The sequence below is a fragment of the Nocardioides sp. genome (genome assembly GCF_035503875.1).
Taxonomy (GTDB): Bacteria; Actinomycetota; Actinomycetes; order Propionibacteriales; family Nocardioidaceae; genus Nocardioides.
In genome coordinates this window covers 1-57671 of the sequence record NZ_DATJTA010000062.1, presented here as the reverse complement: position 1 = coordinate 57671, position 57671 = coordinate 1, and the positions used below count along the sequence as shown (strand labels likewise).

General features: G+C 73.8%; 46 protein-coding genes (1 of these 46 running past the window's edge). 33 read left to right on the top strand and 13 right to left on the bottom strand.

All coding sequences use genetic code 11. From position 1 onward, the window contains the following. From VMF51_RS14980 to VMF51_RS14965, 4 genes are all read left to right on the top strand, one after another. On the top strand, positions 1–724 hold the 3' portion of the coding sequence (locus tag VMF51_RS14980) for a phosphate ABC transporter ATP-binding protein (protein ID WP_325475252.1). The gene continues 128 nt to the left of window position 1, outside the view; the window shows 724 of its 852 coding nt (coding positions 129–852); its start codon lies off the left edge, out of view; the stop codon is at positions 722–724. After that, positions 721–1476, top strand: a complete 756-nt coding sequence (locus tag VMF51_RS14975) for a lytic transglycosylase domain-containing protein (protein WP_325475251.1) — start codon at positions 721–723, stop codon at positions 1474–1476. Before VMF51_RS14980 ends, VMF51_RS14975 begins: the two co-directional genes overlap by 4 nt. Positions 1477–2256: 780 nt before the next feature. Continuing rightward, complete coding sequence (locus VMF51_RS14970) at positions 2257–3381, top strand: HNH endonuclease (protein WP_325475250.1); 1125 nt, start codon at positions 2257–2259, stop codon at positions 3379–3381. Between the two features lie 429 nt (positions 3382–3810). Next, complete coding sequence (locus VMF51_RS14965) at positions 3811–4536, top strand: siderophore-interacting protein (protein WP_325475249.1); 726 nt, start codon at positions 3811–3813, stop codon at positions 4534–4536. A 2-nt stretch (positions 4537–4538) separates the two neighbouring features. Here VMF51_RS14965 and VMF51_RS14960 read toward each other — a convergent pair whose 3' ends face one another. From VMF51_RS14960 to VMF51_RS14945, 4 genes are all read right to left on the bottom strand, one after another. After that, positions 4539–5204 (bottom strand): response regulator transcription factor, encoded by a 666-nt coding sequence (locus VMF51_RS14960; RefSeq protein WP_325475248.1) that lies wholly within the window; start codon positions 5202–5204, stop codon positions 4539–4541. After that, the gene (locus tag VMF51_RS14955) at positions 5201–6649 is read right to left on the bottom strand and encodes a HAMP domain-containing sensor histidine kinase (protein WP_325475247.1); all 1449 of its coding nucleotides are present in this window, start codon (positions 6647–6649) and stop codon (positions 5201–5203) included. Before VMF51_RS14955 ends, VMF51_RS14960 begins: the two co-directional genes overlap by 4 nt. A 152-nt stretch (positions 6650–6801) precedes the next feature. Beyond that, entirely contained in the window at positions 6802–8214 is a 1413-nt protein-coding gene (locus VMF51_RS14950; protein ID WP_325475246.1) for an exopolysaccharide biosynthesis polyprenyl glycosylphosphotransferase, read from the bottom strand. Between the two features lie 93 nt (positions 8215–8307). Further along, positions 8308–8988, bottom strand: coding sequence for a response regulator transcription factor (locus VMF51_RS14945; RefSeq protein ID WP_325475245.1), 681 nt, complete (start codon positions 8986–8988; stop codon positions 8308–8310). 218 nt (positions 8989–9206) lie between these two features. Here VMF51_RS14945 and VMF51_RS14940 point away from each other — a divergent pair, with 218 nt between their 5' ends. Beyond that, on the top strand, positions 9207–9923 hold the full coding sequence (locus tag VMF51_RS14940; protein ID WP_325475244.1) for a response regulator transcription factor: 717 nt from the start codon (positions 9207–9209) through the stop codon (positions 9921–9923). 25 nt (positions 9924–9948) lie between these two features. Here VMF51_RS14940 and VMF51_RS14935 read toward each other — a convergent pair whose 3' ends face one another. After that, entirely contained in the window at positions 9949–10566 is a 618-nt protein-coding gene (locus tag VMF51_RS14935; protein WP_325475243.1) for an acyltransferase, read from the bottom strand. A 142-nt stretch (positions 10567–10708) separates the two neighbouring features. On the opposite strand from VMF51_RS14935, the gene VMF51_RS14930 reads away from it, so the two are divergent. From VMF51_RS14930 to VMF51_RS14870, 13 genes are all read left to right on the top strand, one after another. Next, positions 10709–15481 (top strand): DUF4082 domain-containing protein, encoded by a 4773-nt coding sequence (locus VMF51_RS14930; RefSeq protein WP_325475242.1) that lies wholly within the window; start codon positions 10709–10711, stop codon positions 15479–15481. Positions 15482–15598: 117 nt separating this feature from the next. Then, the gene (locus VMF51_RS14925) at positions 15599–16699 is read left to right on the top strand and encodes a Gfo/Idh/MocA family oxidoreductase (protein WP_325475241.1); all 1101 of its coding nucleotides are present in this window, start codon (positions 15599–15601) and stop codon (positions 16697–16699) included. Further along, on the top strand, positions 16696–17694 hold the full coding sequence (locus tag VMF51_RS14920; protein WP_325475240.1) for an NAD-dependent epimerase/dehydratase family protein: 999 nt from the start codon (positions 16696–16698) through the stop codon (positions 17692–17694). Before VMF51_RS14925 ends, VMF51_RS14920 begins: the two co-directional genes overlap by 4 nt. Continuing rightward, positions 17691–18863 (top strand): DegT/DnrJ/EryC1/StrS family aminotransferase, encoded by a 1173-nt coding sequence (locus tag VMF51_RS14915; protein ID WP_325475239.1) that lies wholly within the window; start codon positions 17691–17693, stop codon positions 18861–18863. Before VMF51_RS14920 ends, VMF51_RS14915 begins: the two co-directional genes overlap by 4 nt. After that, positions 18860–19513: an acetyltransferase gene (locus VMF51_RS14910; protein ID WP_325475238.1), complete on the top strand. Its 654-nt coding sequence runs from the start codon at positions 18860–18862 to the stop codon at positions 19511–19513. The genes VMF51_RS14915 and VMF51_RS14910 overlap by 4 nt, the downstream gene beginning before the upstream one ends. Next, positions 19510–20559, top strand: a complete 1050-nt coding sequence (locus tag VMF51_RS14905) for a glycosyltransferase (RefSeq protein WP_325475237.1) — start codon at positions 19510–19512, stop codon at positions 20557–20559. Before VMF51_RS14910 ends, VMF51_RS14905 begins: the two co-directional genes overlap by 4 nt. Further along, positions 20556–22073: an oligosaccharide flippase family protein gene (locus VMF51_RS14900; protein WP_325475236.1), complete on the top strand. Its 1518-nt coding sequence runs from the start codon at positions 20556–20558 to the stop codon at positions 22071–22073. The genes VMF51_RS14905 and VMF51_RS14900 overlap by 4 nt, the downstream gene beginning before the upstream one ends. Continuing rightward, positions 22070–23272 (top strand): glycosyltransferase family A protein, encoded by a 1203-nt coding sequence (locus tag VMF51_RS14895; RefSeq protein WP_325475235.1) that lies wholly within the window; start codon positions 22070–22072, stop codon positions 23270–23272. The genes VMF51_RS14900 and VMF51_RS14895 overlap by 4 nt, the downstream gene beginning before the upstream one ends. 52 nt (positions 23273–23324) lie before the next feature. Continuing rightward, positions 23325–24443, top strand: a complete 1119-nt coding sequence (locus tag VMF51_RS14890) for a DegT/DnrJ/EryC1/StrS family aminotransferase (protein ID WP_325475234.1) — start codon at positions 23325–23327, stop codon at positions 24441–24443. Continuing rightward, positions 24440–25768 (top strand): glycosyltransferase family 1 protein, encoded by a 1329-nt coding sequence (locus tag VMF51_RS14885; RefSeq protein WP_325475233.1) that lies wholly within the window; start codon positions 24440–24442, stop codon positions 25766–25768. Before VMF51_RS14890 ends, VMF51_RS14885 begins: the two co-directional genes overlap by 4 nt. Further along, positions 25747–26496: a hypothetical protein gene (locus VMF51_RS14880; protein ID WP_325475232.1), complete on the top strand. Its 750-nt coding sequence runs from the start codon at positions 25747–25749 to the stop codon at positions 26494–26496. The genes VMF51_RS14885 and VMF51_RS14880 overlap by 22 nt, the downstream gene beginning before the upstream one ends. 2 nt (positions 26497–26498) lie before the next feature. Then, on the top strand, positions 26499–27929 hold the full coding sequence (locus tag VMF51_RS14875) for an O-antigen ligase family protein (RefSeq protein ID WP_325475231.1): 1431 nt from the start codon (positions 26499–26501) through the stop codon (positions 27927–27929). Then, the gene (locus tag VMF51_RS14870) at positions 27926–28846 is read left to right on the top strand and encodes a glycosyltransferase family 2 protein (RefSeq protein WP_325475230.1); all 921 of its coding nucleotides are present in this window, start codon (positions 27926–27928) and stop codon (positions 28844–28846) included. Before VMF51_RS14875 ends, VMF51_RS14870 begins: the two co-directional genes overlap by 4 nt. 59 nt (positions 28847–28905) lie before the next feature. Here the strand turns inward: VMF51_RS14870 and VMF51_RS14865 are convergent, their stop codons facing one another. After that, on the bottom strand, positions 28906–29583 hold the full coding sequence (locus VMF51_RS14865; protein WP_325475229.1) for a polysaccharide deacetylase family protein: 678 nt from the start codon (positions 29581–29583) through the stop codon (positions 28906–28908). Then, a complete protein-coding gene (locus VMF51_RS14860) occupies positions 29580–30509 on the bottom strand; it encodes a glycosyltransferase (RefSeq protein WP_325475228.1) in 930 nt (309 codons plus the stop codon). Before VMF51_RS14860 ends, VMF51_RS14865 begins: the two co-directional genes overlap by 4 nt. Before the next feature lie 118 nt (positions 30510–30627). On the opposite strand from VMF51_RS14860, the gene VMF51_RS14855 reads away from it, so the two are divergent. The 8 genes from VMF51_RS14855 to VMF51_RS14820 all read left to right on the top strand — a co-directional run bounded on the left by VMF51_RS14855 (position 30628) and on the right by VMF51_RS14820 (position 40720). Further along, positions 30628–31494: a hypothetical protein gene (locus tag VMF51_RS14855; protein ID WP_325475227.1), complete on the top strand. Its 867-nt coding sequence runs from the start codon at positions 30628–30630 to the stop codon at positions 31492–31494. Between the two features lie 52 nt (positions 31495–31546). Next, complete coding sequence (locus VMF51_RS14850; RefSeq protein WP_325475226.1) at positions 31547–33130, top strand: acyl-CoA ligase (AMP-forming), exosortase A system-associated; 1584 nt, start codon at positions 31547–31549, stop codon at positions 33128–33130. After that, entirely contained in the window at positions 33127–34404 is a 1278-nt protein-coding gene (locus VMF51_RS14845) for a pyridoxal-dependent decarboxylase, exosortase A system-associated (protein WP_325475225.1), read from the top strand. Before VMF51_RS14850 ends, VMF51_RS14845 begins: the two co-directional genes overlap by 4 nt. Before the next feature lie 49 nt (positions 34405–34453). Next, entirely contained in the window at positions 34454–34729 is a 276-nt protein-coding gene (locus VMF51_RS14840) for an acyl carrier protein (protein ID WP_325475224.1), read from the top strand. Then, the gene (locus VMF51_RS14835; protein WP_325475223.1) at positions 34726–36531 is read left to right on the top strand and encodes a hypothetical protein; all 1806 of its coding nucleotides are present in this window, start codon (positions 34726–34728) and stop codon (positions 36529–36531) included. Before VMF51_RS14840 ends, VMF51_RS14835 begins: the two co-directional genes overlap by 4 nt. 159 nt (positions 36532–36690) lie before the next feature. Beyond that, complete coding sequence (locus VMF51_RS14830) at positions 36691–37683, top strand: hypothetical protein (RefSeq protein WP_325475222.1); 993 nt, start codon at positions 36691–36693, stop codon at positions 37681–37683. Next, the gene (locus tag VMF51_RS14825; RefSeq protein ID WP_325475221.1) at positions 37680–39302 is read left to right on the top strand and encodes a DUF4082 domain-containing protein; all 1623 of its coding nucleotides are present in this window, start codon (positions 37680–37682) and stop codon (positions 39300–39302) included. The genes VMF51_RS14830 and VMF51_RS14825 overlap by 4 nt, the downstream gene beginning before the upstream one ends. Before the next feature lie 65 nt (positions 39303–39367). Continuing rightward, positions 39368–40720, top strand: a complete 1353-nt coding sequence (locus VMF51_RS14820; protein ID WP_325475220.1) for a glycosyltransferase family 4 protein — start codon at positions 39368–39370, stop codon at positions 40718–40720. A gap of 95 nt (positions 40721–40815) precedes the next feature. Here the strand turns inward: VMF51_RS14820 and VMF51_RS14815 are convergent, their stop codons facing one another. The 4 genes from VMF51_RS14815 to VMF51_RS14800 all read right to left on the bottom strand — a co-directional run bounded on the left by VMF51_RS14815 (position 40816) and on the right by VMF51_RS14800 (position 45551). Continuing rightward, positions 40816–41832 carry a hypothetical protein gene (locus VMF51_RS14815; RefSeq protein WP_325475219.1) on the bottom strand — a complete coding sequence of 339 codons (1017 nt, stop codon included), beginning with the start codon at positions 41830–41832 and terminating at the stop codon, positions 40816–40818. Then, the gene (locus VMF51_RS14810) at positions 41829–43151 is read right to left on the bottom strand and encodes an MFS transporter (protein WP_325475218.1); all 1323 of its coding nucleotides are present in this window, start codon (positions 43149–43151) and stop codon (positions 41829–41831) included. Before VMF51_RS14810 ends, VMF51_RS14815 begins: the two co-directional genes overlap by 4 nt. Positions 43152–43335: 184 nt before the next feature. Beyond that, complete coding sequence (locus tag VMF51_RS14805; protein WP_325475217.1) at positions 43336–44031, bottom strand: response regulator transcription factor; 696 nt, start codon at positions 44029–44031, stop codon at positions 43336–43338. Beyond that, a complete protein-coding gene (locus tag VMF51_RS14800; protein WP_325475216.1) occupies positions 44028–45551 on the bottom strand; it encodes a sensor histidine kinase in 1524 nt (507 codons plus the stop codon). The genes VMF51_RS14805 and VMF51_RS14800 overlap by 4 nt, the downstream gene beginning before the upstream one ends. Positions 45552–46001: 450 nt before the next feature. Here VMF51_RS14800 and mfd point away from each other — a divergent pair, with 450 nt between their 5' ends. The 4 genes from mfd to VMF51_RS14780 all read left to right on the top strand — a co-directional run bounded on the left by mfd (position 46002) and on the right by VMF51_RS14780 (position 52677). Continuing rightward, positions 46002–49541: a transcription-repair coupling factor gene (mfd, locus tag VMF51_RS14795; protein ID WP_325475215.1), complete on the top strand. Its 3540-nt coding sequence runs from the start codon at positions 46002–46004 to the stop codon at positions 49539–49541. Between the two features lie 281 nt (positions 49542–49822). Further along, positions 49823–50506, top strand: a complete 684-nt coding sequence (locus VMF51_RS14790) for a hypothetical protein (RefSeq protein ID WP_325475214.1) — start codon at positions 49823–49825, stop codon at positions 50504–50506. Then, positions 50499–51104, top strand: a complete 606-nt coding sequence (locus VMF51_RS14785; RefSeq protein WP_325475213.1) for a MazG family protein — start codon at positions 50499–50501, stop codon at positions 51102–51104. The genes VMF51_RS14790 and VMF51_RS14785 overlap by 8 nt, the downstream gene beginning before the upstream one ends. Before the next feature lie 7 nt (positions 51105–51111). Then, on the top strand, positions 51112–52677 hold the full coding sequence (locus tag VMF51_RS14780) for a glycosyltransferase 87 family protein (protein ID WP_325475212.1): 1566 nt from the start codon (positions 51112–51114) through the stop codon (positions 52675–52677). Positions 52678–52684: 7 nt separating this feature from the next. Here the strand turns inward: VMF51_RS14780 and VMF51_RS14775 are convergent, their stop codons facing one another. Then, positions 52685–53242: a tetratricopeptide repeat protein gene (locus VMF51_RS14775; protein ID WP_325475211.1), complete on the bottom strand. Its 558-nt coding sequence runs from the start codon at positions 53240–53242 to the stop codon at positions 52685–52687. Positions 53243–53291: 49 nt separating this feature from the next. Here VMF51_RS14775 and VMF51_RS14770 point away from each other — a divergent pair, with 49 nt between their 5' ends. Together VMF51_RS14770 and VMF51_RS14765 are read left to right on the top strand one after the other, a co-directional pair. Further along, positions 53292–54365 carry a glycosyltransferase gene (locus VMF51_RS14770; protein ID WP_325475210.1) on the top strand — a complete coding sequence of 358 codons (1074 nt, stop codon included), beginning with the start codon at positions 53292–53294 and terminating at the stop codon, positions 54363–54365. A 64-nt stretch (positions 54366–54429) separates the two neighbouring features. Next, positions 54430–55698 carry a collagen-like protein gene (locus tag VMF51_RS14765; protein ID WP_325475209.1) on the top strand — a complete coding sequence of 423 codons (1269 nt, stop codon included), beginning with the start codon at positions 54430–54432 and terminating at the stop codon, positions 55696–55698. Between the two features lie 52 nt (positions 55699–55750). Here the strand turns inward: VMF51_RS14765 and VMF51_RS14760 are convergent, their stop codons facing one another. Next, positions 55751–56200, bottom strand: coding sequence for a hypothetical protein (locus VMF51_RS14760; RefSeq protein WP_325475208.1), 450 nt, complete (start codon positions 56198–56200; stop codon positions 55751–55753). Positions 56201–56350: 150 nt separating this feature from the next. Here VMF51_RS14760 and eno point away from each other — a divergent pair, with 150 nt between their 5' ends. Next, positions 56351–57637, top strand: a complete 1287-nt coding sequence (gene eno / locus VMF51_RS14755; protein ID WP_325475207.1) for a phosphopyruvate hydratase — start codon at positions 56351–56353, stop codon at positions 57635–57637. Positions 57638–57671 lie beyond the last annotated feature (34 nt).

The window sequence follows — 57671 nt, the reverse complement described above, 5'->3', positions numbered from 1 at the left end:
GGTGCTCGACCGGGTCTCGCTGACCATGCCGGCGGGCCGGATCACCGCACTCATCGGTCCCTCCGGCTGCGGCAAGTCGACCTTCCTGCGGATCCTGAACCGGATGCACGAGCTGGTGCCGTCGGCACAGCTCGCGGGGGAGGTGCTGCTGGACGGGGAGGACGTCTACGACCCGCAGCGCCGGCTGACCGATGCCCGCCGCAGCATCGGCATGGTCTTCCAGAAGCCCAACCCGTTCCCCGCGATGTCGATCCGCGAGAACGTGCTCGCCGGCCTCAAGCTCACCGGCACCAAGGCCTCGAAGTCGGACCGGGACGCGCTCGTCGAGTACTGCCTGGTCCGCGGCGGGCTGTGGAACGAGGTCAAGGACCGGCTCGACGCACCCGGCGGCGGACTGTCCGGTGGGCAGCAGCAGCGGCTGTGCATCGCCCGCTCGCTGGCCATCAAGCCGCGGGTGCTGCTCATGGACGAGCCGTGCTCGGCGCTCGACCCCACGTCGACCCGGGTCATCGAGGAGACGATGCTCGAGTTGGCCAAGGAGGTCACCATCGTCATCGTGACCCACAACATGCAACAGGCCGCGCGGGTGTCCGACACCTGCGCCTTCTTCCTCGCCGCCCAGGGCACCCCCGGGGTGATCGTGGAGCACGGGGATACTGCTGCCATGTTCGCCAGCCCGCAGGACCAGCGCACCCACGACTACGTCAACGGACGTTTCGGGTGAGCGCTGCCCGCCTCATCGGTCTGCTGGCGGCGCTGCTGGTCGCGGTCGCCGGCCTGGGCTACCTCGCCTCGCTGACCGTCCTGGCGCCGAAGCAGATCCCCGTCCCGGAGCAACGGGCCTACGTCGCCGCCCCGGTGCCCGCCGAGGCGCCGGCTCCCGTCGTACCCGCGGGGGAGCCGGTCGGCGCGCCCGTCGCCGACGCGGCCTGGGTCGCGAAGAACGCCGAGGCCTCGGGCGTGCCCGAGATCGCCCTGCGGGCCTACGCCACCGCGCAGCTCCGCCTCGCGAAGAGCTGCAAGCTCGGCTGGACGACGCTCGCCGGCATCGGCTGGGTGGAGTCGCAGCACGGCACCATCGACGGCCGGGTCCTGCGCGCCGACGGCACGTCCTCCTCGCGCATCCTCGGCCCTGCCCTGGACGGCACGGGCGACTTCGCCGCCATCCCCGCCACGCCCGAGAGCTCCACCTGGCACGGCAACGACCGCTGGGACCACGCCGTCGGCCCGATGCAGTTCATCCCCAGCACCTGGGCCACCTGGGGCTCCGACGGTGACGGCGACGGTGTCGCCGACCCCAACGACCTCGACGACGCGGCCTACTCCGCCGCCCGCTACCTGTGCGCCGAGGGCCACGACCTGACCACCGGCCAGGGCTGGGCGGACGCGATCTTCTCCTACAACCACGCCCAGTCCTACGTCGACGCCGTCCACGCCGCCGCAACGTCGTACGCCGAGCGCACCGCCGCTGGTTGAAGTGCGAAGGACGAAGTCCTGAGCCTCGAAACCCGGTGAGCCGGGAAGCAGTCCCGTGGTCGTCGCCGCCGGTCGGCTCACCCGGTTTCGAGGCTCGCTCCGCTCGCACCTCAACCAGCGTGGGGGAAGGCGTGCCTGGAGCCCTGACGGGTGTCGAGGGGAAGGGTGGTGTCGCGATGCAGGCGCCGTGACGGCGCGCTGGTTGAGGTTTGAAGGACGAAGTCCTGAGCCTCGAAACCCCGGCGACCCGAGAAGCGGCCCCGTGGTCGTCGCCGCCGGTCGGCTCACCCGGTTTCGAGGCTCGCTCCGCTCGCACCTCAACCAGCGTGGGGGAAGGCGTGCCTGGGGCACTGACGGGTGTCGAGAGGCAGGGTGGTGTCGCGATGCAGGCGCTCGTCACGGCGCGCTGGTTGAGGTGTGAAGGACGAAGTCCTGAGCCTCGAAACCCGGCGAGTCGAGAAGCAGCGGTGGGTACGGCGGCCGCGGTCTCCGGTCGGGTCACGGCAGTCTCAGTGATCACTGAGATAGCGGGGTCACCGCAGCCAGCACTCGTCGTACCTGGTCGCGGTCACCGGCCGGTTGGCGGCTGCTTCGGGTCGACCGCTGTGGCCACCGCTGCGAACCTCAGTGCGACGGACACCGAGGGACGCTGGTTGAGGTGCGAAGGACGAAGTCCTGAGCCTCGAAACCCAGTAAGCCGAGAAGCAGCGCCGAGCGAGCACCCCCGCCCGCTGTGGAAGACGAACCCGGACTGTCGGCGCCCCCACCTACCATCTTTGTATGGCCACTCGGGAACTCCACGACTGCGACAACGCCTCCGCGTTGCTCGCCTACGTGGGCGCCCGCCGCACCGCCGCAGCGCGGGCCGAGGCCGACCAACTCGCCGCCGCGGTCGCCTGGGCGGGGATGCACTCGACCGACTCGTACGACGAGGCCGCGACCCTCGTACCGGGCGTGGAGGAGTCGTTGACGATCGCGGGACCGGGTGCCCCGCTGGTCGCCGAGTTCTCCGTGCTGGAGTTCGCCGCCGCGCTCGGCCTGTCCTCCGATGCGGGCCGGATGTACCTGGGTGAGGCGGTCGAGCTGGCCCACCGGCTCCCGCAGCTCTACGCCCGGGTCCAGTCCCTCGATCTCCCGGTCTGGAAGGCCCGGCGGATCGCCAAGACCACCCTCGACCTCCCCATGGCGGGCGCCGCCTACGTCGACGCCCACCTCGCAGCGGTCGCCCATAAGGTCTCCATCGCCCAGCTCGACCGGACCGTCGAGGAGGCCCGGGTCCGCTTCGACCCCGACGAAGCCCTCGCCCGCCAGAACGCGGCCCAGGAAGGACGGCACTTCGACATCGAGACCCGCCAGGTCTCCTTCGACGGCTGCGTCGACGTGCACGGCACGTTGGACCTGGCTGACGCTCTCGACCTGGAGGACGCGGTCGCGCGGCGGGCGCATGACCTCAGTGCCCTCGGTCTGGACGCGCCGTTGGACGTCCGCCGATCGATCGCCGTGGGTGACCTGGCTCGGCGCCAGCTCTCGCTCGACCTGGCGGCGGCGGAGCCGGAGGATCGGCCCAAGGCTCGCCAGGTGCTGTTGCACGTGCATCTCTCCGAGGCGGCCCTCGCTGGTGCTAGCACCGATCTGGACCTCGCCCGGGTGGAGGAGACCCGCTCGTTCGTCTCGGCAGAGCAGGTCAAGACCTGGTGTGCGAACCCGGACACCCAGGTCATCGTGAAGCCGGTCATCGACCTGGCCGATCACGTGCACGTGGATGCCTACGAAGTCCCGGACCGGTTGCGTGAGCGTCAGGTGCTGCTTGCAGCACACGTGCGTGTTCCCGTGGTGCCAGAGACGAGCCCGGCGGGCGGACTGCGACCACATCGACCCCGCCGCCCGCGGTGGACCGACCTGTGACTGCAACATCGCACCGCTATGCCGGCGACATCACCGAGCGAAGACCCACACGCGGTGGCGTTACGACAAGGTCGACGACACCTCGTTCGTGTGGCGTACACCCAACGGTCTGCTCTTCCAACGCGACCACCACGGCACCAACCCGCTCGACACCCTGCAGCCCTGACCGCGGCACCGCCCGGCAGGGCTACAGGCACGCCCACTCCGACGCTGGTTGAGGTGCGAGCGGAGCGAGCCTCGAAACCTGGTGAGACGAACGACCGCGACGACCACAGGCTGCTTCTCGGGTCACCGGGTTTCGAGGCTCAGGACTTCGTCCTTCGCACCTCAACCAGCGTGGGCGATCAGGACTTCGTCCTGCGCACACCTCAACCAGCGGGGGTGGAGGTGCGAGTTAGGCTGGCCTAACACCGAGTGTCAGGAGTATCTGTGCCGAAGAGCACCACCACCCTCGTCGTCACCTCGACCGAGCGGCTCAGTCCCGGGATGGTCCGGGTACACTTCCGCAGCGACGACCTGTCGGCGTTCGCCGACAGCACGGACACGGATCGCTACGTCAAGCTCGCGCTCGGTACGCCGGAGGAGCCGGTCGTGCGGACGTACACGGCGGTGGAGCCCGATGTCGCGGCGGGCACGGTGGCGATCGACTTCGTGGTCCACGGCGACGAGGGGTACGCCGGGCCGTGGGCGGCGTCCGCGAAGGCGGGCGACGTGCTGGAGGTGCGGGGGCCGGGTGGCGGGTACGCGCCGGACCCGAGCGCGGACTGGCACCTGCTCGCGGGGGACGAGGCCGGGCTGCCGGCGATCCGGGCGGCGCTGGCGGCGCTGCCGGCGGACGCCGTGGGCTACGCCGTCGTCGAGACGTACGACGCCGACCACGTGCAGCCGCTGAACGCCCCGGCGGGCGTCGAGGTCAGCTGGCACCACGACGGCGACCTGGCGGGCGCCGTCCGGGCGCTGCCGTGGCGCGAGGGCCGGGTGCAGGTGTTCGTGCACGGCGAGGCGGAGGTGACCATGCACGCGATCCGCCCGTACCTGCTGAAGGAGCGCGGCGTGCCGCGCCAGGACGCCTCGATCTCGGGCTACTGGCGGCGCGGTCGCACCGAGGAGGGTTTCCGCGCCTGGAAGAAGGACCTGGCCGCCGCCGAGGGCTGAGGTCAGTCCCGCCTCAGTCGCCACCCGGCCTGGGTGGCCAGCACGACGGCGGCCAGCTGCGAGGACACCTCCAGCTTGCCGAGGATGGCGCTGATCTGGGTCCGCACGGTGGCTTCGGAGACCACCCACCGCTGGGCGATGTCGCGGGCGGTCCGGCCCTCCATGAGCTGGTCCAGGACCTCCTGCTCGCGGGTGCTGAGGACGGCGAACCGCGCGCGCAGCTCGGCCGCCGCCCGCTCGCTCGACTCCCACTGCTCGACGAGCTCCTCGTACTCCCCGGGGGCCAGGACGACCTCGTGGCGGCTGAGCCGGCCGACGTTCTCGAGGATGTCGTGCAGGGCGGTGGTCTTGGCGACCACCCGGCTCGCGCCGTGCAGCAGGCACTCGCCCCACTGCGAGCGAGGTGCGGAGGTGAGCACCAGGACCGCGACCCCGGCCTCGGCCAGCGGGCGCACCAGGCGCAGGCCGCTTCCGAACGGCCCCAGGTCGAGGTCGACGAGCGCGATGGCCGGGTGGAAGTCCGCGATCTCGGTGAGCAGCCCCTCGGCGCCCACCGGGCGGAGCGGTACGGCGAAGCGCCGGGTGGGATAGCCCTCCTGCTCGAGGGCCAGGACGAGGGTCTCGGCGAACAGCTGGTGGTCGTCGACGACGGCGATCCGCAGGCTCACAGGCGTGCTCGGGAGGCCGGCTCGGGGGCGCGACGCACCCCGATGACGAACGAGGCCCCAGGGCGGTGCGTGGGGTCGTACGTGAGCCGGCCCGAGCCGTCCTCCAGCATCCGCCGGGCGAGGTGGAGACCGATCCCGCTGCCCGCGGAGGCGGCCGAGCGGACGCCCCAGTCGAACATCGTGTCGGCGACCGCCGAGGCGACCCCCGGTCCCGCATCGCTGACCCGGATCATCACCCAGCCCGGCTCGTCGCTCACCCGGACCTCGACCGGCGACCCGGGCGCGTGCCGGGCGGCGTTGGCCAGCAGCACGCTGACGGCCTGGGCGAGCGCGTCGGGGACGACCGAGACCCAGCGGCCGTCGGGCGACCAGCGCACGTCGTTGCCCTGGGCGCGGTGCCCGACGACCAGCGGCTGCAGCACCTCGTCGAGGGCGACCGGGAACGGCCGCGCGGGCCGGTCGTCGTGGAGCACGCGCTGCAGGCGGGCGACCTCGTGGGTGACCATCCGCTCCAGCTCGGGCCGCTCCTCCGCCGTCAGGACGTACGACGAGCTCATCAGCTCGGTCGCGCTCGCGATCCCGGCGATCGAGCCCATCACCTCGTGCATCCGCTCCCGGTCGGTCCGGGTGCGCTGCTCCAGGTCGTCGAGGCGCTCCCACACGACGCTGATCAACCGCTGCTGGTCGCGGATCCCCAGGCGCAGCAGGGCGATCGAGGTGGTCGACGTCAGCACGGCCACGACCAGGCCGGAGAGCATCCCCACGACCAGGAGGAGGCTGCCGTCCAGGGGGAACGACCGGTCCTGGATGGCGAGCGCCTGCCAGGAGAAGGTGATCACGATGGCCGCCTGGAACCGCACCTGGGCCCAGGGCGGCAGGTCGGAGCGGCGGGGGAGCGACAGCGCGAGCGCGGCCCCGCTGCCGAGCAGCACGATGGCGGAGGGCACCTCGAGACCCGGCGGCAGCGACCAGTCCAGCCCGCCGCGCAGGACGGCGATGTGGCAGGCCGCGACGAGCGCGCCCAGGATCAGGCCCACGCCGAGCGGGTCGCGCCAGGCCGGGCCGCGCACGCTCGGCGGGCAGGAGGCGAGGAGCAGGAGGAGCAGCGCCAGGGCGACGTTCGCCACGGTGAGGTACGACGCCAGGCTCGGGATCGACGACCGGTCGATGAGGGCCGTCGTCAGCCCCTGCAGGGACACCAGCGCGGTCCCGGCGCACAGCCAGGCGGTGGAGGGGGTCCGCGTCAGCCGCCAGTGCAGGTGGAGCATGAGCGAGGCGACGAGTCCGGCGAGGTAGACGACGGGCGCCGAGGCGGCGGCCAGCTGAGCCGGTGCGGGCATGCCGCGGGCGAGCACGAGGATCACCAGTGGGGCGACGATGACGGCGACCGCGCACGTCGTGGCGGTGCTGCTCCAGACCCCCCCTGGCGCACTGAACTTCGACACGTCTGCCTCCCGTCCGATAGGCCCTGCTGCTCCCTCAAAGCTCACAGGGTCTGGACGGCAACTACTGCCCCCGATGAGTTCCTCCACGGGGACGGTAGACGACGCCGGGTCGTTGTGCACCCCGGTCTGGTGCGGTCGGCGAAATTCGTCGGTCAGTACGCACCGCGGTGGCTGACCACCGCTCCGACCGTGCGCAGCGCGATCCGGGCGTCGAGGCCCAGCGACCAGTTGTCGACGTAGCTGAGGTCGAGCCGGACCGTCTCCTCCCACGAGAGGTCGGAGCGGCCCGACACCTGCCACAGCCCGGTCAGCCCCGGGCGGACGGCGAGCCGCCGCAGCGGGTCGACGGCGTAGCGCTCCACCTCGTGGGGCAGCGCGGGCCGGGGGCCGATCAGCGCCATGTCGCCGCGCACCACGTTCACCAGCTGCGGCAGCTCGTCGAGGGAGTAGCGCCGCAGCACGCGGCCGACCCGGGTGACCCGCGGGTCCTCGCGCATCTTGAACAGCACGCCGCCCGCGCTCTCGTTCCGGTCGGCCAGCGCGGCGTCGGGACGATCCGAGCCGACGCTCATCGTGCGCAGCTTCAGCATCGTGAACGGCCGGCCGTCCAGCCCGATCCGGGTCTGGCGGAACAGTGCCGGCCCGCGGGTCGAGGTGCGGACCACCGTCGCGAGGACGAGCAGCAGCGGGGCGAGCACCAGCAGCGCGAGTCCGGCGAGGACCCGCTCGGCGACCTGCTTGACCAACCGCCGGGGTCCGGGGCGAAGGCTGCCGCGCACCTGCAGCACCCCGAGGTCGCCGGCGCGGTCGGGCGAGGTCCTCGCGGCGCACACGTCGAGGAGCCCGGTGCCGACGTACAGGTCCAGCCCGCGCCGCTCCAGCTCCCAGCCGAGTCGTCGGAGCTGGACCGGGTCGAGCTCCGGAGCGGGCAGCGCCAGGACGGCGTCGGCGTCGCTGCGGGCCGCGAGGTCCGCCAGCTCGTCGGGGCCCTCCGCGCTGTCGGCGGCGACGCCGGCGAGCACGAACGAGTGGCCCGGCCGGCCGAGCTCGTCGACGGCGAGGTCGACCGCGCTGCGCTCGCCGACGAGCAGGATCCGGGTCTGCGGCCTGCCGGCGAACCGTCGTACGACGAGCGAGCCGAGCATCAGCACCGCGGTCAGGGCGATCAGCCAGACCCCGTTCGCCGGGCCGAGCTCGACGGCAGTGGCGATCCAGCAGCCCAGGCCGAGCAGGGTCCCGGCGCGCAGCACCGGGCGGGCGGCGCCCGGACGGTAGGCCCCGGCGGCGGCCAGCAGCGCCGGCCAGAGCACCAGCAGAGCCAGCCCGGTCAGCAGCAGTCCGGCCTCGGGGGTCCCCGCGGGGAGCAGCACGAGCACGGTGGTGGCGACCAGCGCGGTCAGCGCGTCGGCGCCGAGCAGGGTCAGCCGGTGGCGCAGCAGCGCCCGGCCCCGAGCCGGTGCCACCAGGTCGTCGAGGGGCGCCGTCGCGATCCTCACGGACGCGGAGCCGGTGGCGGCGGCGGTGGAGACGGACCGGGGCAGTGCCTCGGGAGTCGTCGTGACCACGGTGGTTCCTTCCGTCGGGGTCCGCTCACCGTAGGAACGGGGCAGGTGCCCGTTCATGCCGCAAATGGGGCATCTGTCGGGCCGGGACACCGCTCAGGGCATCGGGGGCGGACGCCAGCCCACCTGGTTGGCGCGGCTCACGGCCCCGAGCTGGGTGCGCACCGCCAGCTTGGCCAGGATCGCCTTGACCTGGGTCCGCACGGTCGACTCGCTGACCCCCGAGGACTCCGCGATCACCCGGACCGGGTGGCCGGCCTGGAGCTGCCCGAGCACCTCCGCCTCGCGGGAGGTGAGGCTGTCCAGGCGGGCGACCACCGCCCGGCGCTCGGCCTGGCCGCGCTGCCACTGCTCGACCAGGCGGTCGAGCTGCTCGCGGGACATCACCGGGAGCCCGGCGGCGAGTCGCTCGACGGTCTGGAGGATGTCGGAGAGCGGCCGCGCCCGGCTGAGCACCGCGCTGGCGCCGTACCGCACGGCCTCGCCCCAGCGTGCGCCGATCGGTGCCGCGGTGAGCGCGACCACCACGATCTGGTTGCGGGAGAGCGGCGCGACCAGCCGGATGCCGTCGAAGGGGCCGGGGTCGATGTCGACGAGGGCGATGTCCGGCGAGTCGTCGGTGATGTCGGCGATCACCCGGCCCAGGTCGTTGCCCGTGTCGGGGAGGACGACGTGCCAGGCGGCGTGGCCCGCGGCGCGCAGCGCCAGCTCGATGGACTCCGCGAGCAGGGCGTGGCCGACCGCAACGACCACTCGCGTGGGCGACCGCATGCTCATCTGCTCTGCTTCCGACGGACCTCTGGGGAGCCCCGTTGCCCCACGGTAGGGAAGCGCCCTCGACCAGGTGCCCGAGGCCGGTCCGGATACCCACCTCTGGGGAAACCGTCCCCAGACGTGGGGACCGCAGGGCTCGGAGGCCATTCGCTGGGTTCCGGCACGCACACCATGCCCGCGTGCCGCGATGACGAGGCGGACACTCGACGAGAGGGAGACCCATGCCGGCGACGTGCTCCGCCCCCCACGCGTCCCGGCCGGCACGGCCGGCGCACCTGGCCGTGCTGGTCGCCTCCGACCAGCCCCTGGTCGCCGACGCCGTGCACACCGCGCTGATCAGCCAGGGGCTCGAGGCGACCGCGACACCGGTCACCCGGGGGCCGATCCCGGCCGCGCAGACCGCCCGCCTGCAACGCGTCGGCGCGACGGTGCTGCTGGTGATCTCCGACCTCACCCGGCCCAGCCGGCTCGAGGGTGCCCGCTCGATGATCGACGACCTGAAGCTGCCGACCGTGGTGCTCGCCGGCGCGGAGGGCGACGTGGAGTGGGGCGCGGTGCTGGAGAGCGGAGCGACGGTCGTGCTGCCGGAGTCGGCGACGCTGGACGAGGTCGTCCGGGCGTTGCGCGGCGCGGTCCGCGGCGCTCCGCTGGTCGCCCAGGCCCGGCGCCAGGAGCTGATCGACGAGTGGCGGCGCATCGTCCAGGAGCGCTTCGAGCTGGCGTCGCGTCTCGCGTCGCTCAGCCCGCGCGAGCGCGAGGTGCTCCGGATGCTCTACCTGGGCGAGTCGGTCCAGGAGATCGCCGAGCGCACGGGCGTCGCCGTGGCGACCGTGCGCAGCCACGTGCGGTCGGTGCTGCGCAAGCTCGGGGTCAGCTCGCAGCTGTCCGCGGTCGCCGTCTACGCCCAGCTGGGCCTGCTCGGCGGCGACGGCGGCTGAGCGCCGGGCCGGGCTGAGGAGGAGGTCAGTCGTCGGCCGGGGCGAGGCCGGCGCCGGACTCGACGTACCTGCGGCCGGTCTGCGGACACCGCCACTCCTCACCGTCGGCCACCAGCGGTACGCCGGCGTGCCCGACCCAGCCGACCCGCCGGGCCGGGACGCCGACGACCAGGGCGAAGTCGGGTACGTCGGCCACGACGACGGCGCCCGCGGCGACCAGCGCCCACCGGCCGACCTCGACGGGCGCGACGCAGACGGCGCGGGCGCCGATGCTCGCCCCCTCGCGCAGGGTGACGCCGACGGCGTCCCAGTCGTCCGCGCTCTTCAGCCGGCCCTCGGGCGTCACGGCCCGGGGGAACACGTCGTTGGTCAGCACGGCGGCGGGACCGACGAAGACGCCGTCCTCCAGCACCGCCGGCTCGTAGACGAGCGCCTGGTTCTGCAGCTTGCACCGGTCGCCGACCCGGACGCCCGGGCCGACGTACGCCGAACGCCCGATCACGCAGTCGCTGCCCACCTCGGCGTCCTCGCGCACCTGCGCGAGGTGCCAGATCCGGGTGCGGTCCCCGATCCGCGCGCGCGGATCCACGTCCGCGGTGGGCTCGACCAGGGCAGGGGCGTCGGACAGCGTCTGCTCGCTCATCCCGCCATCGCACCGCGTGGGCCGAGGGACCGGGCGACCACCCGGACGAGTTACCCCATTCGGGGGAAAGGGGGCGCTCGGCGTCCCGCCGCGAGAGCCCGGCATCGAGGCTGGTGGTCCGCTACGGCAGAAGGCAGTCCTCGTGAACCCGACCCACACCCGGCGCTGCCGGACGGCACGTCGTCCCTCGCCCCTCGTCCTGGTCCTCCTCCTCGCCCTGACCGCGGTCGGCCTGGTGCCGACCCTCGGGGCGCCGGCGACGGCGGCCGCGGCCGACCCGTGCGGCGCGCAGGGCAACAAGATCACCTGCGAGAACAGCCTGGCCGGCACGCCCGACGAGGAGTGGGATGACATGTGGGGGGCGGGCAGCTCGGACATCCAGGGCTTCTCGACCGACATCAGCGTCAACGTCGGCAACCGGGTCGACTTCAAGATCGACACCGCCGCCACGGCGTACACGGTCACGATCTACCGGATCGGCTACTACGGCGGCGAGGGGGCGCGGCGGATCACCAGCGTCCCGGTCACGGCGACGCTGCCGCAGCACCAGCCGCAGTGCATCACCGACGTCGTCACCGAGCTCTACGACTGTGGCAACTGGGGGGTCTCGGCGTCCTGGCAGGTCCCGTCGACCGCGGTCTCGGGGGTGTACGTCGCGCGCCTGGAGATCCCGTCGACCGGCGACGCCAGCCACATCACCTTCGTGGTCCGCGACGATTCGAGCCACTCGGACATCGTCTTCCAGACCTCCGACACCACCTGGCAGGCCTACAACACCTACGGCGGGTCGGACTTCTACACCGGCGGCGCCAACGGGCGCGCCTACAAGGTCAGCTACAACCGGCCCGTGCTCACCCGCGGCGGTCCCGGGGGCCGGGACTTCTTCTTCGCCAACGAGTACCCGCTGATCCGCTTCCTCGAGAAGAACGGGTACGACGTGAGCTACCAGGCCGGCGTCGACACCGATCGGCGCGGTCACCTGCTGCGCAACCACAAGACCTTCCTCTCGGTCGGCCACGACGAGTACTGGAGCGGGGCGCAGCGCGCGAACGTGGAGGCCGCCCGCGACGCCGGCGTCAACCTCCAGTTCCTCAGCGGCAACGAGATCTACTGGCGCACCCGCTACGAGGCGTCCGCCGACCCCAGCCACACGCCGTACCGGACCCTCGTCAGCTACAAGGAGACCTGGGACCGCCGGAAGCTGGACACCACCTCCGCCCAGTGGACGGGCACCTGGCGCGACCCGCGCTACGCCGCCCAGTCCAACGGCGGCGGCCTGCCCGAGAACGCCCTGATCGGGACCCAGTACCAGGTCAACCACGACGACCTGGCGGTGAAGGTCAGCGCGGCGGAGGGCCGCCTGCGGCTGTGGCGAGGCACCACCCTCGCCGGCCTGGCGTCCGGGACGACGGCGACGCTCGCGCCGCACACCATCGGCTACGAGTCCAACGAGGACGTCGACAACGGCTTCCGGCCCCCGGGTCTGGTGCGGTTGTCGACCACCACCGGACCGACCCCGGAGTACCTCACCGACTACGGCAACACGGTGGTGTCCGGGACCACGACCCACCACCTGACGCTCTACCGCGCCGCCAGCGGCGCGCTGGTGTTCAGCGCGGGCAGCGTGCAGTGGACCTGGGGTCTCGACTCCGAGCACGACTCGCCCTACGCGCCCGAGCCGGCCGACCGACGGATGCAGCAGGCGCAGGTCAACCTGCTCGCCGACATGGGCGCCCAGCCCAAGACCCTGAGCAGCGACCTGACCCTCGCCACGGCCTCCACCGACACGACGGCCCCGACCACGACGATCACCAGCCCGTCGGCGGGCGCCTCCCGCGCGAACGGCGCCCGGCTCAACGTGACCGGCACCGCGACCGACACCGGTGGCCGGGTCGCCGGCGTCGAGGTCAGCACCGACGACGGCGACACCTGGCACCCGGCGACGACGCTGGACCAGCTGAGCGGCGCCTGGTCCTACACCGCTGCGCAGCGCGGCGTGGGGGCGGAGACGATCCGGGCCCGCGCGATCGACGACAGCGGCAACATCGGGGCGGCGACGAACCGCGCGGTGACCGTCACCTGCCCGTGCACGGTGTACGGCGCCGACGAGCCGAGGACCCCGTCGGCGGACGACACCTCCGCGGTCGAGCTGGGCCTGCGGTTCACGATGGCCGAGGACGGCTACCTGACCGGCGTCCGCTTCTTCAAGGGGACCGGCAACGGCGGCACCCACGTGGGGTCGCTGTGGAGCGAGGCCGGCGAGCGCCTGGCGACGGCGAACTTCATCAACGAGAGCGCGACGGGCTGGCAGCGGGTCGACTTCGCGTCCCCGGTCCCGGTCACGGCGGGGGAGAAGTACGTCGCGTCGTACACCGCCCCGAACGGCCGGTACTCCGTCGAGACCGACGCCTTCTCGTCGGCCACGTGGCGCCGCGCGCCGTTCCGGATCCCCGGTGGGTTCGGCGCACCCCCGTCGGGCGTGTTCGCCGCGCCCGGCCGGTTCCCCGAGGAGTCGCACGCGAACACGGGCTACTTCGTCGAGCCGGTCTACAGCAGCACCGACAGCTCGCCGTTGACCCTGCTCGGGAAGACCCCGCTGGCCGGCTCCTCCAGCGTGCCGCGCGGCACGACCGTCACGGCGCGCTTCTCGCGTCCGGTCAGCCCCGCGAGCGCGGCCATCACCCTGGTCGACAGCGCGGGCGCGACCGTCGCCGGCACGAAGTCGTACGACGCCGCGACCCGCACGGTCACCTTCACGCCCACCGCGGCGCTGGCCGGAGGGATCCGCTACACCGCGACGGCAGCGGGCATCGACTCGAACGGGCTCCCGCTCACCGGCCAGCCCTCGTGGTCGTTCACCACGGCCGTGCCGGCAGGCGCGGCCGGAGTCTGTCCGTGTTCGCTCTTCTCCGACGACACCGTCCCAGGCGCCGAGATGGACGAACCGACCGCGTTGACGGTCGGGACCCGCTTCACCAGTGACGTCGCCGGCACGATCACCGCGGTGCGCTTCCACAAGGGCGCGGGCAACACCGGCACTCACGAGGGCGCGGTCTGGTCGGCGGGGGGTGACCGGCTCGCCGTCGGCACCTTCGCCGACGAGACCACCGCCGGCTGGCAGACGCTGGTGCTCTCGCAGCCCGTGGAGGTCACGCCCGGCACCGAGTACATCGTGGCGTACCGCAGCCCGACCGGGCGCTACTCGCTGACCTCGGGCGCCTTCGCGAACTCGAACCTGTCCAAGCCGCCGCTGCGGGTCGGCTCGACCGCCGGCAGCTACACCTACGGCACCGGCTTCCCGTCGTCGCGCTCCTCGTCGAGCTACCTGGTCGACGTCGTCTTCGAGCGCAAGCCCGCCTCGATCGCCATCGAGGCCCAGGACCCGCCCGCCGGTGCGCTCGAGGTGCCCCGGAACAACCCGGTCCGGGTCTGGTTCACCACGGCCATCCAGTCGGGCGCCTCGCTCACCGCGACGGTCGGGGGCCAGCCGGTCGCCGGGAGCGCCGCGCTGTCGGCCGACGGCACCCGGCTCTCGTTCGTCCCGAGTGCGCTGCTGCCCGCGTCCTCGGTCGTGACGGTGCAGCTGGCCGGGGTCCGTTCGACCGAGGGCGCCGTCCTCGCCGACCGGACCTGGACCTTCACCACCGAGGGTCCCGGAGCGCCCGCCCAGACGATCTTCGGCGACACGATGCCCACGGTCCCGAGCGACGACTCCTCGGCGCCCGTCGAGCTCGGGACCGCCTTCGTCCCGAGCAGGGACGGGACGGTGCGCGCCCTGCGGTTCCTCAAGGGCACGGGCAACGGCGGCACCCACGTCGGGACCCTGTGGAGCGACACGGGCGAGGTCCTGGCCCGCGTCACCTTCGCGAACGAGACGCCGCAGGGCTGGCAGCGGGCCCGGCTGTCGACCCCCGTCCGGGTGCTGGCCGGGAAGCGGTACGTCGTCTCCTACCTCGCCCCGCAGGGCCATTACTCCTACTCGCTGGACCACTTCACCCAGCCGGTGACCTCGGGCCAGCTGGTGGCTCCGGCGGGCGACAACGGGCGCTTCCTGTACGGCGCCGCGGGCGGGTTCCCGACCTACAGCTACCGCTCGTCGAGCTACTTCGCCGACGTCGAGTACGTCCCGGACGACGCGACCATCTCGGTGACCTCGCGCTCGCCTGCCTCCGGCGCCACCAACGTGGCGGTCGGGGCACGTCCCGCGGCCACGTTCAGCGTGCCCGTGCGGCCGGCGTCGACCATCCGGGTCCTCGTCGGCGGTCAGCCGGTCGCGGGTGACGCCGAGCTCTCCGAGGACGCCAGGCGCCTGACCTTCACCCCGACGGCGGCACTGCCCGCCGACCAGACGGTGACGGTGCAGCTCGCCGGCGTGGTCTCCACCGACGGCGCCGTGCTGCCGGACGAGAGCTGGACGTTCCGGACCGCGGCGGCTCCGGCCACGCTGACCTCGATGTTCTCCGGGCTGACGCCGACGACGGCGGTCGTCGCCGAGCTCGATCCCGTCGAGCTGGGGACGGTGTTCACCCCCAGCACGAGCGGCGAGGTGACGGCGATCCGCTTCTACAAGGGCGCGGGCAACTCGGGCACCCACACCGGGACCCTGTGGTCGGCCACCGGGACCCCGCTGGCCACGGTCACCTTCACCGACGAGTCGGCGACCGGCTGGCAGACGGCGGAGCTCGCCACGCCGTACCCGGTCGCGGCGGGGCAGACCTACGTCGTGTCCTACTTCGCCCCGCGCGGCTACTACTCGGTCACGCCGGGCTTCTTCTCCACCCCGTGGACCCGGGGCCCGCTGACCGCGCCCGCGACGGCCAACGGCCGCTTCCGGTACGGCGCGACCAGCGGGTTCCCGGAGTCGACCTGGGGGGCGTCGAACTACTTCGTCGACGTCGTCCTGCGTACCCCCTGACGGCCGCCTCCGGGGGTCTCCCCAATAGAGGGGATAGCACCCCTGGACCGGCCCGGGCGCGGCGTCCGCGAACTTCGATGGGAGTGTCCCGGCCACCATCCGTCAGGAGTTCGACCGATGTCCGCAGCGCAGCACCCGTCCACGTCCGCCACGGCGGCCGCCGAGCCCCTGGGGATCGCGGTCGTCGGGGCGGGCTACTGGGGTCCGAACCTGGTCCGCAACCTCTCCGTCTCGCCCGACTGGGAGCTGCTCGCCGTGTGCGACCTCGACCTGGACCGGGCGCGGGAGGTCGCCGCCGGCCGGCCCGTCCAGGTCACCGACTCGCTGGACGAGCTGCTCGCCCGCGACGACCTCGACGCGATCGCGATCGCGACCCCGGCCCGCACCCACCACGCGATCGCCGTGGCGGCGCTGCGGGCCGGCAAGCACGTGCTCGTCGAGAAGCCGCTCGCCGACAGCGTCGACGCCGGCCGCGCGATGGTCGAGCTGGCCCGCCAGCAGGGCCGGGTCCTGATGGCCGACCACACCTACTGCTACACCCCGGCGGTCGAGCGGATCCGCGAGCTGGTCGCCGAGGGCGCGCTCGGCGAGATCCTGTACGTCGACTCGGTGCGGATCAACCTCGGCCTGATCCAGCCCGACGTGGACGTCTTCTGGGACCTGGCGCCGCACGACCTGTCGGTGCTCGACCACGTACTGCCCGGCGGCCTCCGCCCGCTCGGCGTCGCCGCCCAGGGAGCCGACCCGGTCGGGGCCGGCAGGCCCTGCGTGGGCTACCTGAGCCTGCCGCTTCCCGGGGGCGCGATGGCGCACGTGCACGTCAACTGGCTCAGCCCGACCAAGATCCGCCAGATGGTGATCGGGGGCAGCGAGCGCACCCTGGTCTGGGACGACCTCAACCCGCAGCAGCGGATCAGCGTCTACGACCGGGGCGTCGACCTGGTCCAGCAGACGGTGGACAGCGCGGACCGGCGTACGGCCTCGGTGTCCTACCGCCTCGGCGACACCTGGTCGCCGGCGTTGCCCGAGCGCGAGGCGCTGGGGGCGATGGTCCGCGAGTTCGCGGCCAGCATCCGCGGGGAGCGGGCGCCGGCCACCGACGGCGAGGCGGGCCTGCGGGTGCTGTCGGTGCTCGAGGCGGCCGCGACCAGCCTGCGGGCGCGGGGCGCGCTCGTCGACGTCGCGAGCCTGGACCGGCCGCTGGAGATCGTGCGATGAGCGCGCTGGGGGGCGCCCGGGTGCTGGTCACCGGGGGAGCGGGGACGATCGGGTCGACCCTGGTCGACCAGCTGCTCGACGCCGGGGTCGCCCGGGTCGACGTGCTGGACAACCTGGTGCGCGGCCGGGTCGCGAACCTGGAGTCGGCCCTGGCCGACGAGCGGGTCCGGCTGGTGCCGGGCGACATCCGCGACCGCGACCTCGTGCACGACCTGACCCGCGGGCAGGACCTGGTCTTCCATCAGGCCGCGATCCGGATCACCCAGTGCGCCGAGGAGCCGCGGCTCGCGCTCGAGGTGCTGGTCGACGGGACGTTCAACGTCGTCGAGGCCGCCGCCGACGCGGGCGTCTCGAAGATCGTCTCGGCGTCGTCGGCGTCGGTCTACGGGCTCGCGGAGGAGTTCCCGACGCCCGAGCGGCACCACCACCACGACAACGACACCCTGTACGGCGCCGCGAAGACCTTCGGCGAGGGGCTGCTGCGCAGCTTCCGCGCGATGCGCGGGCTCGACCACGTCTCGCTGCGCTACTTCAACGTCTACGGCCCGCGGATGGACGTGCACGGCCTCTACACCGAGGTGCTGGTGCGCTGGATGGAACGGATCGCCGACGGGCTGCCGCCCCTGGTGTTCGGCGACGGCCGGCAGACCATGGACTTCGTCTTCTCGCGCGACATCGCCCGCGCCAACCTGCTGGCGGCCGCCGCGCCGGTGCGCGAGGGCGTCTACAACGTCGCCAGCGGCACCGAGACCAGCCTGCTCGGGCTCGCCGAGGCGCTGCTGCGGGTGATGGACAGCCCGCTGCCCGTCGAGCACGGCCCCGAGCGCGCGGTCAACGGCGTCAGCCGCCGGCTGGCCGACACCGGCGCCGCCGAGCGCGACCTCGGCTTCGTCGCGGAGGTCGGGCTCGAGGAGGGCCTGCGCGAGCTGGTCGCCTGGTGGCGACCGCTGCGCGAGGAGATCGCCGCCGGCCGGAACGTGGCGGTCCGGGCATGACCGCGGAGCTCGCCACCGGCACCGGTCTCGAGCGCATCGACGTGATGCGGCCCTGGCTGGGGGAGCAGGAGGTCGCCGCGGTCGCGGCGGTGCTCCGCTCCGGCTGGGTCGCCCAGGGGCCGAAGGTCGCCGAGTTCGAGGCGGCCTTCGCCCGCCGCCAGCACGCGCCGTACGCCCGGGCGGTCTCCAGCTGCACGACGGCGCTGCACCTCGCCCTGCTCACGGCCGGGGTCCGGCGCGGCGACGACGTCGTGGTGCCGTCCTTCTCGTTCGTCGCGACCGCCAACGCCGCGACGTACGTCGGCGCGCGGCCGGTCTTCGCGGACGTCGACGCCACCACCGGCAACCTCACCGCCGCGACGGTCGAGCGGGCGCTGACCCGCCGCACCCGCGCCGTGGTGGTCGTCGACCAGGGCGGCGTCCCGGTCGACCTGGACGAGGTGCGGTCGCTGTGCGACCCGCTCGGGATCGTCGTCGTCGAGGACGGGGCCTGCGCCGCGGGGTCGACCTACCGCGGTCTTCCCGTGGGGGCCGGGGCCGAGGTCGCGGCGTGGTCGTTCCACCCGCGCAAGGTGCTCACCACCGGCGAGGGAGGGATGCTCACGACCCGGCACCAGGCCTGGGCCGAGCGGGCGCGGCTGCTGCGCGAGCACGCGATGAGCGTGTCCGCGGCCGACCGGCACGCCAGCCTCCTGGCACCGCCGGAGCAGTACACCGAAGTCGGCTTCAACTTCCGGATGACCGATCTGCAGGCGGCCGTCGGCCTCGTCCAGCTGGACCGGCTCACCGAGGTGGTGCGCCGACGCCGCGAGCTCGCCGCGACGTACGCCGCCGCGCTCGCCGACGTCCCCGGGCTGCGCCCGGTCGCGGACCCGGCGTACGGCGAGAGCAACTTCCAGTCGTACTGGGTGGAGGTGCAGCGCGGCTACCCGCTCGACCGCGAGACGCTGATGGCCGCCCTCGCCGCCGCGGGCATCTCGGCCCGCCGCGGGATCATGGCGATCCACCGGCAGCCGGCGTACGCCGACGCGGGCCTGCGGCCCGGCGCCCTGCCGGTGACCGAGCGGCTGACCGACCACACCCTGATCCTCCCGCTCTTCCACGAGCTCGGTGAGGCCGAGCAGGCTCGGGTGATCGACGTGCTCCGCCGTGCGGGACGGCGGTCGTGAACACCTCCGACCGCACCCTGATCCTGGTCGCCGCCAGCGGGCTCGCCCGTGAGGTGATCGCCGTCGAGCGGACCCTGGACCGCTACGGGCGGATGTTCCTCGTCGACGACGACCGCCGGCTGTGGGGCGCGACCATCGACGACGTCCTCGTCCTCGGGGACCTCAACCACGTGCAGGCCCGCGACGCCGACCTGGTCGTGTGCGCGGGTCAGGGCCGGGTCCGGCGCGACATCGTCACGCGGCTGGCCGCGCTCGGCGTCGCTCCGGACCGCTACCCGGCCGTCGTCCACCCCAGCGTCGACATCCCCGTGGGCTGCCGGGTCGGCGGCGGGAGCATCCTGCTCGCCCAGACCGTGCTCACCGGCGCGGTGCGGGTCGGCCGGCACGTGGTCGCGATGCCGCACGTGACGCTCACCCACGAGGTGGTCGTCGAGGATTACGCGACGCTGTGCGCCGGGTCGAGCCTGGGTGGCAGCGTGCTGGTCGGCCAGGCGGCGTACGTCGGGATGAACGCGAGCGTGCGCCAGGGCCTGGAGATCGGACCCGACGCGGTGCTGGGCATGGGCGCGGTGCTGGTCCGGTCGCTGCCCGCCGGCGAGACCTGGGCCGGCGTCCCGGCCCGACCGCTCGCCCTGGGGGTGGCCGGATGACGACCACCGCGCGAACCGACCGGCTCCCGACCGTCTCCGTGGTCGTGCCCTGCTACAACTACGGGCGCTTCCTCCCGGCGGCCGTGCGCAGCGCGCTCGACCAGAGCGGCGTCGAGGTCGACGTCCTGGTCGTCGACGACGCCTCCACCGACGACAGTGCGGAGGTGGCCGCCGCGCTCGCCGCCGCCGACCCGAGGATCTCGGTCCTGGTGCACGAGACGAACGCGGGGCACATCCAGACCTACAACGACGGCCTGGCCCGCGCCAAGGGGGAGTACGTCGCGCTGCTGTCGGCCGACGACCTGCTCACCCCGGACTCGCTGTCCCGGTCGGTGGCGCTCATGGAGCAGCACCCGGAGGTCGGGCTCACCTACGGGCCGGTGGAGACCTTCGAGGACCAGCCGCCGCCCCTCGCCCCGGCCCGCGCCACCTGGACGGTCTGGGAGGGCGAGGAGTGGCTGCGCCGGGTGTGCCGGCGCGGCCGCAACACGATCGTGAACCCCGAGGCCCTGATGCGGACCTCGGTGCTGCGCCGGATCGGCGGGTACGACCCGGCCCACCCGCACGCCGCCGACCTGAACCTGTGGCTGCGGGCCGCCACGATCGCCGGGATCGGCCGGGTGAACGGCCCGGTGCAGGCCTGCTACCGCGAGCACGGCGGCAACATGCACCGCACCCGGTTCGCCGGTGCGCTCACCGACCTGCGCGAGTCGCGCCGGGTCTTCGACGAGGTCCTCGACGACCTGGCCGCCGAGGGCAGGCAGGTCGAGGCCGACCTGCGCGCCACCGCCCGGGCGGCCCTGGCCCGGGAGGCGCTGCTGGTCGCGACGCGCGCCCAGGCCGACGGCGACCCCGAGGACTCAGCGGGCGAGCTGCTCGCGGTCGCCGCCGAGTGCTGGCCGCCGGTCACGGGCTCCGCCCGCTGGCGGGCCTGCCGGCGGCGTCAGCGCAGCGGCCTGCGCCCCGGCGAGAGCCGGCTCCTCCTGGCCGTGGACGACGTGCGCTGGCGGGTGCGCTGGCGGCGCTGGCGGCGGTGGGGCACGTGAGCACCTCGGGCGACCTCGCCGCCGCGCACGGGCTGGCCGGCGCCGTCCGGCGCGGCCTGGGCTGGAGCGTGGTCAGCAACGTCGTGCTCCGAGCCGGCTCGCTCAGCGTCGGGATCGCCCTGGCCCGACTGCTGTCGCCGGGGGAGTTCGGGGCCTACGCCGTCGCGCTCACCGTTCAGGCCGTCCTGATGACCCTCGCCGACCTGGGACTCAGCGCCGACCTGATCCGCTCCGACGACGCCGAGCGTCGGGCGCCCACGGTCGCCACGCTCGGGCTGGTCTCGGGAGTGAGCCTGGCGACACTGATGATCCTCACGGCCGGGCCGATCGCCTCGACCCTGGGCAGCACCGCCAGCACCTCGGCCATCCAGGTCCTGGCGCTGACCCTCGTCCTGGGCGGCCTGGGCGTCGTGCCCTACGCGCGGCTCAACCGGGCGTTCCAGCAGAAGCGGCTCTTCGCGGTCTCGATGACCGACTTCGTCGTCAGCACGACCGTGACCGTCGCCCTGGTGCTCGCCGACGTCGGCATCATGTCGATCGCGATCGGCCGGGTGCTCGGCCAGGGCCTCGCCCTGGTGCTGCAGTTCCGGCTCGCCGGGGTGCGGCCGAGGTTCGGCTTCGACCGCAGCCTGGGGCGCTCCGCGGTCGCCTTCGGCCTGCCGGTGGCGCTCGCGAACCTGCTGTCCTGGGCGCTGCTGAACATCGACACGGTGGTCGTCGCCCGCGGTCTCGGGCAGGTGGAGCTCGGCTTCTACGTCCTGGCGTTCAACATCTCGACCTGGCCGATGTCGGTGCTCGGGCAGGTGGTCCGCTCGGTCGCCCTGCCGGCCTTCGCCCGGGCCGACCGGGCATCCGGGAGGCCCGACCCCACCTTGGCGCTCGGCGTCCGGCTCTCGTGGGCGCTGGGCGTCCCGACCGGTGCGTTCCTCGCGCTGCTCGCCGGCCCCCTCGTCGTCTTCGTGTACGGCGGTGCCTGGGAGCGCTCGGCGGTCGTCCTGGCTCCACTCGCGGTCTTCGGCGCCCTCCGGGTGCTCTTCGACCTGCTGGCGACGTACCTGCTCGCCCGCGGCCGAGCGGGGACGACCCTGGTCATCCAGCTGGCGTGGTTCGTCACGCTCGTACCGGCGGTCGTCGTCGGCATGCGGACGCACGGGCTGGTGGGTGTCGGCTGGGCGCACGTCGTGGTGGGCGTGGCCGTGATCCTGCCCGCCTACCTGGTGGCGGTCGCCCGGGCGGGCGCCGACCTGTCCGCCGTCGCGGCCGCGCTGTGGCCCCCGCTCCTGTTCGCCGTCCCGGCCCTGGCCGTGGCGGTCCTGGTGGGCTCGGCGGGCGAGGGCGCCCTGCTGGACCTGCTGGCCGCCGGGATCGCCGGTGGCGCCACCTACCTGCTGCTGGCGCTGCCCTGGCTGCGCCGCCACCTCTCCGCACCCGCACCCGCACCCGCGACCCCGGCCGAGCGGCCGGCACCCGTCATCGAAGTGAAGCCCGACGTCAGGCAAGGAGCCACGCTGTGAGCACACGAGCGGCCATCAACCCGACCGCGGTCGGGGACCGGATCCACGGGTGGGTGGAGGAGGCGGGCTGGCGCCGACCGCAGCTCGACCGCGCCGCCGTCCTCGTCGACCGTCCGACGGTGCGCCCCCTGCTGGAGCGCGGTACGCCGACCCGCGAGCGGCCGTCCGGCACGCCGACCGTGACCGTGGTCATCCCCTGCTACAACTACGCGGGCTTCCTCCCCGCCGCCGTGGCCAGCGCGTTCGACCAGCCGGGGTGCGCGGTCGACGTCGTGGTCGTCGACGACGCCTCCACGGATGCCACCCCGGAGGTGGCCGCGGCCCTGGCGGCCGACCCGCGGGTGCGGGTCTTCCGCAACCAGGAGAACCTCGGCCACGTCGCGACCTTCAACAGGGGTCTCGCCCGGGCCGGTGGCGAGCTGGTGATCCGGCTGGACGCCGACGACCTGCTCGCCCCCGGCGCCGTCACCCGGGCGGCCGCGCTCTTCGAGGCGCGCCCCGAGGTGGGTCTGGTCTACGGCCACCCGCGCCACTTCACCACCGCCGCGCCGCCCGCCGCCCGCGTGGGCCGCCCCACCTGGACGATCTGGGAGGGCCGTGACTGGGTGCGCGAGCGGTGCCGCCGGGGCGTCAACTGCCTCACGACCCCGGAGGTGGTGTTCCGGTCCTCGGTCGTCGAGCAGGCCGGTGCGCTGAACGAGGCCCTGCGCTACGCCCAGGACATGGAGTTCTGCCTGCGCGTCGCCGCGCTGAGCGACGTGGCACGCATCGACGACGTCGACCAGGCGCTGCACCGCGACCACGACGCGAGCATGAGCGTCACGGTGGCGGCCGGGGTGATGGTCGACCTGGTCGAGCGGCGGCAGGTGTTCCGGGAGCTGTTCGCCTCGGTCGGCTCCCGGTTCCCCGACCGCGACGACCTCGGGGAGACCTGGCGGCGCACCCTCGCCGACGAGGCGTTCCGCCACGCGTCCCGGGCGGTCGACCGCGGCCGGGACCGCGACGACGACCTCGCCGAGCTGCGGGCCTACGCCCTGGAGACCGCGCCGGTCCGACTGCTCGGTGCCGAGGCGACCCGCTGGGACGACCTCGACCGACGCCGCCGCCGGTCGGCGCGTCCCGGGGCGACCGTGCGCGCGGCCCGGCACCGGCTCCGCGACGAGGTCGCGTACCTCCGCTGGGCCCGGACGGGCATCTGATGCGCCGTCCGTCCGCCCCACCGACCCCGATCCCGTCCTCTCGAGGAGAGCAATGAACGACCACCACGTCCCGCTCGTGGACCTGCACCACCAGAACGACGCCGTCCTGCCCGAGGCGATGGCCGCCTTCGCCGAGATCTGCGCGTCCGGGGCTTTCGTCCTCGGCCCGGCGGTCTCCCGCTTCGAGGAGGAGTACGCCGGGTTCTGCGGCACCGACCACTGCGTGGGCGTGGGCAACGGCACGGACGCGATCGAGCTGGCCCTGCGGGGCGCGGGCGTGGGCCGTGGCGACGAGGTGCTGGTGCCCGCCAACACCTTCGTCGCGACGGCGGAGGCCGTGCTCCGTTCCGGGGCCGAGCTGGTGCTGGTCGACTGCGACGAGGACCTGTTGATCGACGTCGACGCGGTCGCCGACCGGCTCTCGCCGCGGACCCGGGCCGTCGTCGGCGTGGACCTCTACGGCCAGCCCGCCCCGTTCGAGCGGTTGCGCGAGGTCGTCGGGCCGGAGGTGCTGCTCGTCGAGGACGGCGCCCAGTCGCAGGGCGCCGCGCGGCACGGCCGCCCGGCGGGCGGTCTCGCCGACGTCGCCGCGACCAGCTTCTACCCGGGCAAGAACCTCGGCGCGTTCGGCGACGGCGGCGCCGTCACCACCGACCGCACCGAGATCGCGACCGAGGTGCGCAAGCTGCGCAACCATGGCGGTATCGAGCGCTACCGGCACGAGGTGATCGGCACCAACTCCCGGCTGGACTCCCTCCATGCGGCCGTGCTGTCCATCAAGCTCACCCGCCTGAAGGAGTGGAACGCGCAGCGGGTCGTCGCGGCCGACCGCTACGCCGAGCTCCTCCGCGACCTGGCGCCGGTCGTGCTGCCGCGCACCGTGGCCGGCAACGAGCACGTCTGGCACCTGTACGTCGTCCGGGTGCCGCAGCGCGCCCGGGTGCAGCAGGCGCTGACCGACGCCGGGATCGGCACCGGCCTGCACTACCCGGCTCCGATCCACCTGATGCCGGCCTTCGCCGACCTCGGGCAGGGGCCGGGCAGCTTCCCGGTCGCCGAGCGGACGGCGGGGGAGATCCTGTCGCTGCCGATGTACCCGGGCCTGGGCGCGGCCCAGCAGGAGCGGGTGGCTGCCGCGCTGAGCGCTGCGATCGAGGAGGTCGGCTCATGATGCGGCCCGCGGCCCGGGTGGGCGACCGGGTGCGGCAGGTCCGCCGGCTCCTCGCCGCCGAGGGCGCCGCCGGGGTGAACCGTCGCGTGCGGGTCCGGCTCGCGGAGGCGCTGGTGCCGCCCGGCTCGTCCGGCCTCACCGTGAGCGAGGAGGAGGTCGACCGCGCGAGCGCGGTCGTGGCGGGCGCCGTACCGGCTCCCGAGCCCCTGGCCTGGCGTCCGGGCGAGCCGATGCGGGTGTCCTGGGTCTGCACCCCGCCGGCCCCGGGATCGGGCGGGCACACCACCATGTTCCGGCTGGTCAGCGCGCTCGAGCAGGCCGGACACCTGTGCGAGCTCTACCTGCGTGACCGGCACGGCTGGTCGGTCGACCAGCACCGCGACATCATCCGCGCCCACTGGCCGGAGGTGCGGGCCGGGATCCACGACCTCGCCGACGGGATCGCCGACTCGCACGCCGTCGTGGCGACCGGCTGGGAGTCGGCGTACGACGTGCTCGGCTCGCCGGCCCGCGGGCGGCGCTGCTACCTGGTCCAGGACCTGGAGCCGATGTTCTACCCGGCCGGGAGCGCGGCGCTGCTCGCGGAGGCGACGTACGACTTCGGGATGCACGGCCTGACCGCCGGCCCCTGGCTCGCCGAGCGGCTGCGCACCGACCACGGCATGACGGCCGACCACTTCGACTTCGGCTGCGACCTCGAGGTCTACCGGCCCCGCGAGGACGAGCCCGCCGTGCCGCGCGACGGCATCGCCTACTACTGCCGACCCGGCACGCCGCGACGCGCACACGAGCTCGCGCTGCTCGCGCTCACCCGATTCGCCCGGCTCCACCCGGACGTCCCGATCCACTGCTACGGCACGGTCGTCGCCGACCTGCCGTTCCCGGCGATCCAGCACGGTCGGCTCACGCCGGTCGAGCTCGGCGCGCTGTACCGGCGCTGCGTCGCCGGACTGGTGCTCTCGGCGACCAACGTCTCCCTCGTCCCCCTGGAGATGCTCGCGGCCGGCTGCGTGCCGGTCGTCAACGACGCCCCCCAGCATCGAGCGGTGCTCGACAACCCGCAGGTCCACTACGCCACGCCCACGCCGAGGGACCTCTCCGAGGCCCTCGCCGACCTGGTCCGCCGACCGCTCCCGGCGATCGAGCAGCGGGCCCGGGCCGCTGCCGACTCCGTCGACGACGTCGGCTGGGACCGGGCGGGCGTCCAGGTGGAGCAGGCCCTGCTGCGGGTGGTCGCCGCCGCCGTACCCGTCGAGGCCGGCCCCGCGCCGGCCGTCCACGACAACTCGGAAGAGGAAGTGCCATGCACCTCACTGACGCACTGACCGTCCTGCTGCGCCGTTGGGTCGTCGTCCTGCTGGGCGTCCTCCTGACCGGTGGCGCCTGCTACGCGGTCGTGAAGTACGTCGAGCCCGACTACCAGGCCTCCGGGCAGATGCTGCTCCTGCTGCCGCCCGAGGCGTCCGGCGACTCGACCCCCACCAGCCCGTTCCTGAACTTCCAGACGGGCATGACCACGGCGGGCTCGTTGATCGCGGGCCGGGTGGCCACCAAGGACGCCCAGCGCGCCCTGGCCGAGGCGGGCAACGACGCCGAGTACGCCGTCGCCCTGGCGCCCGACGCCGGGCCGCTGCTGCTGATCACGGCCAAGGACAAGGATCCCGAGGTCGCCCTGAAGACCCGCGACGCCGTGATGAGCCGGATCGCCACCGACCTCGCCGACATCCAGGTCACTGCCCGGGTGCCGAAGCGGCAGCTGATCACCGCCCAGATCACCAGCACCTCCGAGCACGCCGAGGTGCTGCCGGGCAGCCGGATGCGCGCCCTGGCCGGCGCCGCGGGGGCCGGACTCCTGCTCACCCTGCTGCTCGCGTTCGGTACCGACCGGCTCGCCAACCTGCGCCGCGAGCGCCGCGCTCGTGCGGCCAAGCCCGAGCACGGCGACCCGGAGAGCACGGACGACCGGGACTCCGCCCCGGCGAGCACCCGCTCCCGGATGCGGGTCGCGGGCAAGCAGAAGGGGGCCGACGGGCCGTCGGCCATGGCGAGCTGACCGTGCGCTGGGTCGTCAGGCGTCTCGGACTGGGCGAGCACCGCGGTGCTCCACGGGCCGCCGCCTTCTTCCTCGTGGTGTACGCCGCGCTGCTGCTGGCCGTGCCCTCCCAGCTGATCCTGGGTCCGCTCGGAGCGCCCGGGACGCCGGCGAACCTGTGGGCGCTGGGCGGACTGCTGTGCTGGGTGTGCGCGACCATCGGAGGCCTGAACCCGGTGCGCGGTCCGACGGCGACCCGGATCGCGGTCGGCGTGCTGACGGTGGCCGTGCTCGCGGCGTACGCCAACGGGACCATCTCCGGCTGGTACGCCCCGCCCGACGTGCGGGCGGTGACCGACGAGCTGTGGACCCTGGTGCCGCCGTCGGTCTCCGACATCACCGCGACGATGATCAAGGCCGCCGACCGCGGGCTGCTCTCCTTCGCCGGCTGGATGGCGGTGGTGCTGATCGCCGCGGAGGGGGTCCGCTCCTCGCGGGACCTGGAGATGGTGGTCGCCGCCGTGGCCTGGCTCGGGACCCTGCTGGCCGGTCTCGGACTGGTGCAGTTCATCTGGGGCATCGACATCGCGCGCTACATCCAGATCCCCGGCCTCACCCCGAACGCCGACTTCGGGGCCGTGATGTCGCGGTCGGTGCTGAACCGGGTCTCCGGGACGGCGGTGCACCCGATCGAGTTCGGGGTGGTGCTGGCCAGCCTGTTCCCGCTCGCGCTGCACTACAGCCTGCACCGCTGGGGACGGCGCGGTGCCCTCCTGCCCGTCGGCCTGGTGCTGGTCGGCTCGACGCTGTCGGTGTCGCGCTCGGCGATCCTGGTGCTCGCGGTCACCCTGATCGTGCTGCTCCTCGGCTGGCCGAACGCCTGGCGGATCAGGGCGCTGATGCTGGCGCCGTTCGTCCTGGTCGGCCTGCGGCTGGCGATCCCGGGGCTGGTCGGCACGATCGTGTCGCTGTTCAAGAACGTGCAGAACGACCCCAGCGTGACCGGCCGCACCAACGACTACGGCGTCGTCTTCGAGCTGTACGGCGAGCACCCGTGGTTCGGCCGCGGGCTGTTCACGTTCGTGCCGCGGCACTACCGCATCCTCGACGACCAGTACCTCATGATCCTGCTCGAGCTCGGCGCCCTCGGCCTGGCCGCGACGCTGCTGCTCATCCTGACCGGCGTCGCGAACGGCTACCGCGCCCGGCGGTGGGCGCGCACCGCGCGGTCGCGACACCTCGGCCTGGCCCTCTCCGCCTCGATCCTCGGCAGCGCCGTGGGCATGGTGACCTTCGACGCCTGGGGGTTCCCGATGGCCGCGGGCAGCTCCTTCCTGCTGATCGGCCTCGCCTGCGCGGCCGCGCAGCTCGCGGTCGAGGAGCGCCCGCGCGAGCGCCTCGCCGTACCGATCGACACCACGGACACCGACGCGACGCGGGAGGCGACGCCATGACGGACGAGGAGCACGTGCTCGTGGCGGTGGTCGCCCACAACAGCGCGGACGTGCTGCCGGGCCTGCTGGCGAGCCTGCCGGAGGGGATGGCCGGTGTCCCGTGGCAGACGGTCGTCGTCGACAACGCCTCCGACGACGACAGCGTCGACGTCGTACGCCGCCTGGCGCCGGAGGCCCGGGTCGTCGTGACCGGGCGCAACGGCGGGTACTCGGCGGGCATCAACGCCGCCGTCGACGCGGGCGGCCCGCACACCGCGGTGCTCGTGCTCAACCCCGACGTCCGCCTCGACCCCGGCTGCGTGCCGAGGCTGCTGGCCGCGCTGCGCGAGCCCGGCGTCGGCATCGCCGTACCGCGGTTGCGTGACGCCGGTGGCGTCCGGATCGACTCGCTGCGTCGCGAGCCCACGCTGACGCGCGCCGTCGCCGACGCGGTCGTCGGTGCCGAGCGGGCCGGCCGCCTCGGCCGGCTCGGCGAGGTCGTGACCGACCCCGAGGCGTACGCCGCCGACACCGACACCGACTGGGCCGAGGGGTCCACCCAGCTGATCAGCGCGGAGTGCTGGACGCGGGTCGGGGCGTGGGACGAGTCGTACTTCCTCTACTCCGAGGAGGCCGACTTCGACCTGCGCGCCCGCGATGCCGGCCTCGCCGTGCGCTACGTGCCGGACGCCGGGGCGGTCCATCTCGAGGGCGGCTCGGCGGGCTCGCCACGCCTGTGGCCGCTGCTCGTCGTCAACCGGGTGCGGCTGTTCCGCCGGCGCCGCGGGTGGCTGTGGGCCGTCCCGTTCTGGGCGGTCATGGTGCTGCGCGAGGCGAGCCGGGCGTGCCTGGGCCGCCGGACCTCCCGCGCCGCGCTGCGGGCGCTGCTCGACCCGATCCGGATGCGCGAACCCGCGGGCCCCGCCTGGTTGCGCTGAGGGGATAGTCCCTGACGCTCCGCACCCCAGGGTGGTGCGGAGCGTCAGGGACTATCCCCTCAGCGCAGGCGCTTGGCGAGGCCGACCAGCTCGCCGCGGGCGCGGTGCGGCAGCGCCGGGCGGCGCAGGACGCTCGCGCGGAGGCTGTCCATCGTGTCGCCGGCGCGCAGGCTGAAGCGCGGCTGCAGCCAGTCGCCGTCGCGTGCCCAGCGCCGGTCGCTGGTGTGCACGCTGCGGTAGCCCAGGGAGCGCAGCCGCCTCAGCAGGGCGCGGTCGTAGCGGCCGAGGGGGAGCGCGGCGTGCTCCACCGGCCGGTCGACCAGGGCCTCCAGGACCTCGCGCGCCTCGACGAGCTCGCGGTGCGCGGCGGCCCGGTCCAGGCCGCGCCACGGGTGGTGGTCCATCCCGTGGGTGCCCACCGTCATGCCGCGCTGCTGGAGGTTCAGGACCTGGTCCCGGGTCAGGCTGCCGTCCTGGTCGAGCCGTCCGGCGAGCACGAAGAACGTCGCAGACAGCCCGCGCTCCAGGAGGGCCGGCAGCCCGACCTCGGCGTCGGAGGCGTTGCCGTCGTCGAAGCTGAGCCGGACCCGCGGGTCGTCGGCCACCTCGTCGAGCACCCGGTGGAACAGGTCCACCTCGATCCAGTACGGCGCCTCGCCCGGCTCCAGGTCGCGGGCCGGGGTGCCGATCCCGTGGAAGCACAGGTTGAGGCACGGCTCCGGCGGCACGGTGGTCATCGGGCCAGCCCCGTCCGGGTCGACGCGTCCCGGCCCCAGGCCGCGGCTCCGCTGGGCGGCACGCGGCGGGCCTGGAGGGCGGCCCAGCCGGTGAGCGCGACGTACACGACCGCGGCCGGGGCGAGCCAGGGCCGGGGGAGCACGACCTCGCGCAGCCAGGCGCCGCGGTCGGATCGTCGTACGCCGGGGCCGGCCTGGCGTCCCGGCGCGGTACGACGCAGCTCCGCGTTCCCGCGGCGGACCCGGACCAGGCGCCGGACCAGGTCGCCGGTACGCAGCGGCGCCTCGACGGTGGTGGCGACGTCGGGGAGCTGGACCCGCTCCTCGTCGGTGAACAGCGAGTCGAGGAACAGGTCGTCGGCGACGATGTCGGGGAAGTCGGTGAAGCGGCCCCGCCCGGCCTCGGAGAGGGCGATCATGCCCCGGCCGAACAGGCCGCGCTCGAAGACGGGGAGCCGCCGGTGCACCGCGGTGTACGCCCGCACCGGCCACGGCCGCCCGGCCACCTCGACGTGCCGCGAGGGTACGGCGACCAGCGGTCGGCCGGGGCCGTCGAGGGCCGCGCAGAGCCGCCGTACGGTCGCGCCGGTCGCGGGGATGTCGGCGTCCAGGTAGACCCGCGGGAAGGCGACGGCGGCCCGGTCGCCGGCACGCAGCGCCTCGGTCTTGCTGGGCCGCTCGCACTCCAGCACGGTGACGCCGGCGAACTGACGGGCCCGCTCGACGGTCCGGTCGGTGCAGCCGTTCGCGACGACCACCACCTCCAGCTCGCCCGGGTCGGTGTCGGACAGCAGCGCGTTGAGCGTCCGGCCGATCACCTGCTCCTCGTCGTGCGCGGCCACGACCACGCTCGCGCGCGCGGGACGGGGCTGCGTGCCGGGCTCGGTCCGTGCGGTGCTTCCGGGAGTGTCTCCGGTAGTGCTCATGGAGCCAGCGTGGGCCGCGGCCACGGCGGGTCCGGCCGCCCCGCGGGTCGCTCCCCAGGATTGGGTACGCACGCCGTAGGTGGCCGTCGCACCCCGGCACGCTCCCTACCGTCGAACCATGCTCGACGACACCGTCCGGGTCGCGCCCGTCCGTGCGGCCGACCTGCCGGAGGTGGGCGCGTTCCTCCACGACCACCTCAACCCGCGGCTCAGCGCGGCCGACTGGGCCGCTGCGGCCGTGCCCACCTGGCAGGTCGACGCGCCCAACCACGGGTTCCTGCTCCGGGCCGGGGACCGGCTGGTCGGGGTCCAGCTCGCCTTCTACGCCGAGCGCGAGGTCGAGGGCCGCACCGTGCGCTTCTGCAACCTCGGCGCCTGGTGCGTCCTGGAGCCCTACCGCGGGCACGGCCTCCGGCTGCTCCGCGCCGCCCTGGCGCAACGGGGGCATGTCTTCACCGACCTCTCGCCCAGCGGCTCGGTCGTGGCGATCAACGAGCGGCTGCGCTTCCGGTCGCTCGATACGACCACGGCGCTGGTGCCCAACCTGCCGCGGCTGCCCGGGCGCCGCCGGGCCAGGGTGGTCACCGACCTCGACGAGATCGACCGCGCCCTCGACGGTGCGGAGCGGGCACTGTTCCGCGACCACCGCCGGGCCGGCGCCGCGCACCACGTGCTGCTGGACGCGGGTCCGCGGGGCCGCTGCTACGTGATGTACCGCAGCGACCGGCGCCGGGGGATGCGGCTGTTCGCGACCCTGCTGCACGTCTCGGACCCGGACGTCCTGCGCCGCTGCCGCCCCGACCTGGCCCGGCACCTGCTGGCCCGCCGGCTGCCGGTGACGTTGGCCGAGCTGCGCGTCGTCGGTGGGCGTCCCGCCGGATCGGTGCTGCTGCGCCACCCCCGGCCCAAGCAGGTCCGCGGCACCGAGGTGTCCCCGGACGCCGTCGACAACCTCTACAGCGAGCTCGTGCTCGTCGCCTGGTGATCCCGTGACCGTCCACCCGCCCTCGCCCCTGCCGCTGACCAGGAGTCCCCGCATGCGCGTCCACCTCCACGACCTGATCGACGAGCAGGCCCGTCTGCGCCCGGACCGGCCGGCGCTCACCGACGGCCGGAGCACGGTCGGGTACGCCGACCTCTCCGCGCACGTGCACGAGCTCGCCGCGGGCCTGCGCGGGCTCGGCCTGGCCCGCGGCGACCGGGTCGCCGTGCTGCTCGACAAGCGGATCGAGACGGTCGAGTCGATCTTCGCCGCCTCGGCCGCCGGCGGGGTGTTCGTCCCTGTCAACCCGCTGCTGAAGGCCCCCCAGGTGCGTCACGTCCTCGCCGACTGCGACGTGCGGGTGCTCGTCACCTCGACCCAGCGCTGGCAGGGCCTGGTGGCCGAGGCCGACCTGCCGTCGACGCTGGAGCAGGTGCTCCTCGTCGACGACGAGGGCGAGGCCCGGCTGGCGCGCCCGCACGGCCCGGCGCTGGTGCCGTGGCCGGAGGTGCTCGCGGCGGGTCGCGGGTCCGCGCCCGCGTCGTACCGCGGGGTCGACGGGGACGTCGCGGCGATCCTCTACACCTCGGGCAGCACCGGCCGCCCGAAGGGCGTCGTGCTCACCCACCGCAACCTCGTCGTCGGCGCCGAGAGCGTCAGCGGCTACCTGGGCAACAACCCCGACGACGTGATCCTCGCGGCCCTGCCGCTCAGCTTCGACGCCGGCCTCAGCCAGCTGACCACGGCGTTCGCCGTCGGTGCGCACGTGGTGCTGGTCAACTACCTGCTGCCCGGCGACGTCGTCCGGCTCTGCGTCGAGCACGGCGTCACCGGCCTCACCGGGGTGCCGCCGCTGTGGAGCCAGCTCGCCGGCGCCCGCTGGCCCGAGGAGGGCGTCCGGCTGCGCTACTTCGCCAACACCGGCGGTCGCCTGCCGCGCGCCACCCTGACCCGGCTGCGCGAGCTGTTCCCGCAGGCCAGGCCGTACCTGATGTACGGCCTCACCGAGGCCTTCCGCTCCACCTACCTCGACCCCGACGAGGTGGACCGGCGCCCCGACTCGATCGGCAAGGCGGTGCCGGACGCCGAGATCCTGGTCCTGCGCCCCGACGGCACGCCCGCCGGACCCGGCGAGGAGGGCGAGCTGGTGCACCGCGGCCCGCTGGTCGCGCTGGGCTACTGGAACGACGCCGAGCGCAGCACCGAGCGGTTCCGCCCGCTGCCCGCGACCGTGGCCGACTGGCGGCCGCCCGAGCTCGCCGTCTGGTCCGGCGACACGGTGGTCGCCGACGAGGAGGGCTTCCTGTTCTTCGTCGGCCGCCGCGACGACATGATCAAGACCTCCGGCTACCGGGTCAGCCCGACCGAGGTCGAGGAGGCGGCGTACGAGACCGGCATGGTGGGTGACGCGGTCGCGGTCGGGGTCGCGGACGAGCGGCTCGGCCAGCGGATCGTGCTGATCGTCAGCCCGCGCTCGGAGGCCGACGCCGACCTCGTCGACACCGGCCCGCTCCTGGCCCTGCTGCGACGCCGGCTGCCGCTGTTCATGGTGCCGGCGCAGGTCGTCGTCCGCGCCCAGCTCCCGCGCTCGCCCAACGGCAAGCTCGACCGGGTCCTGCTCAAGGAGGAGGTCTCATGACCCTGCAGATCGTGCCCGACGCGACCCCGGCCGCCCCGGCCGAGAGGACCCCGATCGAGCGGCACCTCGACCGCTTCGGCACCGCCGGCGGCCAGCTGCTCGTCGGCGGCATCGAGCTGGAGCGGCTCACCGCGCGCGTCGGCTCGACGCCGTACTTCGCCTACGACCGCGGAGCGGTGATCGCCACGGTGGCCGCGCTCCGTGCCGCGCTCGGCGGCGCCGTCGAGATCGGGTACGCCGTCAAGGCCAACCCGATGCCCGCGCTGGTCGACCAGCTGGCCCGGCTCGTCGACTGGCTCGACGTGGCCTCGGCCGGCGAGATGACGACGGCGCTGGACACCGGGAAGTCGCCGGACCGGGTCACCTTCGCCGGCCCGGGCAAGACCGACGCCGAGCTGGAGATGGCCGTCGCCGCCGGCGTCCTCGTCGAGCTCGAGTCCGCGCGCGAGGCGGCCCGGGTGCTGCGGGCGGGGGAGGCGGTGGGCGTGCGGCCGCGGGTCGCGGTCCGGGTCAACCCCGACTTCGCCGTGAAGGGCTCGGGCATGCGGATGGGCGGCGGCCCCCAGCAGTTCGGGGTCGACGTCGAGGCGGTGCCGGACCTGCTGACGCTCCTCGCCGACCTGGACCTCGACCTGCAGGGCTTCCACCTCTTCGCCGGCTCGCAGAACCTGCACGCCGACCTGGTCCGCCGGGCCCACGAGCGGACCGTCGACCTGCTGCTCGACCTGGCCGACCGGCTCCCGGAGCCGGTGCGCTACCTCAACGTCGGCGGCGGCCTCGGCATCCCGTACGCCGATCGCGACCGGCCCCTGGACCCCGCGGAGGTCGGCGAGCCGCTGGCCCGGCTGGTCCAGGAGCGGGTCCGGCCGCGCCAGCCCGACGCCCGGGTCGTGCTGGAGCTCGGCCGCTACCTGGTGGGGGAGGCCGGCGTCTACGTCACGCGGGTCGTGGACCGGAAGGTGTCCCGGGGCCGGACCTACCTGGTCGTCGACGGCGGCATGCACCACCAGCTGGCCGCGTCGGGCAACCTCGGCCAGGTCATCCGCCGCAACTACCCGATCGCGGTCGGCAACCAGCTCGACCACGACGAGCGGGAGACCGTCGACGTGGTCGGCTGCCTGTGCACCCCGCTCGACGTCCTGGGCGACCGGGTCGAGCTCCCGGTCGCCGACGTGGGCGACCTGGTCGTCGTCTTCCAGGCCGGCGCCTACGGCCGCACCGCGAGTCCCCAGCAGTTCCTCGGGCACCCGGCTCCGGCCGAGGTCCTGGTCTGAGTCGTCTGAGTCGTCTGAGTCGTCTAGTCGTCGTCGAAGGAGAGAAGCCGTGTCCCACCCCCTCACCACCACCGACCTGGTCCCGCAGGTGCGCAGCCTCCTGGTGCGCGTCCTCGGCATCGAGGAGCGCGAGCACCTCCTCGACGCGTCGACCCCGCTGCTCGGCGAGCTCCCCGAGCTCGACTCGCTCGCCGTCGTCGAGCTCGCGGTCGCCCTCGAGGAGGAGTTCGACATCGTCGTCGACGACGCCGACGTGACCGGGGAGCTGTTCGCCACCGTCGGCAGCCTCGCCGAGTACGTCGCCGACCGGGCCGGCAGCGCGTGACCACCTCCGGGTCCAGCCCAGGACCGGCGGCCGGGTTCGTCGCCGTCACCGTCGGACCCGGAGCGGCGTACGACCTCGACCACCTCCTCGACCGCGGGCTCTCCGTCCTCGGGGTGCCCGCGGACCGCTCGAGCACGGGCACGGTCGGCTTCGCGACCTGGGGCGGGGGCCGGGCGCCCGGCCCGGACGGTGCGCTCGTCCTCACCGCCGAGGCGCGCCGGCACGACCGGGCCCTCACCGCGGCCGACGTGCACCGCGCCCTGGTGACCCCCGACCTCCCGCTGCTGGCCCAGGTGCTGCCGCCCTTCGCGGCCGTCACCCGCGACGGCGCGGACACCGTGCTCGCCGCGGTCGACCCGCTCGGCATGCGGCAGCTCTACGTCCGCCGCGGCCCGCGCTGGTCGGCGGTCTCCACCTCCGCACGTGTCCTCGCCGCGCTGCTGCCGTCGGGCCTCGACCTGGAAGCGGTCGCAGTGCAGAGCCGGCTGGGCTGGCAGCTCGGGCGGCGCACCCTGTTCGCCGGCGTCGAGCAGGTGTCGGCCGGCAGCCTGCTGCGGCTCTACGGCGGCACCGTCCACCGCCGCGAGACACGGCCGCCCGCGCCCGCGGGTCCGGCCGATCCGGTCTCGACCGTCGCCGAGCTGCGCGACCTGCTGCGCGACTACCTGGCGGCGTACCTCGACGACCACCCCGACCCGGTCCTCCAGCTGACCGGCGGCCAGGACTCGCGGCTGCTGCTCTCGGCGATCGACCCCGCCCGCCGGCGCGGACTGCGAGTGCTGACCCTGGGCGTGCCCGGCAGCCCCGACGTCGCGATGGCGGCCGACCTGGCCCGTCGCGAGGGGATGCGTCACGAGGTCCTCGACCTGACCGATCTCGACGAGCTGACACCCGAGGAGGCGTGGTCCCGCACGGCCCTGTCGGCCGGAGAGCTCGAGCTCGCGGCGGACCCGGTGGCCCGTGCCGCGCTGGATGTCGCCGAGGGCCGGGCGCGGCCGGGCTCCCGCCTCTCCGGGCTGGGCGGCGAGGTCGCCCGCGGCTTCTACTACCTCGGCTCCGGGGCGAACGCGCCCGTGACCGCCCGGCGCGCGCACCGGCTCGCGCGCTGGCGGATGTACGTCAACGAGGCCGTGGCCCCCGACATGCTGGCGCCCGAGTTCGAGGACTGGGCGCGGGGCTTCGCCCTGGACGAGGTGCACCGGGTCCTCGGCGACTCCGGTGACCCGTGGTTCGCGGCGACCGACCGGCTCTACCTGGAGGAGCGCATGCAGCGCTGGGCCGGGGCGACCGAGACAGCCGTGTGCCAGCGCCGCTCCGTGGCGAACCCGATGCTGGACGACCGCTTCGTCACGGCGGTGACGGCGCTGGCGCCGTCCGAGAAGCGGGGATCGCGGTTCCTCGGCCGACTCTCGGTCGCCCTCGACCCGGGGCTGTCGGACCTCCCCCTCGACGGCCGGCCCTCACCGCGCAGCTACGCGGAGGCCGGCTGGGGGGCGGTGGTCGCCCGGACCCGGGCGACCGGGGAGGCGGCGGGCTGCAAGGTGCTGCAGCGGCTCTCGGGCGGTCGGCGCGCGCCGGCCGGCGGGGGAGTCCTGGCGGCCGGGGTCGCGGCGTACTGGCGGGAGCGTCCGGAGATCCTGGACCCGGTCCGGAGCACTGGTCTGGTCCGGGAGGAATGGCTCGACCGCGTGGTCTCCGGCGAGGTCGTCCCCGACGCGGCCAGCACGGCGTTGATGACGAACCTCACACTCGCCGTCACGGTGGTGGCTGTCCGCCCGGCATCAGGCGCGTCACCCATTTGAGGGAGGAACTAGTTACGCCGACCTCCCGTTTGGCTACGGTCCGCCGCGAGGCAGGGACCGTCCGATGGTCCCTGGTCGTGGGTCGAGCTGGCCCACGGTTACCACCGACCAACACCGTCCGGTGCCGGCTGACCTCGGCCTGCCCCGGACCGGAGTGTCATGCTGCAAACCACATCCCCCAACCCCCGAAGGCGAGCCTGGCTGCTGCCGGTCGCACTCGGCGCGGTCGCACTCGGCGTCCTCGTCGCGCTGCTGCCGGGCTCCGGCCCGGCGTCCGCCGGGACCTCTGCCGATGCGGCTGCCGCGGCCCCCACCGCTGCAGCCGCGATCGCGCCGGCGGCGTCCGCCGCCGCCCAGCGCCGCGCCCGCCCGAAGGTCGCCACCGCCGCGAACACCGGGGTGCCCGCACGTCAGAAGCTGCGGCCCTACCGCGGCGCCTGCACGATCACCCGGGACAACACCCGGATCGTCGGGCGGCACGTCACGTGCGACCTGAACATCCAGGCGTCCGGCGTCGTCATCCGTCGCTCGCTCGTGCACGGCACCATCGGCACGAGCGGCGACCGGGGCGACAGCTCCTTCCGCCTGATCCGCTCCACCGTCGACGCCTCGCCCACCGGGGCGCGGCTGGTGACCGTCGTGGGTGAGGTCCGCTTCCGCGTGGTCGGATCCGAGATCCGCGGCGGCAACCGGAGCATCAACTGCTGGAACCGGTGCACCGTGCGACGCACCTGGGTGCACGGCCAGGACACCGACGTCACCGGGCGCGCCCACGAGTCCGGGATCCGGATGGGCACCAACGGGCGGTTCCTCTACAACCGGATCGCCTGCGACGCCCCGAACGTCGCCCCCGACGCCGGCTGCTCGGCGCCCCTGACCGGGTACGGCGACTTCGGCCCGGTCCGCAACAACCTGGTCGAGCGCAACGTGTTCGTGGCCACCACCGGCGGCACCTGCGCCTACGGCGGCTCGTCCCGCGGCAAGCCGCACTCGGACGGCGCCGCGAACATCCGCTTCGTCAAGAACCGCTTCCAGCGCGGCCGGTCCGGCAACTGCGGCTACTGGTCGCCGGTCATGGACTTCGACCGGTCGGCTCCCGGCAACGTCTTCGCGGGCAACCGCTGGGCCGGTGGCGGGGAGGTGCGGGCATGAGCGCCACGCACCGGGCCGCGACGGCCCGTTCCCCCCGACGTCGCTCGCCGCTGATCGTCGCCCTGCTCACGACCGCCCTGGTCGTGTCGGGCACGATCACCGCCTACGCGGCCGTGGTCAGCCAGGGCCCGGCCCCCACCGCCGCGCCCGCCGGGTACGGCGTCTTCCCCGCCAGCCTGGTGCCCACCTCGGCGGTCGACCGCGACACCGCGTCGACCACGCTCGGCGTGAGCTTCTCGACCAGCGCCCCGGGCGTCGTGACGGCCGTGGAGGTCTACCGCGGCCGTAGCGGCGCGGTCCCCGAGGACGGTGCGCTGTGGACGTCGCGTGGGACGCGGCTCGCGAGCGCCGAGTTCGCGCAGTCGTCCACCGCCGGCTGGGTGACGGCGAAGCTGGCCAAGCCCGTCCGGCTGCAGCCGGGCCAGCGCTACGTCGCGTCGTACGACGCCCCCCGGGGCCGGTACGCCGGCGACAACTGGCGGCTCGCCAGGCCGGTCGTGAACCGCGACCTCACCGCGTGGGAGGGCGTCTACAGCCGTGACGGCTCGATGCCGCGGCAGACCTACCGCAAGTCGAACTACTACGTCGACGTGCTGTTCGTCCCGGACGGTGGCGGCGAGCCCGGCACCCCGGAGCCCACCGACCCGAGCAAGCCGACGTCCCCGACGTCGCCGACCTCGCCGACGTCCCCGACGTCGCCCACGTCGCCGACCTCGCCCACGTCCCCGACGTCCCCGACGTCGCCGACCTCGCCGACGTCGCCCACGTCCCCGACGTCGCCGACGTCGCCGACCTCGCCCACGTCCCCGACGACGCCGCCCACGACGAGCCCGACGCCCACTCCGGGCGGCTTCCCGAACGCCGCGAACACCGGCGTCCCGGCGGGCACCGCGCTGACGGCGTACACCGGCCCGTGCTCGATCACGGCCGCCAACACCGTCATCGACAAGAAGACCGTGAACTGCAACCTCGACATCCGCGCCTCCGGTGTGAAGATCACGAACTCGGTGATCAACGGCACCGTCGGCAACGACGAGAACACCTCGGGTCGCTCGTTCACGATCTCCGACAGCGAGGTGCGGGTGGGCAACCGCGCCGGCACCGGCATCGGCTCGCGCGACTTCGTCGCCACCCGGGTCGAGGTCACCGGCGGCAACCGCTCGGTGAACTGCTGGATGAACTGCACGATCAGTGACTCCTACGTGCACGGCCAGATGCGGGACGACACCGGGACCTACCACGAGTCCGGCATCCGCATGGGCGCCGGCTCGACGATCACCGGCAACACGATCGCGTGCGACGCGCCCAACGTGCCGCCGGACGCGGGCTGCTCCGCGGGTCTGACCGGGTACGGCGACTTCGCCGCCGTCCGGGACGTCCTGGTGCAGGGCAACTACTTCCCGCCGACCACGGGTGGCACCTGCGCCTACGGCGGCTCCTCGGGCGGGAAGCCCTACTCCTCGCAGGCCGCGAACATCCGGTTCCTCGACAACGTGTTCGCCAAGGGATCGGGCGGCAAGTGCGGCTACTGGGCGCCGATCATGGACTTCAACAGCTCGGCCCCGGGCAACGTGTGGTCCAACAACACCTGGGAGGGCGGCGGCGTGATCCGCCCCTGACCAGTTTTGGGGAAAGACGATTCCGCTCCCCGTGAGCGGATCCCACGGGCCCGCAGGGTGTGGTCATGGAGCACACGACCACCCCTGCGGGCCCGCCCCATGTCCTGATCATCGTGCAGAACCTGCCGGTCCCGCTGGACCGTCGGGTGTGGCTGGAGTGCCAGGCCCTGCGGGCCGCCGGGTACGACGTGTCGGTGATCTGCCCGAAGGGTCCCGGAGACCCCGCGCGCGAGCGGATCGACGGCGTACGCGTGTTCAAGTACCGCCCGGCCCCCGAGGCCTCCGGTGCGCTGGGCTACCTCGTCGAGTTCGTCTACAGCTGGGTGCGCACCGCGCTGCTCTCGCGCAAGGTCTGGCGCGAGCAGCCCTTCCAGCTGCTGCAGGCCTGCAACCCGCCGGACACCTACTGGGCGCTGGCCCGGCTGTGGAAGCGCCGCGGGGTCCGGTTCGTCTACGACCAGCACGACCTCAACCCGGAGCTGTTCCTCTCCCGGTTCGGCGAGCCGACCGGCCGCACGAGCCGCGCCCAGCTGGGCCTGCTGCGCTGGCTGGAGTGGATGACCTACCGCACCGCCGACCACGTCGTCTCCACGAACCGCTCCTACCAGCGGGTGGCCATGCAGCGCGGCCGGCGCAGCGCCGCCGACGTCACCGTGGTCCGCAGCGGCCCGGACACGCAGACGATGCGCCCGGTGCTGCCCCGGCCGGACGCCGCGCCCGGTGGCCGGCACCGCCTGGCCTACCTCGGGGTGATGGGGCCGCAGGACAACGTCGACGTCGTCCTGGAGGTCGTCCACGAGCTCGTGCACGTTCGCGGCCGCTCCGACGTCGAGGCGGTGCTGATGGGCTTCGGCGACTGCTACGACGACCTGGTACGACGCAGCAGCGAGCTCGGTCTCGACGACGTGGTGACCTTCACCGGCCGGGTCGGGCTGCCGGTGATCGCCGAGCAGCTGAGCGCCTCCGCCGTCGGGCTGTGCCCCGACCGCAAGACGCCGCTCAACGACGTCTCGACCATGAACAAGACGATGGAGTACATGGCCTACGCCCTCCCGTCGGTCGCCTTCGACCTCGTCGAGACCCGGGTCTCCGGCGCGGACGCCTGCCTCTACGTGGCCTCCGGCGACGTGATGGCCTTCGCCGATGCCGTGGAGCGGATCCTCGACGACCCCGAGCTGCGCTGCCGGATGGCGCGCACCGCCCGCACCCGGGTCAGCGAGGAGCTCGACTGGCGTCCCCAGGCGGCGGCGTACGTCGGGGTCTACGACCGGCTGACCGGCCGCGACCTCCAGCAGATCCCGCGCGACGCCGGCGTCCCCGACTTCGTCGACGTGGACTCCGAGGAGGAGCTGACCCGCTTCGTCCTCGCCCGCGGGCCGCTGCCCCCCGCTCAGCGCGACCACGCCCTCGGCGCCTGACCGACCCCCACCCGGCCCGGATGACGTCCTCGGACGTCATCCGGGTTGGTCGCTGTGGGGACCGGGTCGTACGACGTCCGGTCGGCCGTCGATCGTCAGCGCACGACGCTCGGCGACCACGCCTGCTCGATGAGCACCGCGGGCTCCGCGTCGGGGGCGACGTCGAGCGACCAGACGTCGCTGACGCCGGCCGCGTCGGTGCGGGGGACGCCGTAGAGCACGGTGTCGTCGTCGAGCCACTCCAGCTGGTCGTCGACGCTGCGCTCCTCGCCGGTGAGCACGGTGCGCTCCCCGGTGGCGAGGTCGAGGACGGCGGGGGTCCAGCGGCGGCCGTCGCCGCGGCGGTCGGCCTGCTTGAACGCGACCCGGGTGCCGTCGGGGGAGAGCGACGGGCACTCCACGTCGGCGGCGACGGTCTCGATGGTGCGGGTCTCCAGGTCGCCGCGGGCCAGGTAGGTGCGCCCGCGGCTGGAGACGGTGACGTAGAAGGTGCGGTCGTCGTCGGCGAAGGTGACGCCCCACAGGTTGCGATCGCGCGGCGCGGCCTTCCGGCCGTCGATCTCCAGCGCGAACTCCTCGAGGTTGCCGAGGCTCTCTCCGCCGACGCGGCGGATCTCGGTGGCCGTGGAGAACCCGTGGGAGAGATAGGAGTGCCCGCTCACGAACGCCGTCGTCGCCACCAGCGTGCCGTCGTCGGACAGCCGGGTGCGGCTCGGCAGTCCGGGCAGCGGCGCGGAGCCGGTCTCGGCCCACGCGTCGTCGAGCTCGAAGGCGTCGTACGACGTGACGACGCCGCGGCCGGTCCGCAGGCAGGAGCGGGTCGTGGCCGTGGCGTCGACGCGGTCGCACGCGACGTCGGTGAACGCGCGCGCGCCGGACGGGTCGCCGAGCGGGACCGTCGCGACCACGCCGTACTCCTGGTCGACGCCGGTGTGCCGGAACGCGATGAACGGGCCGGACGCGGCGGCACTCGGCACGGCGGTCGGGACGCTCGGTGGCGTGCGCTCGCGTGCCTCGTTGTCGGCGCGCTCGTGGAGGGCGTACGCCGTGCTGCCGCCCAGCACCGCCACGCTGAGCCCGGCGAACGCCGCCAGTCGGACGCGGCCGTTCATCCGGCCCGTCCCGGCCTCAGCACCCGGAGGGCGGGCGGGACCACGACGACCAGCGCCGCCGCCACCCCGAGCAGCGCGGCGGTGGGGCCGACGACCAGCCACAGCACCCCGAAGCCGACGGCGGCGACCAGGCGGGCGAGCGCGACGGCGGTCTGGGCCAGGGCGATGCCGCTCGCGCGCACCCGCTCCGAGACGGCCTGCCCCGCGACCGCCGAGAGCACGCCGTCGGTGGCGGCGTAGAACAGGCCGAGCAGCAGCACGGTCGCGAGCGTGCCCGCGACCACCGAGCGGTCGGCGAGCAGCGTCGCGCAGACGTACGCCGCGGCGAGCGCCAGGTGCCCGAGCACCAGCACCCGGGCGCGCCCGAACCGGTCGGCGAGCCGGCCCAGCGGCAGCGCGAGCAGGAGGTACGACGCGCTGGTGGCGACGTACAGGACCGGGAACCAGTGCGCGGCGAAGCCGCCGGAGTCCAGCAGCACCAGGTACACGAAGCCGTCGCCGACGGTCAGCAGCCCGAGGACGCCCGCCACCGCGGTCACCCGGAGCAGCTCCGGCGTCGGGACCTCGCGCCAGCGCACCCGGTCGGCGCGCGGGGCGGGCTCGGGTGCGGGCCGGGCGACGGCCCCGGCGTTCGCCGGCACGAACAGCGCCAGCAGCGCCACGCCGAGCACGGCGAACGCGAGCGAGAGGACCATCACCGAGCGGTAGCCGCCCGGGATCAGCCAGAGCACGACGAAGGCGAGCACCGGCCCCAGGAACGCGCCGACGGCGTCCAGGGAGCGGTGCAGCCCGAAGGCCCGGCCGAGGTGCTCGGGCTCGGCGTCGGCCGCGATCATCGCGTCGCGCGGCGCCGTGCGGATCCCCTTGCCGACCCGGTCGGCGGTGATGACCGCCGAGATCGCGCCGAGGCCGGAGACGAGGGGCAGCAGCACGCGGGAGACCGCGGAGGCGGCGTACCCGCTCAGCGCGACCCACTTGGGGCGACCGGTGCGGTCGGAGACCCAGCCGGCGCCGATCCGCACCAGCGCGCTGACGCCCTGGTAGAGCCCCTCGACCACGCCGTACGCCGCGGGGGAGAGCCCCACGACGACGGCGAGGTAGAGCGGCAGGATCGCGGAGACGGACTCCGAGGAGATGTCGGTGAGCAGGCTGACGAATCCGAGCACCAGGACCGTGCGGCCGACGGGCCGGCCGGATGTCGCGGAGCCGTCGGCCCCGGGGGCCGAGGTGCCGGTGGGTGCGTCCGTCTCAGTGGAGGGGTCAGTCGACGGGTCGGCCGCGGGGCCGGCGCCGGGCCGGTCCCGCAGGGAGAGGTACACGGCCGCTCACCGGGACCAGGACCGGTGGTGGACGGAAGGGACCCGGCCGGGGCAGCTTCCCGGCCGGTCCGGCCGGATCCCTCTCCGTGCCCCCAGCACAGCGCATGTGCCGGCGGCCCGGAGCCGGTGGCCGCGCGGTTCCCCGAAATCGGGGAGCCGGCGGCCGCGGAGGGGTGCGCTCACGTCACGACACCCGGTGGACGGTCGGGGGCTGCCACTCCAGGCTGAAGGCCAGACCCACCGCGGCGAGCTGCGAGCTCACCTCGAGCTTCGCGAGGATCGACTTCACCTGCGTGCGCACGGTCGCCTCGGAGACGACGCTGAGCCGGGCGATGTCGCGCACGGGGTGTCCGGCCATCAGGTGGCCCAGCACCTCCCGCTCGCGCGCCGTGAGCTCCTCGAGCCGGCGCCGGCGCTCCTGCCGGTCCTGCCGCTCCCGGTGCCACAGGGCGAGCAGCTCCTCGCGCTCCTGGACGTCCATCACCGGAAGCCCGTGGTTGATCCGGCGCACCACGGCCAGGATCTCCTGCAGCGGCTGGGCCTTCGACATCGTCTTGCGCGCCCCGTAGCGGACGCACTCGCCCCAGCGGGCGCGGTCGAGCGACGCGGTGACGACCACGACGTTGGCGCCCATCCGGGCGATCGGGTTGATCAGCCGGGTGCCGTCGCCGAACGTGCCGAGGTCCAGGTCGAGCAGGACGATGCGCGGTCGCACCCGGGCGATGCTGGCCAGCAGGCTCGCGGTCGTGGTGGCCGACGACGGTACGGCGAGCCGCTGGACGTCGTACCCCTCGATCGACAGGGCGATCTCCAGGGACTCGGCGAAGAGCGTGTGGTCCTCGACGATGAGGGTCCGGGTGCCGGTGCTGCCTCGCGTCATGATCCGACCCTCTCCAGCGACGGGAGCGTGATGACGAAGGTCGAGCCGACCTCCGAGGGCACCAGCTCCAGCGAGGCGTCCGAGTCGTGGAGCCGTCGTCTGGCCAGGTGCAGCCCGAGGCCCTGGCCGTGCGAGTCGTCGCCGTGCCGACCCCAGACGAACAGGTCCTCGCGGACCTCCGGGGCGACCCCCGGGCCGTCGTCCGAGACCACGATCTCGATCTGCTCGCCCTCGGTCCGCGCCTGGAGCCGGGTGGCCGCCGACGGCGCGTGCTTGCGGGCGTTGTCGAGCAGGATGTTCACCGCCTCGGCGACGTCGTCGGCGTTGCCGTAGGCGCTCAGCCCGCTCGGGGTCCAGGTCACCGGGTGGTCCACCGCCTCCTGGGCCACGACCAGCGGGGTGAGGACCTCGTCGAGGTCGACGACCTCGCGGTCGGTGTCGGTCGTCGGCGAGAGCGTGTCGCGCTCGGGGACCGCGAGCCCGATGGGGGCCTCGGGCGGGGGCGACAGCGGAGCCACCTGGCTCGTCTGCTGGTCGCGCTGCTTCATGAGCAGCCGGGCCAGCCGCGCCGACTCGCGCTCGAGCATCTGCTCCAGGCGCACCTGGTGGGGTGCGGTGAGGTCGACGCGGCGCCGGATCAGGCTGGAGGCGGACGCGATGCCCGCGATGCTGTTGGTGATCTCGTGCAGCCGGGCCCGCTGCTCGTTCAGCCGGCCCTCGGCCTCGGCGAGCTGCTCGCTGACGCGCTCCAGCCGGGTGATCTGGGACCAGACGGTCATCCGCAGGGTCCCGGCCGTGACGCCGACCAGCAGGACCGTGGCGGCAACGCCGCTGGCGACCGTGATCATCCCGGTGAGGGCGGTGTCCGTGGGCTGGCAGGTGGCCGCGCGGTTGACCATGAACAGCAGGACGGCGGCCGTCATCCGAGCGGTCGCCCAGGCGGGCAGGCCCCGGGTGCGGGAGAGCCGGAGCGCGATCGCGATGCCGGCGAGGGCGGTGCCGGCGTGCAGCACGAGCATCAGCCGGCCGGAGAGGTCCAGGGCGGGGATCCGCTCGAGGAGCCGCAGGTGCGCCACCGTCAGGACCAGGCCGGCCAGGAGCCCCACGCCCAAGGGGTCGACCCGCCACCGCGCCCGGAAGGGCGCCCGGGCCAGGGAGAGCAGGACGAGCACGAGCACGATGTCCGCGAGCTCGATGAGGCTGCCCCGCTTCAGGAAGCCGTCGGGGCCGCCGAGGCGGATGATCGCCAGGCTGAGGCTCTGCACGCCCAGCAGGGCGATGCCCAGGCTGAGCCAGGCGTAGATCCGGTCGCCGACGACCTTGTACTGGACGTAGAGGGCCGCCGCCGCCAGCAGGACCAGCGGCGCGATGGTCAGCTGGCTGGCCGTGGCGGCGGCGCTCCAGGAGCGGACCCCCTCGTCCAGGCACCACATGAGTGCGGGCGGCGTGGCCGCCAGCGCGACGATCAGGGCGCTACCGCGCCAGTTCCAACTCTCCCCCGGATACCGCATCGTGGCCATGTGTCCCCTCGCAAGACCTGTTGGCTTCCGGGCCGGCCGGAACCCACCTGATCCGGGAGTCGTGCGGCTCCCGGGTCTCCCTTGACGGGCCGTGTCCTCGACCCCCCGTGTCCTCGTGGACGTCCCGATCCGTTCCACGACAAGGAACGTAGGACGGGGCACGGGGGGGAGACAGTCATTCGGAGCCGGATACCACAATTTGATTAGGTGTGGGTGACATGACGCGCCGAGCCGGTCTGGACGTCCGGATATCAGGATCTACGGATGTCTGTTAAGAGGCATCCCCAATTTACGTGGTCGTCGACGGCCGTTCGTCTGACCTGGTCACCCATCCTGGGCATCGGGCCGCGGCGACGGTGCTTCCGCGGCCCGTAGAATCGCCCGAGTCCACCCCCTGTCATCCGTGACCGGGGGCTGCCGTGTTGTGCCACCCCTCTCGAGGAGCTCCCCGTGTCCAGCGTCGTGTCCCCTCCCCGCTCGGCCGCCCTCGCGGAGCTGGCCGACGCCGTCCTCGCCGACGCGACGCTCAGCGGCGCCCTCGACGACGCCCGCGGGGCACTGGTCTCCGCGCTCGACCTCACCGCCCCCGAGGCGATGCGTCCGTTCGTGGTCGCGGGCCTGGTCCGCGCCGGCCGCACGGTCCTGGCGGTGACGGCGACCTCCCGCGAGGCCGAGGACCTCACCGCCGCGCTCGCCGACCTGGTCGACCCCGCCACCGTCGCGTACTACCCGAGCTGGGAGACGCTGCCGCACGAGCGGCTCAGCCCCCGCAGCGACACCGTCGGGCGTCGCCTCGCCGTGCTGCGGCGCCTGTGCCACCCCGGGACCGATGCGTCGAACGGCCCGCTGCAGGTGGTCGTCGCGCCGGTGCGCTCGCTCCTGCAGCCGCAGGTCAAGGGCCTCGGCGACCTGGAGCCGGTCGAGCTCGTGCCGGGCCAGACGGCCGCCCTCGAGGACGTCGTACGACGGCTCGCGGACGCGGCGTACTCGCGCGTCGACCTGGTGGAGAAGCGCGGCGAGTTCGCGGTCCGCGGCGGCATCGTCGACGTCTTCCCGCCGACCGAGGAGCACCCGCTCCGGGTGGAGTTCTGGGGCGACGACGTCGAGGGGATCCGCTCGTTCTCGGTCGCCGACCAGCGCACCCACGAGTCGGTCGAGCGGCTGTGGGCGCCGCCGTGCCGCGAGCTGCTGCTCACCGACGAGGTGCGCGTCCGCGCGGCCGAGCTCGGGCGCAGCCACCCGCAGCTGCTCGAGCTCACCGACAAGATCGCCGCCGGCATCGCGGTCGAGGGGATGGAGTCGCTGGCCCCCGTGCTCGTCGACGAGATGGAGCTGCTGGTCGACCTGCTGCCGACCGACACCCACGTGCTGGTCCTCGACCCCGAGCGGGCGCGCAGCCGCGCCCACGACCTGGTCGCCACCAGCGAGGAGTTCCTGGGCGCGAGCTGGGCCGCCGCGGCCGGTGGGGGTACGGCGCCGATCGACCTGGGCGCGGCGTCGTACCGCTCGTTGGGCGACGTGCGCGACCACTCCCTGGGCCAGTCCAAGGCGTGGTGGACGGTCAGCCCGTTCGGGCTCGACGTGGACGAGGGAGACCGGGTGCTGCCGATGCGCCCGGTCGACGCGTACCGCGGCGACGTCGAGAAGGCGATCAAGGACCTCGACGCGTGGCGCGGCGACGGCTACCGCACGGTCGTGCTCCACCTGGGCCACGGCCCCGCGGAGCGGCTGGTCGAGGTGCTCGGCGAGCGCGACGTCCCGGCCGCGCTCGACGGGGACCTCACGCTCGGCACGATCACCGTCACCTGCGGCTCGCTGACCCAGGGCTTCGTCGACGACACCAACAAGCTGGTCCTCGTCACCGGCGAGGACATCTCCGGCCAGAAGGCCTCCACGCGCGACATGCGCAAGATGCCGGCGCGGCGCAAGAAGCAGATCGACCCGCTCGAGCTCTCGGCCGGCGACTTCGTCGTCCACGAGCAGCACGGCGTCGGCCGGTTCGTGGAGATGAAGCAGCGCGAGGTCGGGGGAGCGGTGCGCGAGTACCTCGTCCTCGAGTACGGCGCCTCCAAGCGCGGCGGCCCGCCGGACCGGCTCTACGTCCCCGCCGACGCGCTCGACCAGGTCACCCGGTACGTCGGCGGCGAGCAGCCCAGCCTCGACCGGCTCGGCGGCGCCGACTGGAGCAAGCGCAAGAACAAGGCGCGCAAGGCCGTGCGCGAGATCGCCGCCGAGCTGATCAAGCTGTACGCCGCCCGGCAGGCCACCAAGGGCTACGCGTTCGGCCCGGACACCCCGTGGCAGCGCGAGCTCGAGGACGCGTTCCCGTTCACCGAGACCCCCGACCAGCTGACGACGGTCGAGGAGGTCAAGGGCGACATGCGCCAGGTCGTGCCGATGGACCGGCTGGTCTGCGGCGACGTCGGCTACGGCAAGACGGAGATCGCCGTACGGGCGGCGTTCAAGGCGGTCCAGGACGGCAAGCAGGTCGCCGTACTCGTGCCGACGACGCTGCTGGTCACCCAGCACCTCTCCACCTTCGCCGAGCGGATGAGCGGCTTCCCCGTCGTGCTGAAGGCGCTGAGCCGCTTCCAGACCGACAAGGAGGCCAAGGAGGTGATGGCCGGCGTCGCCGAGGGCTCGATCGACATCGTCGTCGGCACCCACCGGCTGCTGAACCCCGACATCCGGTTCAAGGACCTCGGGCTGATCATCGTCGACGAGGAGCAGCGCTTCGGCGTCGAGCACAAGGAGCAGATGAAGCGGCTGCGCACCTCCGTCGACGTACTGTCGATGAGCGCGACGCCGATCCCGCGCACCCTGGAGATGGCGATCACCGGCATCCGCGAGATGTCGACGATCACCACCCCGCCCGAGGAGCGGCACCCGGTGCTGACGTACGTCGGCGCCTACGAGGACCGGCAGGTGATCGCGGCGATCCGGCGCGAGCTGCTGCGCGAGGGTCAGGTCTTCTACATCCACAACCGGGTCAACTCGATCGAGAAGGCGGCCGGGAAGCTCAAGGAACTGGTGCCGGAGGCGCGGGTCGCGACAGCCCACGGCCAGATGAACGAGAAGCAGCTCGAGCAGGTGATGCTCGACTTCTGGGAGAAGCGCTTCGACGTCCTGGTCTGCACGACGCTGGTCGAGTCCGGCCTCGACGTGTCCAACGCCAACACGATGATCATCGAGCGCTCCGACACGCTCGGCCTCAGCCAGCTGCACCAGCTGCGCGGGCGGGTCGGCCGGTCGCGCGAGCGGGCGTACGCCTACTTCCTCTACCCGGCGGAGAAGCCGCTCACCGAGACCGCCCATGAGCGGCTCGCGACGCTGGCCCAGCACTCCGACCTCGGCGGCGGCATGGCGATCGCCATGAAGGACCTGGAGATCCGCGGCGCCGGCAACCTGCTCGGCGGCGAGCAGTCCGGTCACATCGCCGACGTCGGCTTCGACCTCTACGTCCGGCTGGTCGGCGAGGCCGTCCACGAGTTCAAGGGCGAAGGCGAGCCGGAGCTCAACGAGGTGCGCATCGAACTGCCGGTCGACGCGCACCTGCCGCACGACTACATCCCCTCCGAGCGGCTGCGCCTGGAGATGTACAAGCGGCTCGCGGAGGTCCGCGCCAACGAGGACGTCGACCTGATCCGTGAGGAGATGCTCGACCGGTACGGCAACCCGCCCGAGGTCGTCGAGTCGCTGCTGCTGGTCGCCCGATTCCGCGCCCGCGCGCGCCAGGCCGGCGTCGGCGAGGTCACCATCGCCGGCAAGAACGTCCGCTTCGCGCCGGTCAGCCTGCCGGAGTCCCGCGTCGTACGCCTGATGCGCGTCTACCCGAAGTCGATCGTGAAGACCCAGGTCGACACCATCCTGGTGCCGCGCCCCCAGACCGCCCCCGTCGGCGGCCGCCCCATCGACGGCATCGCCCTGCTCCAGTGGGCCGCCGGCGTCATCGACGCGATCATCGACCCGCCCGACACCCCCCGCCCCTGACGCCGTACCGGTCATCGGGTCAGCAGCAGGCAGGTCAGCAGCAGGCAGGTCAGCAGCAATGTCGAGTCGGCAGAAGTTGCGTGTCCAGTCGGCAGAACTTCACGTCAGACCTGACTGCAAGTTCTGCCGACTCGGCGGGCAACTACTGCCGACTCGGCGGGCAAGTTCTGCTGACTCGGCGAGCGGGGGGTGAGGGGGGCCTGCTTCAATGGGGCCGCACTGTGATCGACGCCATGCCGGCCGGGCGCCGGGGCGTCCGCTGCCTCGACCTAGGAGCCTTCGTGAGCCTGCGCCGTCCGCTCGTCGCCGTCCTCGCCGTGTCCGTGCTCGCGCTCACCGGGTGCGGCGTGACCGCCACCGGGGTGCACCCGGGGCAGGCCAGCAGCGTCAACGGCGAGACGATCTCGATCATCGAGGTCGACGACGTCGCCGCCAGCGCTTGCGCGGTGCTCAAGTCCGACCCACGGTTCGCCGGGCAGGTCCTCGCCGGGTCGGCGGTCCGCAACGCCGCGCAGCGCAGCCTCACCCTGCGGGCGATGGCCGACCAGCTCCTCGAGGACTTCGACGTCACCCTGCCCACCACCGTCTCCGACGGCTCCGAGGACTACCGCTCGACGTACGGCAACGCCGACCCCGCCGACGTCGAGACCGCCGAGCCGGTGTTCACCGCCGACCAGTACTTCACCAACGTGCTCGTCGCCATCGGCACCGAGGAGGTCGGCGCGGACGCGGGCCAGGAGGCGATCATCACCGCCGGGGTCGAGCAGGTGCGCGCCTGGCAGGCCGACGCCGACATCCAGACGAACCCCCTCTTCGAGGCCGTGGAGATCGGCGAGACCCAGATCATCACCACGCGCGACGATCTCTCGGTGGCGACCACCGACTTCGCGGTGGAGGCGACCTCCGCCGAGGCCCCCGAGGGCTTTGCCGCCGATCTCCCGGAGTCGCAGCGCTGCGGTGGCTGACCCCCGCGACGAGGCCGCGACGAGCGGCGAGCCGCTCCTCGAGTTCCGCGAGGTGATGCGGCGACTGCGCGCCGAGTGCCCCTGGAAGGCCGAGCAGACGCACCGCTCGCTGGTCCGCTACCTCCTCGAGGAGACCCACGAGACGGTCGAGGCGATCGAGTCCGGCGACGCCGTCCACCTGCGCGAGGAGCTCGGCGACCTGCTGCTGCAGGTCTACTTCCATGCCGCGGTCGCCGAGCAGGACGGCGGCTTCACGATCGACGACGTCGCGCGCGACATCACCGCGAAGATGATCCGTCGCAACCCGCACGTCTTCGGCGACGCCGCGAGCGGTACGCCGAGCGAGATCAACGACGCGTGGCAGGCCATCAAGGCCGCCGAGAAGGACCGCTCGGACGTGACCGAGGGACTGCCCGCCTCCCTGCCCGCGCTGCTGTACGCCGACAAGGTCCTCGACCGGCTGGCGCGCGCGGGGCGGCCCGCCGTACCCGCGGGGGAGGGGATCGGGGAGCGGCTGCTCGCCCTGGTCGCCGAGGCGCACGCGGACGGGATCGATCCCGAGCAGGCGCTCCGCGACGCCGTACGCCGGCTGGTGTGAGCGTGTCGTGAGGAGGCCGGAGCCGCCGCGGTGGGTCCGGGGGCCGGTCGCGGCCGCGCTGCCGGGCGCGGTGCTCGCGTGGGTGGTGGCGGCCGCCGCGCTGACTCCCGCGCACGCCCTGCGCGGGGTGCACTCCTTCACGGGCACCGGGTACGACGACGGCGTCTACCTCGGCGCGTCCGTCCGGCTGCTGCACGGGGCGCTGCCCTGGCTCGACCACGACCTCCTGCACCCGCCCGGGATCGTCTGGCTGGGGCTCCCGTTCGCCGCGCTCGGCGAACTTACGGACGCCTCGACCGGGCTGGCGGCGGCCCGGATCGCGACCGTGCTGGTCGCCGGGTCGAACGTCCTGCTCGCCGGCGCGGTCGTACGCAGCCGGGGACGTCTGGCGGTGTTCGTGACGGCGACGACGTTCGCCCTGATGCCCACGTCGTACGCCGCCACACAGACCTTCCTCCTGGAGCCCTACCTGGTGCTGTTCGGCCTGGCCGGGCTGGCGCTGCTGACCAAGGACGGCGAGCCGGTGAGCGGGCGCCGGCTGGTGCTCGCCGGGGCGGCGGTCGGCGTCGGGACGGCGGTCAAGGTCTTCGGCGTCCTGGTGGCGCTCGGCGTGCTCCTGGCGCTGCTGCCGCGGTGGCGCGCGGTCCGCGGCTGGTCGCTGGGGGTGGTCCTCGGGTTCGCGGTCCTCACCCTGCCGCTCGCGGTGGCCGCGCCGGGACGGTTCCTCCACGACGTCGTGCTGGTCCAGCTGCGCCGCGACGTCGACCAGGGCGCCGACCTGCGCGACCGGCTGCCGGTGGTCCTCGGCCTGGAGGATCTGCCGGGCGGCCCGGCCGTCGGGTGGGCGCCGTGGCTGCTCGGCGGGTTCGTCGCGCTGGTCGCCCTCGGCGTCGCGCTCGACGCGCGCCGCGATCGCCTGACCCGGCTGCACGTGGTCACTGTGGTCACGGCCGCCGTGGTGCTGGCCGCGATGCTCCAGCCGCGCCAGTTCTTCGACCACTACGCCTACTTCCTCGTGGCCCTCCTGGTGCTGCCGGCGGGCCTCGCGGTCGCGGCCGTGTACGACGCGGTCGTCGACGGTGTGGGAGCGCGCAGATGGCCCGCGGTGGTGGTCGTCGCGACACTCCTCCTGGGCGCGGCCTGGTCACTTCCGGGGACGCTCGGCCGTGCCCGCGACTACACCGCGGCCAGTGCCGACCCCGGGCCGCTCGTCCGCAGCCTCGTCCCACGCGGCTCGTGCGTGGCCACGGACCTGACCACGACGCTGCTGGTCGCCGATCGGCTGGACGGCCCGCGGGCGTGCGACGTCCCCCTGGACCCCTACGGCCTCTGGTTCGCCGACAACGACTTCACCTCACCGCACACGGCGACGGCGTACCGGCCGGAGTTCGTGGCGCGGTGGCGGCGCTGGCTCGACGAGGCGGACTACGCCGTGCTCTCCGTGCCGTACAGCAACTTCATCCCGTGGACGCCGGAGCTCCGCGCCTGGTTCGACGCGCACTACGTGCTGGTGGGCAGTGCGCCCGCCACCTACGTCTACCTCCGGCTGCCGGTCGACCGGCCTGCCGGCTGAGCCGCCGTCAGTCGTACGACGGGGGCTCCACGTCGGCCATCGCCGGGTCGAGCTCCACGCCCCGGGCGAGGTGCTCCTCGGCGTCGGCCTTCTCGCCCAGCTCGAGCAGGGCGAAGCCGAGTCGCATGTGCGCCGCCGCCATCGTCTCCTCGACCGCCAGGACCCGCTCGTAGAGCTCGACCGCCGCGTCCAGGTCGTTCGACTCGGTCAGGATCGCCTTGTTGTAGAGCGCCGAGGTGAAGTCCTCGTCGGCCTCCAGCGCGGCGTCGTACCGCTCGAGCGCGAGCTCCTCGTCTCCGGCCTGCTGCGCGATGAGGCCGAGGTTGTAGTGGCCGTAGACGTTGCCGGGGTCGAGCGCCAGCACGTTCTCGAAGGTCGTCCGGGCCGCCGAGGCGTCGCCCGCGTTGAGCTGGTCCAGGCCCTGCTGGACCAGGGAGTCGGCCGCGCTGGCGCTGGCGGTCTCGCCCGCCTTCGCGTCGTCGGGCTCGTCGCCGCCGCACGCGCTCAGGACCACCACGAGCAGCAGGGACGCGGCCAGGCTCAGGCGACGCAGCGGCTTCGGCATGGGCCACACCCTAGGTGGCCCGCGCGGAACCGGTCATAGGGTGTCGCCCATGCGCGTCGGGCTCCACATGATCGTGAAGGACGAGGCGCAGGTCATCGAGCGCTGCCTGCGCACCGTCCGGCCGCACATCGCGTGGTGGGTCGTCAGCGACACCGGGTCGACCGACGGGACTCCGGACCTCGTCCGGCGGGCCCTCGCCGGCGTGTCCGGGGAGCTGGTCGAACGTCCCTGGGTGTCCTTCGGGCACAACCGGGACGAGGTCCTCCGGGCGGCCCGCGCCTCGCCGTACGCACGCCCCGGCGACTACACGCTGTGGATCGACGCCGACGACGAGCTCGTCGACGTACCCGAGCAGTGGCCGGCGCTCACCGCCGACGGCTACCAGCTCGAGGTCGCGTACGGCGCCAGCCGGTTCGGCCGGCTGCACCTGGTCCGCCTGGACCGGCCCTGGCGCTGGTCCGGTGTGCTGCACGAGCACCTGCACCTCGAGGACGCCCGCACCGACCGGATCGCGGCGCCGCGGATCCTCCAGCACCACGACGGGGCTCGCTCCCGCGATCCCGAGACCTACCGCCGGGACGCCTCGATCCTGGCCGACGAGCTGCGCACGAACCCGGGCGACCCGCGCACGCAGTTCTACCTCGCGCAGTCGTGGCGCGACGCCGGCGAGCACGAGCGCGCCCTCGACGCCTACCGCGTCCGGGCCGCCAACCGGGCCGGGTGGGAGCAGGAGCGCTGGTTCGCGCTGTTCCAGGTCGGCCGCTGCCTGGAGCTGCTCGGCCGGCCCGCCGCCGAGGTCGCCGACGCCTACCTGGAGGCCTACGCGGCCGACCCGCGGCGCAGCGAGCCGCTGGTCGACCTGGCGCGGGTCGAGCGGGAGCGCGGCCGTCACGAGGTCGCGGTCCTGTACGCCCGGGTCGCGACGACGATCCCGCTCCCGGCGCCGGACGCGCTGTTCGTGGACGCGGACTCCTACGCCTGGCGTGCCCACGACGAGCTGGCCGTGAGCTGCTTCTGGTCCGGCAGGTACGACGAGGGCCGCCCGGCGGCCGAGCACGCCCTCCGTGCCCGGCCCGACGACCCCCGGCTGCAGGCGAACCTGGAGCACTTCTCGGGCCGGTGAGGTCCCCGGGTAAGGGTTGTGCCGAAGCCCTACCCGAACCCCGGATCTTCACTACACTCCGGCCATGATCCCCCCTCGCCCACGGGTCACCGCCTCCCTGTCCCTCGCCTCGCTGGCCCTGGCCACGCTCGTCTCCGCGGGCGGTGCGACCGCGGCAGCGGCAGCGGCGCCGGAGGGGCGGGTCATCAGCGCCTGCTTCAGCGTCAAGACCGGCAAGATCCGGATCGTCAAGAACGTCCGTCAGTGCCGTCCCTCCGAGGACCACATCCGCTGGAAGCGCGGCTTCCGCAAGGCCGCCACCGGCCCGCAGGGTCCGCAGGGCACGGCCGGATCGGCGGGTCCCGCTGGAGCGCCCGGCGCGACGGGTGCCACGGGCGCGGCGGGGGCGACCGGCGCGGTCGGTGCCACGGGCGACACCGGCGCTGCTGGTCCGACGGGCGCGGCGGGTGCTACCGGCGCCGACGGCGCGACGGGTGCGACCGGTGCGGCCGGTGCCACGGGTGCTGTCGGAGCCACGGGGCCGATCGGCGCCACCGGACCCACCGGGCCGACGGGGGCGACCGGCGCCACCGGAGCCACGGGCGCAGCCGGTGTCGCCGGCCCGACCGGCGCCATCGGCATGGCGGGCGACATCGGGCCGACCGGGCCGACGGGTCCCACCGGGGCCACCGGCGCCACCGGAGCGACCGGCCTCGCCGGAACGGCCGGTGCCACCGGCGCGGCGGGCGGCGCGGGGAGCATCGGCCCGACGGGCGCCACCGGTCCGACCGGTGCCATGGGCCCGACGGGCGCCACCGGCCCGACGGGTGCCACCGGCGTCACGGGCGCGGCGGGCATCCCCGGTCCCACCGGAGCGACGGGGGAGGCGGGCGGTGAACCGGCCGTCCTGACCGCCTCGGTGAACGTGACACCCCTCAGCTCGACGAACTTCTTCTGGGCCAACCCGTCGGGTCCGGCCAGCGCCCAGGGGGGAAGCGCCGGTCCCGGAGGCTCGCCCCTCGGCATCACCGGCACGACGAACATCCACGTCTACGCGACGCTGGTGCCGGGCACCACCCTGGAGTCCATCCGGGTCCGCGGCCTCGCCAGCACCACCAGCGACCTCGGCACCGTGACCGCGCGTCTCTACACGGCCGACGCGACATCGACGTCGTACACGCAGGCGGCGTCCTGCCAGCTGACGAACGTGACCGGCTCGACCTCGCCGCGGATGTGCTCCGACTCGCCCAACGTCACCTTCGACGAGGACACCGTCGCCGTCTGGGTGATCGAGAGCAACGCTGCGACCGGGGGAGCGATGGGCCTGAGCCTGGAGGCCTCCTTCACGAGCTGACCCGCCGGGGAGTCGCCGCCTCGAGACGGGCGGCGACTCCGCAGGGTCGCGCTCAGCCGGCGAGCTTGACGACGGTGAGCTGCACGTCGCGGAAGTTCGCCTGCGTGCCACTCACGTAGCGCGGCCGGAAGATCGCTCCGTCGGTCACGGTGGTGACGAAGGTGACCGACCCGGTGACGGCGGCCGACGGGCTGGCCGCTGCCGGGAACGAGAGCTGGCTGCCCGGATGGGCGGTGTAGTCCGACGCGGTGTCCACCCACCAGATCGCCGTGGAGGTCGACTCCGAGCGCGCGGAGAGCGTCACCTGGTAGGTGCCGGCGGTCACGGAGAAGGCGTCGCCCTCGTTCGTCACGTCGCCGTGGGTGAGCGGCCCGGCGAAGGTCACCGTGTTGTTGGTGCCGGGGTTCGCGTTCGTCGCGTTCACGGTGCGGCCGTAGCCGTAGGACATCTCGGCTGTGCCCGCGGGCCCCGTCGGACCGGTCTCGCCGGTCGGGCCGGTCATGCCGTCGGCACCGGCGGGCCCGCAGGAGGCGTGGGGCGGGAAAAGGCGGAACGCGGCCGGGCGTCCGGCCGGGCGCGGCCTGCGCCGTACGCCGGACCCGGAGGTCTAGGCTGGCCGCGCATCCACTCGTCCTTCCTCAGGAGCAGTTCCTTGGCATCCATCGAAGCTGTCGGCGCGCGCGAGATCCTCGATTCGCGCGGCAACCCCACCGTCGAGGTCGAGGTCGTCCTCGACGACGGCTCGTTCGCCCGCGCGGCGGTCCCCAGCGGCGCCTCCACCGGCGCGTTCGAGGCGGTCGAGCTGCGCGACGGCGGCGACCGCTACCTCGGCAAGGGCGTCCAGAACGCCGTGGGCGGCGTCATCGACAAGATCGGCCCGGCGATCGAGGGCATCGACGCCGACGACCAGCGGCTGGTCGACCAGACGATGCTGTCGCTCGACGGCACCCCCAACAAGGCCGACCTCGGCGCCAACGCGATCCTCGGCGTCTCGCTCGCCGTCGCCCGCGCCGCGGCCGACTCCGCGCAGCTGCCGCTCTACCGGTACGTCGGCGGCCCCAACGCCCACGTGCTGCCGGTGCCGATGATGAACATCCTCAACGGTGGGTCGCACGCCGACTCCAACGTCGACATCCAGGAGTTCATGATCGCGCCGATCGGCGCCCCGACCTTCCGCGAGGCGCTGCGCCAGGGCACGGAGGTCTACCACGCGCTGAAGTCCGTGCTGAAGAAGAAGGGCCTGGCCACCGGCCTCGGCGACGAGGGCGGCTTCGCCCCCAACCTCGACTCCAACCGCGCCGCGCTCGACCTGATCGCCGAGGCGATCGGCAGCACCGGCCTGAAGCTCGGCACCGACATCGCGCTCGCGCTCGACGTGGCCGCGAGCGAGTTCTGCGAGAAGGGCACCTACACCTTCGAGGGCGGCTCGAAGTCGGCCGAGGAGATGACCGCCTACTACGCCGACCTCGTCGCGTCGTACCCCATCGTCTCGATCGAGGACCCGCTCGACGAGGACGACTGGGACGGCTGGAAGGCCATCACCGACCAGCTCGGCACGAAGACCCAGCTCGTCGGCGACGACCTGTTCGTCACCAACGTCGAGCGGCTGCAGCGCGGCATCACCGGCGGCCAGGCCAACGCGCTGCTCGTCAAGGTCAACCAGATCGGCTCGCTCACCGAGACCCTCGACTCCGTCGAGCTGGCGCACCGCAACGGCTACCGCTGCATGATGAGCCACCGCTCCGGCGAGACCGAGGACACCACCATCGCCGATCTCGCCGTCGCCACCAATTGCGGGCTGATCAAAGCCGGTGCACCGGCCCGGTCGGATCGAGTGGCCAAGTACAACCAGCTCCTCCGCATCGAGGAGCAGCTGGGGGAGGAGACCGCCGCCTACCTCGGTGGCGACGCCCTGGCCAACTCGGGTCGGCGCTCGTGAGCACCCGGATCGTGCGCCGATGAGTGACCGCGCC

What these genes read in the sequence shown, in the direction of transcription:
- VMF51_RS14880 (WP_325475232.1), top strand. Translation starts at nt 25,747, where the DNA reads ATGCACCTCACTGACGCACTGACCGTCCTGCTGCGCCGTTGGGTCGTC.
- VMF51_RS14850 (WP_325475226.1), top strand. Translation starts at nt 31,547, where the DNA reads ATGCGCGTCCACCTCCACGACCTGATCGACGAGCAGGCCCGTCTGCGC.
- VMF51_RS14885 (WP_325475233.1), top strand. Translation starts at nt 24,440, where the DNA reads ATGATGCGGCCCGCGGCCCGGGTGGGCGACCGGGTGCGGCAGGTCCGC.
- VMF51_RS14870 (WP_325475230.1), top strand. Translation starts at nt 27,926, where the DNA reads ATGACGGACGAGGAGCACGTGCTCGTGGCGGTGGTCGCCCACAACAGC.
- VMF51_RS14935 (WP_325475243.1), bottom strand. Translation starts at nt 10,566, where the DNA reads ATGAGCGAGCAGACGCTGTCCGACGCCCCTGCCCTGGTCGAGCCCACC.
- VMF51_RS14805 (WP_325475217.1), bottom strand. Translation starts at nt 44,031, where the DNA reads ATGACGCGAGGCAGCACCGGCACCCGGACCCTCATCGTCGAGGACCAC.
- VMF51_RS14925 (WP_325475241.1), top strand. Translation starts at nt 15,599, where the DNA reads ATGTCCGCAGCGCAGCACCCGTCCACGTCCGCCACGGCGGCCGCCGAG.
- VMF51_RS14920 (WP_325475240.1), top strand. Translation starts at nt 16,696, where the DNA reads ATGAGCGCGCTGGGGGGCGCCCGGGTGCTGGTCACCGGGGGAGCGGGG.
- VMF51_RS14815 (WP_325475219.1), bottom strand. Translation starts at nt 41,832, where the DNA reads ATGAACGGCCGCGTCCGACTGGCGGCGTTCGCCGGGCTCAGCGTGGCG.
- VMF51_RS14845 (WP_325475225.1), top strand. Translation starts at nt 33,127, where the DNA reads ATGACCCTGCAGATCGTGCCCGACGCGACCCCGGCCGCCCCGGCCGAG.
- VMF51_RS14775 (WP_325475211.1), bottom strand. Translation starts at nt 53,242, where the DNA reads ATGCCGAAGCCGCTGCGTCGCCTGAGCCTGGCCGCGTCCCTGCTGCTC.
- VMF51_RS14970 (WP_325475250.1), top strand. Translation starts at nt 2,257, where the DNA reads ATGGCCACTCGGGAACTCCACGACTGCGACAACGCCTCCGCGTTGCTC.
- VMF51_RS14760 (WP_325475208.1), bottom strand. Translation starts at nt 56,200, where the DNA reads ATGACCGGCCCGACCGGCGAGACCGGTCCGACGGGGCCCGCGGGCACA.
- VMF51_RS14820 (WP_325475220.1), top strand. Translation starts at nt 39,368, where the DNA reads ATGGAGCACACGACCACCCCTGCGGGCCCGCCCCATGTCCTGATCATC.
- VMF51_RS14855 (WP_325475227.1), top strand. Translation starts at nt 30,628, where the DNA reads ATGCTCGACGACACCGTCCGGGTCGCGCCCGTCCGTGCGGCCGACCTG.
- VMF51_RS14830 (WP_325475222.1), top strand. Translation starts at nt 36,691, where the DNA reads ATGCTGCAAACCACATCCCCCAACCCCCGAAGGCGAGCCTGGCTGCTG.
- VMF51_RS14860 (WP_325475228.1), bottom strand. Translation starts at nt 30,509, where the DNA reads ATGAGCACTACCGGAGACACTCCCGGAAGCACCGCACGGACCGAGCCC.
- VMF51_RS14890 (WP_325475234.1), top strand. Translation starts at nt 23,325, where the DNA reads ATGAACGACCACCACGTCCCGCTCGTGGACCTGCACCACCAGAACGAC.
- VMF51_RS14905 (WP_325475237.1), top strand. Translation starts at nt 19,510, where the DNA reads ATGACGACCACCGCGCGAACCGACCGGCTCCCGACCGTCTCCGTGGTC.
- VMF51_RS14825 (WP_325475221.1), top strand. Translation starts at nt 37,680, where the DNA reads ATGAGCGCCACGCACCGGGCCGCGACGGCCCGTTCCCCCCGACGTCGC.
- VMF51_RS14865 (WP_325475229.1), bottom strand. Translation starts at nt 29,583, where the DNA reads ATGACCACCGTGCCGCCGGAGCCGTGCCTCAACCTGTGCTTCCACGGG.
- VMF51_RS14765 (WP_325475209.1), top strand. Translation starts at nt 54,430, where the DNA reads ATGATCCCCCCTCGCCCACGGGTCACCGCCTCCCTGTCCCTCGCCTCG.
- VMF51_RS14800 (WP_325475216.1), bottom strand. Translation starts at nt 45,551, where the DNA reads ATGGCCACGATGCGGTATCCGGGGGAGAGTTGGAACTGGCGCGGTAGC.
- VMF51_RS14940 (WP_325475244.1), top strand. Translation starts at nt 9,207, where the DNA reads ATGCCGGCGACGTGCTCCGCCCCCCACGCGTCCCGGCCGGCACGGCCG.
- VMF51_RS14770 (WP_325475210.1), top strand. Translation starts at nt 53,292, where the DNA reads ATGCGCGTCGGGCTCCACATGATCGTGAAGGACGAGGCGCAGGTCATC.
- VMF51_RS14915 (WP_325475239.1), top strand. Translation starts at nt 17,691, where the DNA reads ATGACCGCGGAGCTCGCCACCGGCACCGGTCTCGAGCGCATCGACGTG.
- VMF51_RS14945 (WP_325475245.1), bottom strand. Translation starts at nt 8,988, where the DNA reads ATGAGCATGCGGTCGCCCACGCGAGTGGTCGTTGCGGTCGGCCACGCC.